General features: G+C 63.4%; 48 protein-coding genes (2 of these 48 only partly in view). 28 read left to right on the top strand and 20 right to left on the bottom strand.

Features of this window, described 5'->3' with window-relative positions; all coding sequences use genetic code 11:
• A protein-coding gene (locus tag K7H91_RS09590; protein WP_230720008.1) for an aromatic ring-hydroxylating oxygenase subunit alpha crosses the window boundary here: on the top strand, window positions 1–629 show its 3' portion. The gene continues 505 nt to the left of window position 1, outside the view; 629 of the gene's 1,134 nt are visible here — the last part of the coding sequence; its start codon lies off the left edge, out of view; the stop codon is at window positions 627–629.
• A gap of 96 nt (window positions 630–725) precedes the next feature.
• On the opposite strand, the gene dgoD is transcribed toward K7H91_RS09590, so the two are convergent.
• The 4 genes from dgoD to K7H91_RS09570 are packed head-to-tail and all read right to left on the bottom strand — an operon-like array spanning window position 726 to window position 4,780.
• The gene (gene dgoD / locus K7H91_RS09585; RefSeq protein WP_230720007.1) at window positions 726–1,901 is read right to left on the bottom strand and encodes a galactonate dehydratase; all 1,176 of its coding nucleotides are present in this window, start codon (window positions 1,899–1,901) and stop codon (window positions 726–728) included.
• 18 nt (window positions 1,902–1,919) lie between these two features.
• On the bottom strand, window positions 1,920–3,194 hold the full coding sequence (locus K7H91_RS09580; RefSeq protein WP_230720006.1) for a TRAP transporter large permease: 1,275 nt from the start codon (window positions 3,192–3,194) through the stop codon (window positions 1,920–1,922).
• Entirely contained in the window at window positions 3,191–3,700 is a 510-nt protein-coding gene (locus K7H91_RS09575) for a TRAP transporter small permease (protein WP_230720005.1), read from the bottom strand. Before K7H91_RS09575 ends, K7H91_RS09580 begins: the two co-directional genes overlap by 4 nt.
• Before the next feature lie 57 nt (window positions 3,701–3,757).
• Window positions 3,758–4,780, bottom strand: a complete 1,023-nt coding sequence (locus K7H91_RS09570) for a TRAP transporter substrate-binding protein (RefSeq protein ID WP_230720004.1) — start codon at window positions 4,778–4,780, stop codon at window positions 3,758–3,760.
• Between the two features lie 110 nt (window positions 4,781–4,890).
• On the opposite strand from K7H91_RS09570, the gene K7H91_RS09565 reads away from it, so the two are divergent.
• Entirely contained in the window at window positions 4,891–5,673 is a 783-nt protein-coding gene (locus K7H91_RS09565; protein WP_230720003.1) for a FadR/GntR family transcriptional regulator, read from the top strand.
• A 107-nt stretch (window positions 5,674–5,780) separates the two neighbouring features.
• On the opposite strand, the gene K7H91_RS09560 is transcribed toward K7H91_RS09565, so the two are convergent.
• The 8 genes from K7H91_RS09560 to K7H91_RS09525 form a co-directional block, all read right to left on the bottom strand.
• Window positions 5,781–7,889 carry a beta-galactosidase gene (locus K7H91_RS09560; RefSeq protein WP_230720002.1) on the bottom strand — a complete coding sequence of 703 codons (2,109 nt, stop codon included), beginning with the start codon at window positions 7,887–7,889 and terminating at the stop codon, window positions 5,781–5,783.
• Between the two features lie 320 nt (window positions 7,890–8,209).
• Entirely contained in the window at window positions 8,210–9,079 is an 870-nt protein-coding gene (locus K7H91_RS09555) for a 2-hydroxy-3-oxopropionate reductase (RefSeq protein WP_230720001.1), read from the bottom strand.
• Window positions 9,080–9,090: 11 nt separating this feature from the next.
• Window positions 9,091–9,867 carry a hydroxypyruvate isomerase gene (hyi, locus tag K7H91_RS09550; protein WP_230720000.1) on the bottom strand — a complete coding sequence of 259 codons (777 nt, stop codon included), beginning with the start codon at window positions 9,865–9,867 and terminating at the stop codon, window positions 9,091–9,093.
• Between the two features lie 11 nt (window positions 9,868–9,878).
• Window positions 9,879–11,609 (bottom strand): ABC transporter ATP-binding protein, encoded by a 1,731-nt coding sequence (locus tag K7H91_RS09545; RefSeq protein WP_230719999.1) that lies wholly within the window; start codon window positions 11,607–11,609, stop codon window positions 9,879–9,881.
• Between the two features lie 16 nt (window positions 11,610–11,625).
• Window positions 11,626–12,825: an ABC transporter permease gene (locus K7H91_RS09540; protein ID WP_230719998.1), complete on the bottom strand. Its 1,200-nt coding sequence runs from the start codon at window positions 12,823–12,825 to the stop codon at window positions 11,626–11,628.
• On the bottom strand, window positions 12,822–13,811 hold the full coding sequence (locus tag K7H91_RS09535; protein WP_230719997.1) for an ABC transporter permease: 990 nt from the start codon (window positions 13,809–13,811) through the stop codon (window positions 12,822–12,824). Before K7H91_RS09535 ends, K7H91_RS09540 begins: the two co-directional genes overlap by 4 nt.
• A 34-nt stretch (window positions 13,812–13,845) precedes the next feature.
• Window positions 13,846–15,954: a family 10 glycosylhydrolase gene (locus tag K7H91_RS09530; RefSeq protein WP_230719996.1), complete on the bottom strand. Its 2,109-nt coding sequence runs from the start codon at window positions 15,952–15,954 to the stop codon at window positions 13,846–13,848.
• Window positions 15,955–16,152: 198 nt separating this feature from the next.
• The gene (locus K7H91_RS09525) at window positions 16,153–18,078 is read right to left on the bottom strand and encodes an ABC transporter substrate-binding protein (protein WP_230719995.1); all 1,926 of its coding nucleotides are present in this window, start codon (window positions 18,076–18,078) and stop codon (window positions 16,153–16,155) included.
• Window positions 18,079–18,238: 160 nt separating this feature from the next.
• On the opposite strand from K7H91_RS09525, the gene K7H91_RS09520 reads away from it, so the two are divergent.
• The gene (locus K7H91_RS09520) at window positions 18,239–19,213 is read left to right on the top strand and encodes a LacI family DNA-binding transcriptional regulator (RefSeq protein WP_230719994.1); all 975 of its coding nucleotides are present in this window, start codon (window positions 18,239–18,241) and stop codon (window positions 19,211–19,213) included.
• Between the two features lie 60 nt (window positions 19,214–19,273).
• Here K7H91_RS09520 and K7H91_RS09515 read toward each other — a convergent pair whose 3' ends face one another.
• From K7H91_RS09515 to K7H91_RS09495, 5 genes are all read right to left on the bottom strand, one after another.
• Window positions 19,274–21,268, bottom strand: coding sequence for a CocE/NonD family hydrolase (locus K7H91_RS09515; protein WP_230719993.1), 1,995 nt, complete (start codon window positions 21,266–21,268; stop codon window positions 19,274–19,276).
• Window positions 21,269–21,341: 73 nt separating this feature from the next.
• Window positions 21,342–22,928 (bottom strand): ABC transporter ATP-binding protein, encoded by a 1,587-nt coding sequence (locus K7H91_RS09510; RefSeq protein ID WP_230720034.1) that lies wholly within the window; start codon window positions 22,926–22,928, stop codon window positions 21,342–21,344.
• 58 nt (window positions 22,929–22,986) lie between these two features.
• The gene (locus K7H91_RS09505; protein WP_018064629.1) at window positions 22,987–23,811 is read right to left on the bottom strand and encodes an ABC transporter permease; all 825 of its coding nucleotides are present in this window, start codon (window positions 23,809–23,811) and stop codon (window positions 22,987–22,989) included.
• Window positions 23,808–24,839: an ABC transporter permease gene (locus tag K7H91_RS09500; protein ID WP_419197468.1), complete on the bottom strand. Its 1,032-nt coding sequence runs from the start codon at window positions 24,837–24,839 to the stop codon at window positions 23,808–23,810. The genes K7H91_RS09505 and K7H91_RS09500 overlap by 4 nt, the downstream gene beginning before the upstream one ends.
• Before the next feature lie 50 nt (window positions 24,840–24,889).
• Window positions 24,890–26,470: an ABC transporter substrate-binding protein gene (locus K7H91_RS09495; protein ID WP_230719992.1), complete on the bottom strand. Its 1,581-nt coding sequence runs from the start codon at window positions 26,468–26,470 to the stop codon at window positions 24,890–24,892.
• 215 nt (window positions 26,471–26,685) lie between these two features.
• Here K7H91_RS09495 and K7H91_RS09490 point away from each other — a divergent pair, with 215 nt between their 5' ends.
• The 17 genes from K7H91_RS09490 to K7H91_RS09410 all read left to right on the top strand — a co-directional run bounded on the left by K7H91_RS09490 (window position 26,686) and on the right by K7H91_RS09410 (window position 41,713).
• A complete protein-coding gene (locus K7H91_RS09490; protein WP_230719991.1) occupies window positions 26,686–27,483 on the top strand; it encodes a helix-turn-helix domain-containing protein in 798 nt (265 codons plus the stop codon).
• A 260-nt stretch (window positions 27,484–27,743) separates the two neighbouring features.
• Window positions 27,744–28,556, top strand: a complete 813-nt coding sequence (locus tag K7H91_RS09485; protein ID WP_230719990.1) for an SDR family NAD(P)-dependent oxidoreductase — start codon at window positions 27,744–27,746, stop codon at window positions 28,554–28,556.
• A 74-nt stretch (window positions 28,557–28,630) separates the two neighbouring features.
• Window positions 28,631–29,920, top strand: coding sequence for an ABC transporter substrate-binding protein (locus K7H91_RS09480; RefSeq protein WP_230719989.1), 1,290 nt, complete (start codon window positions 28,631–28,633; stop codon window positions 29,918–29,920).
• A 1-nt stretch (window position 29,921) separates the two neighbouring features.
• A complete protein-coding gene (locus tag K7H91_RS09475) occupies window positions 29,922–30,671 on the top strand; it encodes an ABC transporter ATP-binding protein (RefSeq protein WP_230719988.1) in 750 nt (249 codons plus the stop codon).
• On the top strand, window positions 30,668–31,396 hold the full coding sequence (locus K7H91_RS09470; RefSeq protein WP_230719987.1) for an ABC transporter ATP-binding protein: 729 nt from the start codon (window positions 30,668–30,670) through the stop codon (window positions 31,394–31,396). The genes K7H91_RS09475 and K7H91_RS09470 overlap by 4 nt, the downstream gene beginning before the upstream one ends.
• Entirely contained in the window at window positions 31,383–32,240 is an 858-nt protein-coding gene (locus K7H91_RS09465; protein ID WP_230719985.1) for a branched-chain amino acid ABC transporter permease, read from the top strand. Before K7H91_RS09470 ends, K7H91_RS09465 begins: the two co-directional genes overlap by 14 nt.
• A 3-nt stretch (window positions 32,241–32,243) precedes the next feature.
• Entirely contained in the window at window positions 32,244–33,287 is a 1,044-nt protein-coding gene (locus K7H91_RS09460; RefSeq protein ID WP_230719983.1) for a branched-chain amino acid ABC transporter permease, read from the top strand.
• On the top strand, window positions 33,284–34,303 hold the full coding sequence (locus K7H91_RS09455; RefSeq protein ID WP_230719979.1) for a zinc-dependent alcohol dehydrogenase: 1,020 nt from the start codon (window positions 33,284–33,286) through the stop codon (window positions 34,301–34,303). The genes K7H91_RS09460 and K7H91_RS09455 overlap by 4 nt, the downstream gene beginning before the upstream one ends.
• 10 nt (window positions 34,304–34,313) lie before the next feature.
• Window positions 34,314–35,111 carry an alpha/beta fold hydrolase gene (locus K7H91_RS09450; RefSeq protein WP_230719978.1) on the top strand — a complete coding sequence of 266 codons (798 nt, stop codon included), beginning with the start codon at window positions 34,314–34,316 and terminating at the stop codon, window positions 35,109–35,111.
• An 11-nt stretch (window positions 35,112–35,122) separates the two neighbouring features.
• On the top strand, window positions 35,123–36,343 hold the full coding sequence (locus K7H91_RS09445) for an acyl-CoA dehydrogenase family protein (protein WP_230719977.1): 1,221 nt from the start codon (window positions 35,123–35,125) through the stop codon (window positions 36,341–36,343).
• Window positions 36,344–36,401: 58 nt separating this feature from the next.
• Window positions 36,402–36,962, top strand: coding sequence for a flavin reductase family protein (locus K7H91_RS09440; RefSeq protein WP_018064642.1), 561 nt, complete (start codon window positions 36,402–36,404; stop codon window positions 36,960–36,962).
• Between the two features lie 221 nt (window positions 36,963–37,183).
• A complete protein-coding gene (locus K7H91_RS09435; RefSeq protein WP_230719976.1) occupies window positions 37,184–37,903 on the top strand; it encodes an ABC transporter ATP-binding protein in 720 nt (239 codons plus the stop codon).
• Window positions 37,900–38,613: an ABC transporter ATP-binding protein gene (locus tag K7H91_RS09430; protein ID WP_230719975.1), complete on the top strand. Its 714-nt coding sequence runs from the start codon at window positions 37,900–37,902 to the stop codon at window positions 38,611–38,613. The genes K7H91_RS09435 and K7H91_RS09430 overlap by 4 nt, the downstream gene beginning before the upstream one ends.
• On the top strand, window positions 38,610–39,473 hold the full coding sequence (locus tag K7H91_RS09425; RefSeq protein WP_230719974.1) for a branched-chain amino acid ABC transporter permease: 864 nt from the start codon (window positions 38,610–38,612) through the stop codon (window positions 39,471–39,473). Before K7H91_RS09430 ends, K7H91_RS09425 begins: the two co-directional genes overlap by 4 nt.
• Before the next feature lie 9 nt (window positions 39,474–39,482).
• On the top strand, window positions 39,483–40,514 hold the full coding sequence (locus K7H91_RS09420; RefSeq protein ID WP_230719973.1) for a branched-chain amino acid ABC transporter permease: 1,032 nt from the start codon (window positions 39,483–39,485) through the stop codon (window positions 40,512–40,514).
• Window positions 40,515–40,536: 22 nt separating this feature from the next.
• Window positions 40,537–41,373 carry an intradiol ring-cleavage dioxygenase gene (locus K7H91_RS09415; protein ID WP_230719972.1) on the top strand — a complete coding sequence of 279 codons (837 nt, stop codon included), beginning with the start codon at window positions 40,537–40,539 and terminating at the stop codon, window positions 41,371–41,373.
• A 7-nt stretch (window positions 41,374–41,380) separates the two neighbouring features.
• Window positions 41,381–41,713, top strand: a complete 333-nt coding sequence (locus K7H91_RS09410; protein ID WP_230719971.1) for a hypothetical protein — start codon at window positions 41,381–41,383, stop codon at window positions 41,711–41,713.
• 3 nt (window positions 41,714–41,716) lie between these two features.
• On the opposite strand, the gene K7H91_RS09405 is transcribed toward K7H91_RS09410, so the two are convergent.
• On the bottom strand, window positions 41,717–42,667 hold the full coding sequence (locus K7H91_RS09405) for a LysR family transcriptional regulator (RefSeq protein ID WP_230719969.1): 951 nt from the start codon (window positions 42,665–42,667) through the stop codon (window positions 41,717–41,719).
• A 93-nt stretch (window positions 42,668–42,760) separates the two neighbouring features.
• Between K7H91_RS09405 and K7H91_RS09400 the strand changes: the two genes are divergently transcribed.
• The 8 genes from K7H91_RS09400 to K7H91_RS09365 all read left to right on the top strand — a co-directional run bounded on the left by K7H91_RS09400 (window position 42,761) and on the right by K7H91_RS09365 (window position 55,782).
• On the top strand, window positions 42,761–43,834 hold the full coding sequence (locus K7H91_RS09400; protein WP_230719968.1) for a maleylacetate reductase: 1,074 nt from the start codon (window positions 42,761–42,763) through the stop codon (window positions 43,832–43,834).
• Window positions 43,835–43,882: 48 nt separating this feature from the next.
• Window positions 43,883–45,640, top strand: a complete 1,758-nt coding sequence (locus tag K7H91_RS09395; protein ID WP_230719967.1) for an FAD-dependent oxidoreductase — start codon at window positions 43,883–43,885, stop codon at window positions 45,638–45,640.
• A gap of 447 nt (window positions 45,641–46,087) precedes the next feature.
• On the top strand, window positions 46,088–47,047 hold the full coding sequence (locus K7H91_RS09390; RefSeq protein WP_230719966.1) for a VOC family protein: 960 nt from the start codon (window positions 46,088–46,090) through the stop codon (window positions 47,045–47,047).
• Window positions 47,047–47,697, top strand: a complete 651-nt coding sequence (locus K7H91_RS09385) for an alpha/beta hydrolase (protein ID WP_230719965.1) — start codon at window positions 47,047–47,049, stop codon at window positions 47,695–47,697. Before K7H91_RS09390 ends, K7H91_RS09385 begins: the two co-directional genes overlap by 1 nt.
• Before the next feature lie 93 nt (window positions 47,698–47,790).
• Window positions 47,791–49,062, top strand: coding sequence for an ABC transporter substrate-binding protein (locus K7H91_RS09380; RefSeq protein ID WP_230719964.1), 1,272 nt, complete (start codon window positions 47,791–47,793; stop codon window positions 49,060–49,062).
• A 134-nt stretch (window positions 49,063–49,196) separates the two neighbouring features.
• On the top strand, window positions 49,197–50,813 hold the full coding sequence (locus K7H91_RS09375) for a GMC family oxidoreductase (protein ID WP_419197467.1): 1,617 nt from the start codon (window positions 49,197–49,199) through the stop codon (window positions 50,811–50,813).
• A 182-nt stretch (window positions 50,814–50,995) separates the two neighbouring features.
• Complete coding sequence (locus K7H91_RS09370; RefSeq protein WP_230719961.1) at window positions 50,996–52,033, top strand: helix-turn-helix domain-containing protein; 1,038 nt, start codon at window positions 50,996–50,998, stop codon at window positions 52,031–52,033.
• A 263-nt stretch (window positions 52,034–52,296) separates the two neighbouring features.
• Window positions 52,297–55,782: a S8 family serine peptidase gene (locus K7H91_RS09365; RefSeq protein ID WP_230719960.1), complete on the top strand. Its 3,486-nt coding sequence runs from the start codon at window positions 52,297–52,299 to the stop codon at window positions 55,780–55,782.
• A 73-nt stretch (window positions 55,783–55,855) separates the two neighbouring features.
• Here the strand turns inward: K7H91_RS09365 and K7H91_RS09360 are convergent, their stop codons facing one another.
• Together K7H91_RS09360 and K7H91_RS09355 are read right to left on the bottom strand one after the other, a co-directional pair.
• A complete protein-coding gene (locus tag K7H91_RS09360) occupies window positions 55,856–57,229 on the bottom strand; it encodes an NAD-dependent succinate-semialdehyde dehydrogenase (protein ID WP_230719959.1) in 1,374 nt (457 codons plus the stop codon).
• Window positions 57,230–57,275: 46 nt separating this feature from the next.
• A protein-coding gene (locus tag K7H91_RS09355) for a hypothetical protein (RefSeq protein WP_230719958.1) crosses the window boundary here: on the bottom strand, window positions 57,276–57,671 show its 3' portion. 366 nt of this gene lie beyond the right edge of the window; 396 of the gene's 762 nt are visible here — the last part of the coding sequence; the start codon falls outside the window, past its right edge; the stop codon is at window positions 57,276–57,278.

The raw sequence follows: 57,671 nt of genomic DNA, 5'->3' as shown, positions 1-57,671 counted from the left end.
CCGACCTCGACACGCTGGTCGGTTATCTGAACATGGGCGACTATGTCCAGACTTTCAGCGAGGAGCATCGCTGGGACACCAATTGGAAGATCCTCGCCGAGAATTTCATGGAAAGCTATCACCTACCGATGTGTCATGCCGGCACGATCGGCGGTGCGTCCAAACTCCAGGACATGGTCTGCCCGGAAGGATTCCCCGGTTTCAACTACCATCACATCCTCAAGGATGATTCCGTGCCGCTGGCGCTGGCGCATCCTTCCAACACGGTGCTTGAGGGCGACCAGCGCCGCCGCACCTGGCTGCTTGCGATCTACCCGTCGCTGATGATCACGCTGACGCCCGGCTACTTCTGGTATCTGTCGCTCTTGCCCGATGGTCCGGGAGGCGTGAAGATCCTCTATGGCGGCGGCCTGTCTCCGGAATACATGAACGACCCGAAGGCGGAGGCGCATTTCGCCGCGCTGAAGGGCCTGCTCGATCACGTCAACGAGGAAGATCGCGGCTGCACCGAGCGCGTCTGGAAAGGCCTTCAGAGCAAATTCGCCAAACCGGGTCCGCTTTCCCATCTCGAGCGCCCCAACTACGAATTAGCCACCTGGATTTCGAGCAAGGTATCGCGCGCCTCCTGAATCCGGCAACGCCGTTTCTACCGTTCCGAGGGTTGCGGCATGTTGGGTTTGCGGCGCGAGCGCTTGAACCGTTCGCGTCTCGCCGCCTTCGGCAAATCACCAGTGCGTAACCGTTCCGTCAGACAGGCCGGCCTCCATGGCCGGGATGATCTCCTGTTCGAAGGGATGTCTGGCGGCCGCCGCCTCGTCGATCTCGATGCCGAGGCCGGGCGCTTCGGGCGCGCGCCAGAAGCCATCGACGAGGTCGAGCGGATAGGCGCTGCAGATGTCCCGGAACCATGGCACCAGACCGACCGCCTCCTCCTGAATGACAAAATTCGGGGTTGCGACGTCGAACTGCAGTGCGACGGCGCCTGCAACCGGGCCCATGGGATTGTGCGGGCAGACCCCGATGCCGGCGGCTTCCGCGATCGCGGCGATCCGGCGGCCGCCGGAAAAGCCGACGCAATGGGCAAGATCGGGCTGGATATAGGCGACGGCGCGGGTCTCGGCGATCTCGGCGAATTCGCGCGGGGTGAACAGCCGCTCGCCGGTGGCAAGCGGGCAGTCGACACGGCGGGCGAGATCGGCCATGGCCGGCGTGTTGCCGGGCTGGATCGGCTCCTCCACAAACAGCGGCCGGATCGGCGCGATCGCGTCGATATAGGCCTTGGCGGCGTCGATCGATTGCGGTCGGCCGTGGAAATCGGTCATGATGTCGATGCCGTCGCCGACCCGCTCGCGCACGGCGGCGGCGAGCTTTTCGACATGACGCACGGTGGGCAGCGGCGCATCGTAGCCGCTATAGGGCACGAAGCCGAGCTTGACCGCGTCGTAGCCCATCTCCACGGTTTCCTGCACGGCGTCGCAGAAGGCGGAGACGTCATCGGTCCCGACCTGCGCGCCGATCTTCGCGCGGCGCAGATGGGTGTAGACCCGCACCTTGTCGCGAACCCGGCCGCCCAGCAATTGCCAGACAGGCACGCCCAGCGCCTTGCCCTTGATGTCCCACAGCGCCTGCTCGATTCCGGAAACGGCCGACAGGCCGATGGAGCCGAGCGGCCAGAAGCTGAAATGGGTCATGCGGCGCACCAGATGCTCGATCCGGGCCGGATCCTCGCCGATCAGGAAGGGCTTCAAATCCTCCACCGTGGCGGTAACGGCGCGGGTCTTCCATTCGAGCGTCGCTTCGCCCCAACCGTGGAGGCCAGGTTGGTCGGTGACCACTTTGACGAAGATCCAATTCCGGTGGATCGCATTGACGACAACGGTTTCGATGGCGGTGATTTTCACGGGAGGTGGCCTTCGGTATCAGGGATTGAGCTTTTCGGGGAGCCAGGTCGAGAACTCCGGCACCAGACATAGAAGCGCGACAGCGGCGAGTTCGGCAAGCAGGAACGGCATCAGCGCCCGCATCAGCGGATACATGCCGATGCGACCAACCCGCATGACGACGAACAGGACGACGCCGACCGGCGGCGTCACCAGGCCGATCGCGAGCGTGATCATCACCACCATGCTGGCCTGCACCGGATCGATGCCGAGCTCGCGTACCGCCGGCATCAGGAGCGGAACGAAGATCAGGATCGCCGCGCCGATATCGAGGAAGGTGCCTAGGATCAGCATCAGGAAGGCGACCGCGAACAGGAACAGCACCGGGCTGTCGGCAAACATCTCCGCAGCACTGCTGATCCACGAGGCGATGCCGAGCAGGTTCAGCGCATAGGACAGAATGCTGGACGCGGCGACCAGCAGATAGACGGAGGCCGAAATCCGCGCCGCCTTCATGATCGCGCGCCAGAGCCCGGCCATGTCGAGACCGCGGAACACGAACAGCGACAGGACCAGCGCATAGGCGACCGCGATGCCGCCGCCTTCGGTCGCGGTATAGGCGCCGACCACCATACCGCCGACGATGATCAGCGGCAGGGTGGCGACGGCCACGCCTTCCATGATCATGCGCGCCGCGCCGTCGCCGGTATGCGCCGGTCGCGGCATTGGGACGCGTTTGCGCAGCGCATCGATGAAGACGATCCCGACACAGGCGAGGCCGATCAGCAGGCCGGGGATCACGCCGGCGAGAAACAGGTTGATGACCGACTGGCCGGACACGGCCGCAATCAGGATCGCAAGGCCGGAGGGTGGGATGATCGGACCGATGATCGAGGAGGCGACGGTCACGGCTGCCGCATAGGGCCTGGTATAGCCCTCCTTCGGCATTTCGGAGATGAACACCCGGCCAAGGGCCGCGGCATCGGCGACCGCCGAGCCGGAAATACCGGAGAACAGAACCGAGGCGCCGATATTGGCATAGGCCGTGCCGCCGCGCAGCCATCTGGTCGCTTGCTGGGCGATCGAGATCAGCCGCGTGGTGATGCCGCCCTGATTCATGATCTCGGCAGCGAGAATGTAGAAGGGGACGGCGAGGAAGACGAAGCTGTCGACGCCGGTGAACATCCGGGTCGCCGCGATCGACAGCGGCACATCGGCGACCAGAATGCCGACGAGGCCGGCAAGGCCGATGGCGAAGGCGACGGGCACGCCGATGAACAGCAGGCCGAGACCCGTGAGCGCGACCCAGATCATGCCGAGCCTCCGGTGTCGGAAAGGTCGTCATGTTCGGGCTCGAAGCCAGCGACCCATGACAGGGCGATCTGCACCAGCATCAACGCCGCGCCGACCGGCAGCGCGAGATAGGGATAAATCATCGGAATGCCGGAGGCCGGCGCCACCTGGCTCGCATTTCTGAGCGCCTGCGGCCAGCTATAGACAAGAAGAACAACGCAGAAGATCGCGGCAATTGAATAGAGCGCGGACTTGACGAGCGGTGCGAAGCGGGGGCCGGCGAGGTGCTCCAGCGCCTCTATGCCCATATGTTCGGCGCGGAAAATGCAGGCGACCGAGCCCAGCATCATCAGCCAGATCATCAGGTAGCGCATATATTCTTCGGTCCAACTGAAGCCGGTGTTGAAAAGATAGCGTCCGCCGACCTGGGTCAGGTTCAGCGCGGTCACGACGATCATGATCAGCGTCGCGAGGATTTCGGTGGTCCGGGCGAGCGCCCGGGCGATCATCAAGGCAATTGCGCGCATTGGAAAACTCCATGACGCCATCCCTTTTCGGCAAGGGATGGCGCTTGTCCGGATGGATCAGTCGTAGAGTTTCACCTTTGCCTCTTCGACCGTGGCGAGCAACTCGTCGACAAGGGCGTCGCCCACCTTGGTGCGGATGAAGGCCTCGACCGGGGCCTGGGTGATTTCCTTGAAGGCCGCCTTTTCCTCCGGCGTCGAGACATGGATTTCCATGCCAAGCTCGTCCTTCAGCTTTTCGGAGAAGCGCCAGTCGCCTTCGGTCTTCTGCAGGTTTTCGGTCCAGGCCATCAGGTTCGCCGCATCGACGATAATCTGCTGGTTGGACGGCGATAGGCCGGAAAACCATTTTTCATCGGCGATGATCACATGCAGTCCGAAAACGTGTTCGTCGAGCGTGTAGTATTTCTGGACCTCGCCAAGGCCGCCGCCATAGACCACAGCCGGCGGGTTTTCCTGGCCGTCCACCACGCCCTGGCGCAGCGACATCAGCACTTCGGCCCCCGAGATCGGCGTCGCCGTGGCGCCGAGCGCGTTCACCAGCTCCATGAACACCGGGCTTTCCATGGTGCGGATCTTAAGACCGGACAGGTCTTCCGGATTGATGATCGGACGCACATTGTTGGTGAACGAGCGGAAGCCGTTCTGCGAGAAGGCGAGGGCGCGCATGCCGGTCTTGTCGAGAATGTCGTCACGCATGTTGTCGGCGAAATCGCTGTTCATCACCTGCCAGGCGATCGGCGCGCTTTCGAACAGATAGGGGATCGACCAGACCTGCATCGGCGGATAGAAGCCCGCCATGGCGCCATCGGCGGCAAAGGTCAGCTCGAGGCTACCCTGCTGCACCTGTTCCAGCATCTCGCGTTCGCCGCCGAGCTGGTTGTTCGGAAACAGGCGGACCTCGATCTCGCCATTGGTCTTGAACTCGACATATTCCTTGAAGCGCACCAGGGCGTTGTATTCCGGAAAATCGCCCTCGGCGATGCCGATGCCGAACTTGATGGTTTCGGCGGAAGCCGGAAGCGCGGCAAGCGCGCCCGTTGCCGCGACGCATGCCGTCGCAAGCCATTGTCTGATATTCATGATTTCCTCCCTCACACAGTCCCTTCGGGACTTGACGATGTCGGACACAGTCCGATTCAATGTCAGCGACGTGAGAGTGCCGTTTTCTAGATCAGATGTAAAGACCCAGCATGACAAAAACCAATCGCCGGGGCGCGCTCGCCTTTCCGAACGACCTCAACTCTTCGCTGCCGACCGGGGCGGCCAAGGAGGCGGTGACCGTGCTCGGCCGGCGTATTACCAATGACGTCTACCGCCCGGGCGAGATCATGCCGACCGAGCCGGAACTGGCGGTTTCGCTGAATGTCAGCCGCGCGACGATCCGGGATGCGATCAAGGTGCTTTCCGGCAAGGGGCTGGTGCGCACGGCGCGGCGCTACGGCACGCGGGTGCGACCGCTCGACGAGTGGAATCTGCTCGATTCCGACGTGGTGTCCTGGCACGAGCCCAGCCATCCGCGCATCGGGCGGATGTTCGCCGAGACAACGGAGCTGCGCTGCATCATCGAGCCGGCCGCCGCCGCACTTGCCGCCGAGCGCGCGACCGAAGCGCAGGTCACGCAGATCCTGGCAAGCGCCCATGCGATGCATCCCGGCGACGATGACCTGCAGGCGATGTTTTCCGCCGACTGCCTGTTCCACGCCACCGTGCTCGACGCCACCGGCAACATGATGATGCGGCAGATGCAGAATATCATCCTGACCATGTTGCGCATCTCCTACGAATTCGGCGTCCTGTTGGTGGATGGCGAGCCCGTCTCGCGCGAAGGTCATATCCTTGTCGCCGAGGCGATCCGCGACCGCAATGCGGCCGCCGCCCAAAAGGCGATGCAGACCATGCTGCAGTTCAATCGCCGCACCGCCATCGAATACTGGGCCCGTGCGGCGGCGGAGGTGGAAGACACCACGCCTTGATAGGAGTATCTGTTTCTGCTTCAGCCTGTACCGGGCGCCTTCGCGCCGGGGGAGCTCTCCTGAAAGCCCACACCGACGTGCTGCTTTCCTCCCTGGCGGACCAGCTTTCACGCCAGTCGTACGATCAGCAGATCACGTGGGGGCAGGGCGAAGCGGCCGTCTTTCAGGAAGGCGCCGTCGCCGGCCCAGTGGTTTTCGGCGCTGGTGAGGGGCTTGCCCTCGCCATCCGTCACCGTGCCGGTCTGCGCCTGTCGGGTGGCGTTGACCAGCCAGAGATAGCGGCCGTCCGCGCCTTCATGCAGGCGGACCTGCACCGCCGGGTTGGAGGTGACGGTGTGGGCTTTCTTGTCGGTGAAGGCGAAGCAGTGGGCGAAATAGCGCTTTCCCGCCTCCGACTGGTCGCGGTAATAGCCGACCGAGGGATGGGTGCCGACGAGCAGCGTGCGGCCCTTGCCGAACGCGTTCTCGACGATCGCGATCCGGCCATCGGAGAAACGCGCCAGTTCCCGGCCCTCCGTCACGGTGTAGGACTGCAGGAAGCCGCCGCCGGTGGTTGAAACGCCATCGAGCGTGAAGCGGATGCGGTCGCCGATATCCGGCATGAACTCCACCTCGTCCTCGCGGACGCCGAAGACGGCGTCGAGACCGTTGTTCGGCTGCACCGTGCCGACCTTGCCGCGATCGCCGAAATAGCCGGGGCAGGCTTCCGACACCAGCGTGCCCCCGGCCTTCACCCATTCGGCCAGTTTTGCGGCGTTCTCGCTTGTCAGCATGATGGGGTAGGGGAAGTAGAGCGCGTCATAGGCGTCGATATCCTCGATATGAACCCAGTCGGCCTGGATGCCGTTGTCGAAAAAGCCGCGATAAGCACCCCACATGGCCTCACTGTAGGTCTCGTAATTGCCCTCCCGGCTCAGGAGATAATCCCAGGCCTGGGCCTCCGGGGCGACGAGAATGCCGATCTCGCCCTTCACCGGCTTCGCCGCCAGAAGCGGTTTCTGCTCAGGGGCATTGGTCCATTTGGCGATCGTCGAGGCCATTTCGGAGCGCGGCGTGCGCGAACCATCCATGCCGTAAGAGCCGAAGGCGCCGAACAGCGGGCCGTCAAGCAGCGGGCGATAGCGCAGGTTCAGCATGCCGCGCGCGCCGCCGGCGAACGAGGTCAGCGACCACACCCGGATATCCTCGGGCTCGGGGACCCGACCATCCTCCTTGTCGCGCCCGACGACCTGCGGCTGCATCCACAACGGCCCGCCCTGCCGCTCGGCATGCCAGAACGGCTTGCCGCGCGCGGCGGCGCGGTTGAGGTCGGCGGCATAAAAGCTGCGCCAGGACTGGTTGCCCTTGCGCGCATGAACGAAGGTATAGCCGTAGACCTCGACCTTGGAGGCGGCGAGCCAGTCATCCGAGCCGCGCGCGGCCATATCGGGAATGGCACCTGCAACGCCATGGGCGGCGATCAGGCAATCGCTGTCGACGGCGCGGATCGTATCGATGCGGAATTGCATCTGGCCGTAGTAATTCTCGCGCTTGAAATCGAGCCAGTCGAGGCATTCCGGATAGGGCGCGATCTGGCGCGGCGGCTCGATATCGTCCCATTCGGCATAGGAGTAGCGATACCAGGCCTTCGCCAGCGTATCGAGATCGCCATACTTCTCCTGAAGCCAGACGCGGAAGGCGGCCTTGGTGTGCGGATTGTAGTCGACGGAGGGCGCATAATTGCACTCGTTCCAGATATCGTAGCCGAGAAGCCCCGGATGACCCTTGTAGCGCTCCGCAAGCGCTGTGAGGAAAGCGCCCGCCGCCTCTTTCACCTCCGGGCAGTTCATCGTCAGCGATCCCGCGCCGCCGCCGTTCGGCGCGAAACCGCCGGTCGCGGCCGACACGCCCATGATCGCCGGAAGCTCGCTGCCATCGGCGCGCATCTGCCGGGCATGGGCGAACTTGCGATAGGCCCAGTCCGGCACGGTATGGGTCAGTTCGGCAATGATGGTCTTGATGCCGTTTTCGGCGGCGAGGTCCATCTGCCGGTCATATTCCTCCCAGTCATAGAAGCCGGGCCGGCGCTCGATCGTGCTCCACATGAACCAGTGGCGGAACACGTTCAGCCCGTCCTCGGCGGCAACGCCGTAGTCGCGCTCCCAGTCTTCGCGCGGCGGGTTCGACTTGCGGAAATAGACCGCCCCGAACGGCGTCTGCATCGGTATTTTCGTCATGATGTCCTCATCATATTATCTCAAAAGGGTCGGCGGTTTTGACCTGCGCCTCCCCCCGACTTGCGTCATACAGATGTGACGCCGAACAGCGGCAGGCTTAACCGCATAGCCCCCCAACCCTCTCGCCCCGGAGGGGAGAGATGTCGCGAAAGCGACAGTGAGGGGGGAGACCATCTTCGCGATCGCCCTCGCGGACTGAAACGCTGCTTCACCCTCACTGCCCCTTTCGGGGCATCTCTCCCGCAGGCGGGAGAGAGTATTGGGAGCAAGCCGCAAGGCAGCATGCGATTACCCTGCGCCCAAGGGCGAAGATCGTTCGATCACAACCCCGCCAGCGCCTCCAGCGTCCGGATCAGCGCCGAATGGTCCTTGTCGCCGTCGCCGCGGGCGATCGCGGCGTTCATCAACTGCTCTGTCGCGGCCGCGTTCGGCAAAGCCAGGCCGAGGTCGCGGGCGGCGTTGACGGCGAGCGCCATGTCCTTGCGGTGCAGGCGGATGCGGAAGCCGGGGTCGAAGGTGCGCTCGATCATCCGCTCGCCATGGACCTTCATGATCGTCGAGCCGGCGAAGCCGCCCATCAGCGCCTCGCGCACCTTGGCCGGATCGGCCCCTGCCTTCTTTGCAAACAGCAGGCCTTCCGCCACCGCCTCGATCGTCAGCCCGACGATGATCTGGTTGGCGACCTTGGCAGTCTGGCCGTCACCGACCGGACCGACATGGGTGATGGTCTTACCCATTGCCTCGAACAAAGGCTTGCCGCGCTCGAAATCGGCATCCGAACCGCCGACCATGATCGTCAGCGCCGCGTTCTTGGCCCCGACCTCGCCGCCGGAGACCGGCGCGTCGAGATAGCCACAGCCCTTTGCCGCGACCCTTTCGGCGAAAGCCTTGGTCTCGACCGGCGAGATCGAGCTCATGTCGATGACCATCTTGCCTTCGGAAAGACCGTCAGCCACGCCGTTCTCACCGAACAGAACCGCGTCGACATCCGGCGTGTCGGGCACGATGGTGATGATGATCTCGGCGGCTTCCGCGACCGCCTTCGGCGTGTCGCAGGCTGTGGCACCCTTTTCGATCAGGAATTCCGAGACCGGCTTGACCCGGTTGACGAACAGGTCGTGGCCGGCGTCGATCAGGTGCGCCGCCATGGGACGGCCCATGAGGCCGAGGCCGATAAATCCGATTTTCATGTGATCACTCCTTAAAGCCAGGGCTTCATCCAGCCGAGGCCTTCGGTTGTGCCGGCCGAGGGCTTGTATTCGCAGCCGATGAAGCCGTCATAGCCTTCCGCGTCCAGCATATTGAAAAGATAGGGATAATTGATCTCGCCCGTGCCCGGCTCATGGCGGCCGGGATTGTCGGCGAGCTGCACATGGGCGATCTTTGCCTTGAGCCGCCGGTAGGTTTCGGCAAGGTCGCCCTGCATGATCTGGGTGTGGTAGATGTCATACTGGATGAACAGGTTTTCGGAGCCAACCGCCTCCAGAATGCGCTCGGCATGGTCCGTGGTCGAAACGAAGAAGCCCGGAATGTCGCGCAGGTTGATCGGCTCGAGCAGCAGCTTGACGCCGGCATCAGCGAGACGCGGCGCTGCATATTTCAGGTTTGCGACAAGCGTCTGCTCGAGCTTTTCGGCTGCAATACCCTTCGGCGCGATGCCGGCGAGGCAGTTGATCTTGGGGCAGCCGAGCGCCTTAGCGTAGGAAATCGCCGTGTCCACGCCCGCCTTGAACTCCTCCACCCGGTCCGGCAGGCAGCCGATGCCGCGCTCGCCGCCGGCCCAGTCACCGGCCGGCAGGTTGAACAGCGCCTGCTGCACATTGGCGGCCTTCAGCGCGGCGGCAACGTCCCCCTCCGGGAAATCATATGGGCCGACATATTCGACGGCCGGAAAGCCATCCTTTGCGGCTGCGGCGATCCGATCGAGAAACGGCAGGTCGGCGTAGAGAAACGAAAGATTGGCGGCAAATTTCGGCATTCGAAAACTCCTCAGGCGATGAATCTGGTTCGGTGCAGCATGCGCTTGTTGCGCGGGTCCGGGTTCGGCACCGCGGAAATCAGGCTTCTGGTGTAGTCTTCCTGCGGCGCCATGCAGATCTGCTCGGCGCTGCCGAGTTCCACCAGCCTGCCCCGATGCATCACCGCCACCCGGTCGCAGAAATAGCGGATCACCGAGATGTCGTGGGCGATGAAGATGTAGGAGAGGTCGAGGCGCTTCTGCAGGTCGAGCAGCAGGTCGAGGATCTGTGCCCGGATCGAAACGTCGAGCGCCGAGGTCGCCTCGTCGGCGATGATCACCTTCGGGTCGAGTGCCAACGCCCTTGCGATGCCGATGCGCTGCCGCTGGCCACCCGAAAACGCATGCGGATAGCGCTCCATCGCGGAACGGTCGAGGCCGACGAGTTCGAGCAGGTCGCCGACCTTCTGCTCGATCTCCCGGCCCGATAGCTTGCCCTGCACCACGAGCGGGTCCGCAACCACCTGCCGGACCGTCATGCGCGGATTGAGCGAGGCGAACGGGTCCTGAAACACGAGGCGGACCTGGCTGTGAAAATTGCGCAACCCCTGCTTGTCGAGCGTCGTCACCTCCGTCTCGGTCCCATCGCCGGGGCGGTAGACGACCGAGCCGGAGGTCGGGTCGAGGACGCGCAGGATCAGCCGGCCCATCGTGGTCTTGCCGGAGCCGCTCTCGCCGACGATGCCAAGGTTCTCGCCGCGTTTCAGGTCGAACGAGACGTCGTCCACGGCCTTCAGGATAAACCCCTTCTTTCCCGCATCGGCGCCAAACACCTTGGTGAGGTTGCGCACCGAAAGCACGACGTCGTCCTTCGCCGCCTCGCGGGTTTCGTCCGCGACGCGCGGCTTTTCCAGACGCACGGTCGAGGACAGGAGCTGGCGGGTATAGGGGTGCTTGGCGTTGTAGAAGATCTCGTCCACCGGCCCGCGCTCGACGATCACGCCGAAGCGCATCACCGCAACCTCGTCGGCAACTTCCGCGACCACGCCGAGATCGTGGGTGATCAGCAGCATGGCCATGCCGCGCTCGACCTGCAGGCGCTTGATCAGGTCGAGGATTTCAGCCTGCGTCGTCACGTCGAGCGCGGTGGTCGGTTCGTCGGCGATCAGGATATCGGGGTCGCAGGCAAGAGACATCGCGATCATGGCGCGCTGGCGCATGCCGCCGGAAAACTCGAAGGTGTAGCGGTCGATCATCGCCTCCGGGTTCGGGATTTCCACCTGCGACAGCAGGCTGATCGTTTCCGCCCGCGCTTCCGCCTTGCTCATGTTGCGGTGTAGCCGCAGCGCCTCGATGATCTGGTCGCCGATCGTATGGACCGGCGAGAGCGAGCTCATCGGCTCCTGAAAGATCAGTGAGATGCGGCCACCGCGGATCGCGCGGATTTCCTTGCCCTCATCCGGCAGCGCGTGAATATCGACGGGCTTGCCGTCAGTATCGAGCACGATCGTGCCGCTGGTGATCCTGGCCGCCTTGTCGACGATCTTCAGCAACGCCCGCGCGGTCACCGACTTGCCGGAGCCGCTCTCGCCGACCAGCGCCAGCGTCTTGCCGCGATGGAGATCGAAGGTGACGTCGCGCACGGCATGCAGGATGTGCTGGCGCAGGTGGAAATCGATGGAGAGGTTCTTCACCGATAGCACCGCATCGCCGAAGCCCGGATGATCGTGAACGATGGTCTCGGGTGTCATCACAGTCGTCATTGTCGTCATCTCCCCCTCAGCTATCATAGGGGTCGGCGGCATCGCGCAGGCCGTCGCCGAGGAAGTTGAAGGAAAGCACCGCGATCACCACCGCGCCGGCCGGCCAGATCAGCAGCCACGGGGCGGTCGAGATGGTGCGGATGTTCTGCGCATCCTGCAGCAGCACGCCCCACGAGACGACCGGCGGCTTCAGCCCGACGCCAAGGAAGGACAGCGCGGTTTCCGCCACGATCATGGTCGGCAGCGCCAGCGTGACGACCGCGAGGATATGGCTCGTCAGCGACGGCAGGATGTGGCGGAAGATGATCCGGCGCTCGTTCGAACCGTCGAGCCGCGCGGCCGTGACGAAATCGTCGCCCCTGAGCGCGAAGAAGCGTCCGCGCACCTCGCGGGCAAGCGAGGTCCAGCCGAGCAGAGACACGATCAGCGTGATCAGGAAATAGACCTTCAGCGGCGCGAGCGAGACCGGAATGGCGGCCGCAAGCCCAAGCCAGAGCGGGATGGTCGGCATCGCCGAGATGATCTCGATGATGCGCTGGATCAGAAGGTCCACCCAACCGCCGTAATAGCCCGACAGCGCGCCCATCACCACGCCAAGGATCAGGCTGATGCACACCCCGATCAGGCCGATCGACATCGATACACGGGTGCCGTAGATCACCCGGCTGAAGAGATCGCGGCCGAGCTTGTCGGCGCCGAGCAGGTAGAACGGGTCGTGCGCCTTCAAGGGTCCCACCAGATGCAGATCGGAGGGGAAAAGCCCCCACATCTTGTATTCCGGCCCGCGCACGAAAAAGCCGATCGGCACCACCTTGCTGTCATCGACGACGAAGGAGCGACGCAGCGAGGCCTGGTCCACGGTGACGCTGTAGCCCTTCACATGCAGCAGGAATTTCCTCTCGCCGTTCTCGTCCTCGACGAAGAAGGAAATCGTCTGCGGCGGGGCGTAGGAATATTGCGGCCGGGCCGCCTGCGCCAGGTTTGGCGCAAGAAACTCGGCGAAGATGCCGATCAGGTAGAGAGTCAGAATGACGATCCCGGCGACGATCGCGAGCCTGTCCTTGGCGAATTTGTGCCAGATCAGCGTCCACTGCCCGGCCGCCGCGTCGGTATCGCTGGTAACGCCCTTCTTCAGCGGCGTGATCGCGGGACGATCGAGCCCATGGTGGTGCGTCGGCTCATGCAGCGCGGTCTCCTGGAAAATGTTATCGCTCATTGGTCAAACCTTATCCGGGGATCGAGCATGGCGAGCAGGATGTCGGAAACCAGCATGCCGATCAGCGTGAGAACGCCCATCAGGAGAATGAAGGAGCCGGCGAGATACATGTCCTGCGAGATCAGCGCGCGCAGAAGCAGCGGTCCGGCGGTCGGCAGGTTGAGCACGATCGCGGTGATCGTGACGCCCGAGATCAGGTTGGGCAGCACCCAGCCGATCGCAGAGACGAAGGGATTGAGCGCGATCCGCACCGGATATTTGAGCAGCGCCTTGGTCGGATGCAGCCCCTTGGCCCGCGCGGTGATGTAATAGGGCTTGTTGAGCTCGTCCGTCAGGTTGGCGCGGAGAATCCGGATCAGCGAGGCGGTGCCCGCCGTGCCGATCACGACCACCGGGATCCACAGATGCGCCAGAAGGTCGACAAGCTTGCCCCAGGACCATTCCGCATGGGCGTATTCCGGCGAGAACAGACCGCCAACGCTCTGGCCCATCACCTTGTAGGAGAAATACATCAGCGTCAGCGCCAGGATGAAATTCGGGATCGCCAGGCCGAGAAAGCCGAAGAAGGTGAAGACATGGTCGCCGAGTGAATGGCGTTTGACCGCCGAATAGATGCCGATCGGCAGCGACACCGCCCAGACGAACAGAAGCGAGGCGACGGAGACGGCAAGCGTCGCGCCCATGCGCTCCCAGATCAGTTCGCTGACCGGCCGCTTCCACTCGAAGGACTGGCCAAAATCGCCATGCAGCAGAATGCCGGAAATCCATTTGTAGTACTGGACGTAGATCGGATCGTCGAAGCCGTAGATTTCCCTCAAGCGCGCGATTTCGGTTGGATCGAAGGCCTGGCCGCTGTCGCTCATCGAAGCGATCAGCGAGGTGACATAGTCGCCCGGGGGCAACTGGATGATGACAAAGGCGATGATGGAAATGCCGAACAGGGTCGGGATCATGTATATGATCCGCATGATGATATAGCGCAGCATCAGGGTCCTCCCGTCCTTACGGTTTCAGACACTATCATGACCAGCGAACCTCGACCGTTTCCAGCAGTTCGATTTCGGGAACATCGACCTCCACCGTGTCGCCCGTTGCCCGGTATTCGGCTTGTTTGCCGGCGATCAGCAATCGCGCGTCCCTGACGGATCGACCATCGGGGATCGCGATCGAGACCGTGTGCGGACCGACCGGATAGATCGACCGCGTCGGCCCCTTGAACATCATCGGATTGGTGAGGTTGAAGAGCAGAACGGCGAGCGTGTCGTTGCTCTCGCGCACCGCGATATCCAGCACCGAGTGTCCGGAAACGCTGACGCGCGGCTTGCCGCCCATCGCCCAGCGCACGGCATTCTCGATCAGCCGCTGGTGATCGGCGGCGAGCACCTGCCAGAAGATGCCGCCGATATTCCACGGGATATAGACCGTGCGGCCGCCGGCCGCCGTTTCGCGGGTGACGACCGCGGCGCCGCGCGGCTCCTCTCGCGGATAGACTTCTTCCATCGGCAGATCGGGGAAGTCCGGAATGCTGACAAACGGCGTCTCAGTCCCCGCAACGGTTTCGACCTCTGCAAGCCTGGTGCCGCCGATGATCCGCCCCGCGCCCTCATAGCCCTGATTGACCGGATGGTCGCCGGAAAGGACGATGTAGCTGTTCTTGACCGGCCCGCGCGCAAGCGCTGTTCGCTTCACGCCGAAGACGTCGCCAAGCGCGAATGCGTCACGCGCATTGCCGCTTTCATCGCGCATTGCCGTTTCATGGGCGGCGATCAGGCTGCCGCCGCGCGCGGCGTAGTCGCGTAATAGCGCGCATTGGGCATCGGACAGGTTGGAGGCATTGGCGAGAATGACCAGCTTGAAGCGATCCAGGCTTTCCGCCGTCATCGCCTCGTCCGAGAGGAATTCGAAAGGCAGCTTCGCCTCGATCAGCGCGTGATAGAAGCCGAGATCGTCGGTTTCGGCCTGACGGCGCTCGTCGCGCGCCCAGTTCTTCAGGGTCGTCGTCGGGTCGATGAGCGCGATTTCGGCGGTCGGCGTGGTGGCCTCGAGCATCGCCTGGAGCTTCTCATGCTTTTCGAAGCCGGCGGCGACCGGGGCGACCCAGCGCTCGTCCGGCACCACGCCGTTGAATTTCGTGAACCAGGGCAGCATGCCGTGGGTGACGCCATTGCCGATCCAGCTTTCGATTTCCGCCCCGGTGGTGACGGAATCCTTCCAGCGATATTCCTCCTCCGGTCCGATCGAGGTGATCAGCACCACGGGGCGGTCGCGGAAGGTGGCGCGCATCCGCTTGGCATTGCGGCCGGCAAGCCAGATCGGCTCCAGCCCGCGCCGGCCCTGATGGTCGACGACCAGGAAGGGGCAGTGCTTCTCGATCAGGCCGATATCGAATTCCATCAGCGATTCACCGCCCATATTGGGAATGAAGCTCGCATGCGGGCGGATTGCCTTGACGTCATTGTCCCAGGCGATGACCATGCGGGTCAGCACGTCGCGGCGCCAACCGGACCACGCCCGCCATGCGGGATCGTTGACGTCGCTGGTCATCGGCAAATCGAAGCCGGTGGCGCCCTTGAAACGGGTCTTGCAGCTCTCGCAATAACAAACGCCATGGCCCTGCCAGCGATTGGCGAAGATCGCGTCGATATCGTAGTCGCGGGTGATTTCCTTCACGACCTGCGGCATGAACTTGTTGTTGTAATCGCCATAGGCGCAGGTCACCCAGACATCGGGAAAGGCCCAGTGGCGGCGGGGTTTGCCGTCCTTGTCGACCGCGATCCATTCCGGATGCGCATCGGCGGCGTCCTGATGGATGGCATGCGGATCGACCCGGGCCATGACATGCATGCCGAGCGATCGCGCGCCATCGACGAGGCGGCCGAACGGATCGGTGTCGCCGAGATATTTGCTGACATAATGCAGCGGAACCTTGGACGGGTAAAAGCCGATATAGCCGCCGGCGGAAAGGCAGACCGCGTTGGAACGGGTGCGCTGGAACACGTCGATCCAGAAATCCGGATCGAACTTGACCGGATCGTTCTCGACCAGCGTGAGTTGGGTCCAGCGGGTGGCGGTCCTGTACCAGTCCGGCGTTCTGAGATTGGCGGCTGCGATCGGGTCGATGGGCTTCATGTGTCGGGTTCCGCTGGAGCGCGTCCAGGAAAAGTGGATACCGGTTTTCCGTCCGGACGCGCGTAAAAACAAAAAAGATGGAGCATTGCCGGTGATCCGGTTTTCGCCGGAATGCTCCAGGTAAAGCGGGGCTGGCGCCGGCCCGTGGAGGAACGGGCCGGCCCTTGGTCGGTCGAAGGTGACAGAGGTTTCTGCCGATCAGTTCTTGAAGAACTGCTCCGGCGCCGACGGTCCGGGCGTCGGCCAGCCGAACGAATTCGGCATGACCGGCATGGTGTTGACCATGTCGTTCTTGATCACGCCGTAACCATCCGGCGGCAGGCTGACGCCGAAGACGAGGAACTGGTCGGCGGCATTGTTCAGGAGTTCCAGCATGATCTCGTGCTGCTTGTCCTGATCGCCGGTGGCCAGCAGTTTCTTGTAGAGCGCCTGCTGCGCCTTCACATCCTCAGGCGGTTCGATGGCGGCATCATTGTCCGGCTGGTTGAAGTGCAGGGCCCAGCCCTGCGCGTAAAGCGCATTGGTGTTGAACGGCACGAAGTAGCGCGGGTCGAGCATCGCCGCGACGCCGCTGTTTGCGCCGAACTGGTGGGCCGTGGCGTCGAACTCGCGGCCATGGCGGACACGCGTTTCCCAGAGCGAGCGGTCCATGGTGCGGATCTGCGCATCGATGCCGACATCGCGGAAGTTGGGTATCGCGAGCTGGAACATGTCGAGGAAGGTGGTGCGCACCTGATCAATCTCGAAGATGATCGTCACGCGCCGGCCTTCGGAATCAAGCCGGAAGCCTTCGCTGTCCTTCTCCGGCAGGATCTCGTCCAGGATCGCATTCGCCTTTTCCGGATCGTATTCGGTATACTGCTTGGCGAGCCGTTCGACATAAAGCGGATCGCCTTCCACGATCGAAGGCTGGGCCGGCGCGCCCTGTCCGACGAACACCGCCTCGATCATCGACTGGCGATCGATGGCGTGGGACAGCGCAACGCGGAAATCGCGGTTGTTGTAGAGCGCGTTCTTGACCGGGTCGGTGTGGTTCAGGTTGAGCTGAAACACCATCACATTGGCGGCGGTTTCCTTGAGCGTATAGAAGTGGAAGTCACCGCTTTCCTGCGCATCGTAGAGCACCGGCTTGTTGGCGGGCGTCGCGATATACTGGTCCATCATGTCGATCTCGCCCTGAAGCGTCTTCAACAGAAGCACTTCCGGATCGCCGACCATCTGGTAGTTGATCTGGTCGAAATAGGGCAGTTGCGTGCCTTCGGTGTCGACCTTCCAGTAATAGGGATTGCGCACGGCGACGGCCCGTTCGGTGTCCTCGCCGGGCGCGATCGTGAACTTCCAGGCATTCAGCGTCGGACGGTTGGAATTCTGGAAGAAATCATTGTCCTGCTGCACGCCGCATTCGCGCTGGAACAGCGCCACCCAGCTTTCATAGCCGCGCTCCTTTGCGAGTGCGTTGGCATCCGGATTGTATTTGATGTGGAACTGCTTGAGGTAGTGCTTCGGCGTGCGGGTGATCTGGTCCTGCTGCGCCCAAGCAAGCTGCTGTGCGAAGAAGCCGTTCGGCTGCGCGAATTTGACCTTGAAGGTCTGGTCGTCGACCACTTCCAGCTCTGCAACCGAGCCGTCGGCGGAATACCAGAAGGCCTGGTCGCCGATGGTGAGCTCCGGGTTCTGGAACACGTCCTCGTACCAGAACTGAACATCCTCGGTGGTGTAGGGCTCGCCGTCCGACCACTTCATGCCCTTGCGCAGCGTGAAGGTATATTCGGTGGAATCTTCGTTGACCTCGAAGGATTCGGCGACATTGGGCGTGACGCCCGACCAGTCGGGCGTGAAGCGCACCATCGGCTCATAGCCCTGATAGCGCACCAGCATGGACAGCGATCCGCCGCCCACCAGCGCATGGTTCCATGTGCCGCCCTGCGTGCCCGGCTGATCGCGGGGCGTGATCACCAGCGGGTTTTCCGGCAGGCGTTCGGCAAGCGGGGGAAGATCGCCGGCCTGAACCGCGTCCTCCAGGTTAGGCGACTTGTATTCCATTTCAGCCCAGGCGGGCAGCGCCAGCAGAGCGGCAAACGCCGTCCCTGCCGCGAGAAAAGCTCTGCGGCTCAAATTCCTCATGGATTTTCCTCCTACTGTCGATGCTCCGTTATCCTTCATCGACTAACAACTAGCTTGAAATAGAAGTTTTGTTATGTAAAGCGTTATGTTCAGGTTTTTTTGAACCATGGCATCGCGCGCCCTTTCGGGCCATAATGCCGCATGAATGTGAGGAGCCGCCGTGTCGCGCGTAACGATCCAGACCATTGCCGATGAAACCGGTCTTTCGAAATTCGCGGTGTCGCGCGCGCTTTCGGGCAAGAGCGGCGTGAGCGAGGCCACGCGGCTGAAGGTGAACGAGACGGCCGTGCGCCTCGGCTACCGCAAGACCGCGTCCACCAGCCGCGTGCTCGGCGTCGTCTTCGATGACAACGATATCACCAACACCGAACTCCATATGCAGATCCAGAACGGCGTCCAGCGTGAGGCCCAGTTGCTTGGCTATGCCCTGCGCATCCGCAGCACGCGCAACGGCATGGAGCTTGATGCGCTGGCGGAGGAGTGCAGCGGCCTGCTGATCGTCGGCCTGCATGACGAGGAAAACCTCAGACGGCTTCACAATTCCGGCATTCCGATCGTGCGCAATAGCTGGCTGGAGCCGCTGGAGCCGGTCGATCAGGTGGGCGCGACCGACCATGAGGCCGGCTCCGCGGTTGGCCGCTTTCTTCTGGACCTTGGCCATCGCACGATCGTCTATATCCATGGCGATCCGCGTTTTCGCGGGCGCATGGAGCGGCTTTATGGCTTGCGGGAGGTCTGCGAGCGCGCGCCGGATGCGGTCCTCCACGATCTCATTCTCGAGGAGGGCCGCGATTTCGGCGAGGCCTTTGCGCGGCTGATCACGGACATCGAAAGGCCGACGGCATTCTTCTGCGCCCATGACGGGCTTGCGCTGGCGGTGATTTCCGAACTGCTCGCCCGCGGCTACCGGATACCGCGCGATGCCTCCGTTGTCGGCTTTGGCGATTACTCGGCCGCCCAGCAGATTTCGCCGCAGATGACGACGGTGAGGGTGCCCGGCGTCGACATCGGCAGAATGGCGACGCGCGTTCTCCACCAGCGCATCACCAATCAGGATTTCCCCGCCTGCCCGCTGCGCCTTCACGTACCGTGCCAGATCATTGAACGGCAATCGACGGGACCAGCGCCCAAGTGAACGATCTCAACCGGCTCGCCTTTAGGAGAGCCGGTTGGCAGTGGCCGCCGTCGCGGCGGATCACATGAAGTCGCGCGGGATGCGCTGTTCGAATGACTTGGCGAAGATTTCGCGATCGCCTTCGAATGCGGTTACGCTTGCCGCGATGATCCAGTCTTTTTCGGTGCAGCGCATTGTCGTGATGGTTTTAGTCGAAACCGACCAGCCGTCGCGCTCGATCCGGATATTCCAGTCGATATCGCCCGCCATCGACAGCGGGTCGTTGGGGTCGATTGACCAGTCCTCATTGCGGATTTCCTGGGTGCGCAATCCGTTTTCTGGATGCACTTCCAGCCCGGTGTCCTCGTAGATTCGGTAATGCGTCAGGCCTGTGACCAGATCCTTTTCGACCGAACGCCGGGTTTCCTCCGGTGACCGCATTTCATATTGCGGCAGCGGATTTGGGTTTTCCGGCTCGGCGACGGTAATGCGCTCATGCCGGCCCAGAAGCGGCAGGGCAAGGCGGATGCTGGCCGTATCGATCGTGAGCCCCGGCGCCTCGGGTGAGGGCAGGATGGTCGGCCAGTAGCTTGTCGAAAGCGCAAGCTTGATGCGGTGGCCCGGCGCGAAGCGATAGCCCATGGCATCAAGCTGCATGGTAATGCGCGTCTTCTCGCCACGGGGCATGTTGGCCGGGGTCTCGTTGCCGTCGCGATGGGCAAGGTTCAGGACGCCGTAGCAGGCGCGGGTTTCGGTGCCATCGGGATGGACATCGATGATGCGGATGGCCAGATTCTCCCAGTCGCCATCGCAGGCGACATCGACGGAAAGCTCCGGCGCGCCGAGATAAACGGCTTCTTCGGCGAGCGGCGCGGTCTCGAAAACCAGCGAACCGCCATTATCGCTGCGCTGATCGCCGGCGATTTCCGCGTCGGGCTTCAGCGTGAACCATTCGCCGCCGCTGGTTCCGGTGTCGAGCGGCGAGCGCAGATAGATGTCGCCCGTGCCCTCGGTGGCGCCGGTCGCGTTGAGCGTTCCGTCGGCGGCGACCGTGAGGGTGTCAATCTCTGGCGCTTCCCAAGACTGCTTGGCGATCCAGTAGCCGGGGTCGCGTTCGCGCCTCAGCGCCGGGCGCGGGCCATCGAGGATATAGGCGCGCATCTGCGGCAGGTCTTCTGTGCTGTTTTCGGCATCGTCCAGCCAGCGTTTCCACCATGCGATGGCCTCGGCATGGAAGTCCATGCGCGGCTTCGGCCATGCGAAATGCGGGTATTTGTGGATCCACGGGCCTACAATCGCCTTGCCCCTGTCGCCAAGGCCCTCGATCGCCTTCAGCGGTGTGTTGCGATAGCCGTCCGCCCAGCCGGCAATCACCAGCGCGGGCACGGGAAAGCCGTCGAAGTCCTCGCAGATCGAGCCGTGTTTCCAGAAATCGTCGCGACGCTGATGCGCAAGCCATTCCTCCATGAAGAAGGGCTGGCCTTCCAGCCGTTCCAGCCACATCTCCTTCCATCTGTCGCCGACCAGATCGATGTCCGGCGTGCGCGACTGATAGGCGAGCATGGTGCCCGCCCAGGAGAGCTGGGCGGAGAGATGCGTGCCGTTCTTGTAGTGAATATCGTCGTTGTAACGGTCGACGGTGGAGGCGATCGAGATCACGGCTTTCAGCTGCGGCGGCTTCAGGGCGGCCACCTGCAGGCAGTTGAAGCCGCCCCAGGAAATGCCCATCATCCCGACATTGCCGTTCGACCAGGGCTGGGCGGCGATCCATTCGAGGATTTCGCAGGCATCGGAGAGTTCACGCGGGGTGTATTCACCGTCGATGACGCCTTCGGATTCACCCGACCCGCGGATATCAACGCGCACGCCGGCAATGCCGGCGGCTGCGAAGACCGGATAGGTGGATTCATCGCGCGGGTCGGTTCCGCCGCGCTTGCGATAGGGCAGATATTCCAGCACGGTCGGAACCGGCCTGTCGGCCGCGCCGTCCGGCATCCAGATTCGCGTTGCCAGGCGCGTGCCGTCCTTGAGCGTGATCCACTGGTCCTCGGACGTCGTAAAACCTTGTTTCGCCATGGTTTTGACCTTTTCGTATTCGGGGTCTGTCGGGAAGGGGCGCGGGCCGGAGGGGCGGCCCGGCCGGAATGTGTCAGTTGCCGGCGCTCACCGTCCTGCGGCTGGTAAGCACCTCTTCCAGCCAGCCGATCTTCATTTCAGGCACGGATTTCAGCAGCAGATCGGTATAGTCGTCGAAGGGCGGGGACAGCGCCTCCGCCTTGGGGCCGAAACGGACCAGCTTGCCCTGATGCATCACCGCCACGCTGTCGGCAATCGCGCGGACAATGGCGATATCGTGGGTGATGAAGATGTAGGAAAGCTGTTCTTCCTTCTGAAGCTGCAGCAGCAGTTTCAAAATGCCGTCGGCCACCAGCGGATCGAGCGCCGAGGTCGGCTCGTCGCAGATGATCAGCTCCGGCCTTGCGGCCAGCGCGCGGGCGATTGCCACGCGCTGTTTCTGTCCGCCGGAAAGCTCTGCGGGATAGCGATCGTAATAGCCGCTGCCCATTTCGATCTGTTCGAGCAGTTCGTTGACTCGGCCGCGGCGCGCGGAACCTCTGAGGCCCTCGTAAAAGGTCACCGCCCGGCCGATGATGCCGCCCACGGTCTGGCGCGGGTTCATGGCGGTGTCGGCCATCTGGTAGATCAGCTGAAGCCGGCGCAGCTCCTCGCGGCTTCGGTTCTTCAGCGCCGGCGGCAGGTCCTGCCCGCCAAAGCGCACGCTGCCGGCGGTCGGCGGCAGAAGGCCCGTCGCCACCCGCGCGAGCGTCGATTTGCCCGAGCCGGATTCGCCGACAATGGCGAGCGTCTGCCCTTTGGGAACATGCAACGACACATCGAACAGCACCGGCATGGTGCCGTAGGAGGCCGAGATGTTGTTCATCTCGAAGAAGCGGTCGGACTGGTCGGCGGCTTCCTCGTGCCGGATCGCGCGGACATTCACCAGCTCGCGGGTGTATTCGGCATCCGGATTTTCGATGATCTTTTCGACGCTGCCATATTCCACGGTCTCGCCATTGCGCAGCACCATGATGTCGTCGGCCACCTGCGCCACGACTGCCAGATCATGGGTGATGTAGAGCGCGGCGGTTCCGGTTTTTTCGATCGCGGTCTTGATCGCGGCCAGCACGTCGATCTGGGTGGTGACGTCGAGCGCGGTGGTCGGCTCGTCGAAGACGATGAGTTCAGGCCGGCTGCAGAGCGCCATCGCGGTCATCGCCCGCTGCAACTGCCCGCCGGAGACCTGATGTGGATAGCGGTTGCCGAAATTTTCCGGGTCCGGCAGGCCGAGAATGTCGAACAGTTCGACGGCCCGCTTCCGGGCCTCGCCACGGCTCATCAGCCCGTGGCGCACGGTCGCCTCGATCACCTGATCGCCGAGCTTGTGGGCGGGATTGAACGAGGCCGCCGCCGATTGCGAGACGTAGCAGACCCGCGCCCCGCGCAGCGCCCGCGTGCCGGATTTGCCGAGCTTCAGGATGTCGACGCCATCCAGCAGCACCTCGCCGCCGGTGATGGTGACGCCGCCGCGCCCATAGGCGAGCGGCGAAAGCCCGATCGTGGATTTGCCGGCGCCTGATTCCCCGATCAGTCCGAGCACCTTCCCGCTTTCCAGCGTGAAGCTCACGCCCTTGACGATCTCGATCGGATGCGGGCGTTCGCCCGGCGGATAGGCCATGGCGCCGATCTGCAGGTTGCGAACCTGAAGCAGAGGGGTTTCGTCCGGTGTATGAAGCTCAGCCACCGCGGCCTCCTTTCAGGCTGGACGTGCGTTTCAGCAGCCAGTCGACGACGAGATTGATGGAGATGGTGAGCGCGGCAATCGCGGCCCCCGGCACAAGGGCCGCGGATACGCCGAAGATGATGCCGTCCTTGTTGTCCTTGACCATGCCGCCCCAGTCTGCGGTTGGCGGCTGGATGCCGAGCCCGAGAAACGACAGGGTCGAAATGAACAGCACGGCGAAGGCGAGCCGCAGGCCGAATTCGGCAAGAAGCGGCGTCATCGCGTTGGGCAGGATTTCGCGGAACACGATCCACAGCGTCTTCTCGCCGCGCAGCCGCGCCGCCTCGACGAAGTCCATCACCGCGATATCGAGCGCCAGCGCCCGGCCGAGACGGAAGACGCGGGTGGAATCGAGCACCGCCATGACGCCGATCAGCACCGCCAGGTTCTGCGGCAGCGCCGCCAGCACGATCAGCGCGAAGATCAGCGTCGGGATCGACATCATCAGGTCGTTGAGCCGCGACAGGCCCATATCGACGATGCCGCGGGTGACCGCTGCCACGAAGCTCAGAATGACACCCAGCGAGAAGGCAAGAAGGGTGGCGCAGAATGACACGAACAGCGTCATGCGGGCACCGTAGATCATGCGCGACAGCAGATCCCGGCCGAGATTGTCAAGGCCGAGCGGAAAGGCCGCGCTCGCTGGTTCCCAGGGCGTGCCAACAACCTGGTTCTCGCCGTAGGGCGCAAGCCAGGGGGCGAAGGCTGCGGCGAAGAGGGCAATGGCGATGCCGGCCATGCCGATCCACGCCGTCAGCGAAACGGAACGGATATTCATCGCGGATGCCTCAGACGCGGATTGACGAGAATCGACAGAATGTCGGCGGTCATGTTCAGGAGAATGTAGATCGCGGCGAAGACCAGCCCGCAGCCCTGCACCACCGGCAGGTCGCGCACCGTCACCGCATCCACCATATACTGCCCCATGCCCGGATAGACGAAGACCACCTCGACCACGACCACGCCGACGATCAGATAGGCGAGGTTGAGCGCGACGACATTGATGATCGGCGCCAGCGCATTGGGGGCTGCGTGCTTCACGATTGCCCGCATTGCGCCGATGCCTTTCAGCTCGGCGGTTTCCATATAGGCCGACGCCATGACGTTGATGATCGCGGCCCGGGTCATGCGCATCATGTGCGCGAGCACCACCAGAACCAGCGTCGCCACCGGCAGGATGATGGTTTGAAGCTTCTCCCACAGGCTCATGCTGTCATAGACCGTGGCCGGAAACGCCGCGACCGGATGCTGGACTACGAACACCATGATCAGCAGATAAGCGACGAAGAATTCCGGCAGCGACACGGCCGCGAGCGAGACGAGATTGATCAGCCGGTCGACCAGGCGGTCGCGATAAAGCACGGCGAGAAGGCCGAGGCCGACGGCAAGCGGAACGGCGATGACCGCAGCAGCGCCCGCCAGAAGCAGCGAATTGCCGAGCCGGGCGGCAATCTGGCCGCTGACCGATTGGCCGCTCGCCCAGGACGTTCCGAAATCGCCATGCAATATGCCGACGAGCCAGTCGAAATAGCGGCTCACGAGTGGCTGATCGAGGCCGAATTCGGCGCGCAGATTGGCGATCGACTGCGGGGTTGCCGCCTGGCCGAGATAGGTCTCGGCGAAATCGCCGGGCAGGATTTCGATCCCGGCGAAAATCAGGATCGAGCTTGCGAACAGCAGGCCGATGCCGAGGATGATCCGCTCGCCGATGCGGCTGGCCATGGGAAAGCGCGCGCGCAGGACGACGATAGGGCCGGGCGGCGGCGCGCCGACAGGGGCGGCTGGTGTTGGTTGCGTTTCTGTCATGGGGGTGTGAAAGCCGCTGCGTGATCCCGCGGCTTCCTCTTTTCTTCGGATCAGGAGACGAGCCAGACGCGGCTGGCGATCTGTCCGTTGGACAGGTCGTTGCCGACATCGTCGATCCAGCCCTGCATCTTCACCGAGCGGGCATTGAGGTAATTGTTGAACACCGGCAGGATGAGGCCGCTATTGTCGCGCACCATGATTGCCATCTCGCGGTAGAGCGCGCGGCGCTTGTCCTGATCCGTCTCGGCGCGGGCCTCAAGCAGCATCTTGTCGAATTCGGGGTCCTTGAAACGGGTGTCGTTCCAGGTCGACGTCGAAAGCTGGGTCGTGGTGTAGCGGATATCCTGCGTCGCCCGGCCGCCCCAGTAGGAGGCGCAGAACGGCTTCTTGTTCCACACATTCGACCAGTATCCGTCGGCCGGCTCGCGCTGGAGCTGGATGTCGATGCCCGCCTCCTTGGCATTCGCCTGAAACAGCACGGAAGCATCGACCGCGCCGGTGAAGGCGGCATCGGAGGTGCGCAGCAGGATCGGGCCTTCATGGCCGGATTTCTTGAAATAGTGCGCCGCTTCTTCCGGGTCGTAGGCGCGCTGGGGAATATCCGTCGGCGCCAGCGCATAGGCATCGTTGACCGGGTAATCGTTGCCGAGCGTGCCGTAGCCGCCGAGAACCGTGTTCAGCATCGCCTCGCGGTCGATGGCGAGCTTCAGCGCCATCCTGAGGTCGTTATTGTCGAAGGGCGCGGTGTCGCCATGCATCAGGAAGGAATAGAAGCCCTTGCCCTTGGTGCTGATGGTCTCGATATTCGGCGCCCGCGACAGCAAGGACATCGTCTTCGGGCTCAGCGTGTTGATGAAATGCACCTTGCCGGAGGAGAGCGCCGCGATGCGGGCCGTGTTGTCGTTGATGACGAGAACCTCGACGCTGTCGACGAAGCCCCGTTCCTCGTTCCAGTCATCCTCATTCTTCGAGAAGGTGATGCGGATGCCCGGCTCGAAGCTTTCAAGCTTGTAGGGGCCCGTGCCGATGGCGCTGTTGGGATCGTCCATGCCGCCGTTCTTCTGGACCTGCAGATGGTAGTCCGTCAGCATCAGCGGCAGGTCGGCATTGCCGTTCTTCAGCGTGATCACCAGATCGCCGCCGCTTTCCTCGATGGTTTCGATCTCTTCGAGAAGACCGAGGGCGGCGGAGGTGGAATCCTTGTCGGAATGGCGGCGCAGCGTCTGCACGGCGTCGTTGACGGTGAACGGCGTGCCGTCATGAAAGCGCACATCCTTGCGCAGCTTGAAGGTCCAGGTCTTCGCATCGTCGGACGAGGTCCAGCTTTCGGCCAGGCTCGGCAGCGCCTCGCCGGACACCGGATCGGTGGTCACCAGCCGGTCGCCCCAGGTAAAGCCGACCAGGAACATGGTGCTGCCGGCATAGGTGCCGGGATCGAGAATATCGGTCGTCTGGCCGCCGTCGAGGCCGAGAACGAGATGACCGCCGCGCTGCGGCTCTTCGGCCGCGAGGCTCTCGCGCGGGATCAGCAGGCCGGAAGCGGTCGCCGCAAATCCGGCCGCAGCCGCGGAGGCAAGAAAGGCGCGGCGGTTGAGGCCGGTCTGCGGAATGGAGGCTTTCTTGTTGTTCATATGGTTTCCCCTGTTTGTGAGCATTGCATTCGTGCCGCTGCAAGAAAGCGGCTATGATATTCTAAATTTGCCGTGGCGGAATGCCTAAAGGCGCAGTTGACGAGACCGTCAAAGATCATGGGCGAGGACATAAGCAGGTTGCGGAAGGCAGACAATTTCGCGTATTGAAGCGGCTTGACGCTAATTGACGCTACCATGGCCAGGCTCGATACACGATGTCATCACGCGATAACAGTCACTTTGCGGCCAATCTGCGGTTCGCCTGCAATACCCGGCCGTCGATTACGGCGATCTGCCGCGAGATCGGCATCAACCGGCAGCAGTTCAATCGTTATCTCGCGGGTCAATCCCGCCCGTCGCCTTATAATACAGGGAAAATCGCGCGTTATTTCGGTCTGAAACCGCAGGATTTCCTGGCGTCGGAAAAACGCTTCCAGAACATACTCGCCGCTCCGGCGGAAACCCTCGGCCCGGATTTCGTGTTGCGCGAGGGCTTCCCCGGCAACCTGCAGGAATTGCGCCAGTATGTCGGCTATTACGAGCTTTACCACAAAAGCCTGTCATGGCCGGGGAAGATCGTTCGAAGCTGCAGCAGGATCGACGAACGGGGCGGCCAGATCACGGTGAAGTCCATCGAACGGATCTATGACCGGGACCAGGAGATTCGTCAGTTCTCGAAATATGCAGGGCTGGCCGCCTACTGGCGCAACCGGCTGTTTATCGTCGAACGCGGCGTCAGCGAGCAATCCTTCCTGTGCCAGACGACGCTGATGCCATTCGCCGAGCATCAGCGCACTTATCTGCGCGGCGTGACGACCGGCGTGTCCTGGCGCGAGGAGAACCTGCCCTATTCCACGCGCGCCATCTGGCGAGCGGTCGGTCCTAACCCCGACAAGCGCGGGCTGCTGGAGGCCTGCGGCCTGATCCCGGAGAAATCGCCAAGACTGCCGCTTCCCGTCCGACGCTATCTCAACAGCGAAGGCGAAAACCACACGCTTGTCGCGGCCCGGTGAACCCGGCCGCCGCCGAAAACCGCGACAGAAGCGGGCTACGGCAATCAATATAGCTGAAAGTTATATTTCCCGTTGTTTTCCGCATTTGACTTGATCCGGTTATGACGGCGTTATGTGCGTCAGGAGCGCGATCCTGCCCGAGGGAGAAGGGCGGACGCGAAACAGGAGGAGGTCGGTCCGGCGTTCCGGATCGATGATGACTGTCCCCGCATGAAGGGCGGTCTCCTGTTGACATATCAGCAGGCAGGGAGGTTTTGATAATGCTGGAGCAGATGTTCGATGTGCGCGGTCAGTCCGTGATCGTAACGGGCGGGGCCAGCGGCATCGGCCGCGCCTATGCGGAGATCATGGCCGCGCAGGGCGCGCGGGTCTGCATCTTCGATCTGGATCAGGCGGGCACCGAGAAGACCGTCAGCGAAATCAAAGCCACGGGCGGTGACGTCTGGGGCCTGAAGGTCGATGTCGCCGACCGTCCCGGACTGGCCGTGGCCTTCGACGCGGTCGCCGAGAAACACGGCCGCATCGACACGGTCTACGCCAATGCCGGCATCGATCCGGGGCCCGGTTTCATGACGCCCACGGGCGAGCGCAATCCCGACGGCGCGATCGAGAACATTCCCGACGAGCAGTGGGACCGGGGCATCGAGATCAACCTCACTTCGGTCTACAGCACGGTCAAGAACGCCGTGCGCCACATGAAGCCGAACGGCGGCGGGCAGATCATCGTGACCTCCTCGATCGCCTCGGAAATCAACGAAAGCATCGTCGGAACGTCCTACATGCCGGCAAAGGCTGCGGTGAACCATTTCGTCCGCCACATGGCGATGGAACTCGGGGCCTACGGCATCCGCGTCAACGCGATCCTGCCGGGCCCGTTCATCACGAATATCGCCGGCGGCCGCCTGCGTAACAAGGAAGACCGCGCGGCCTTCGAGGCGCAGTCCTTGATCGGCCGGATCGGCGATGTCGAGGACATCAAGGGTCTGGCGCTGCTGCTGGCCTCGCCGGCGGGATCCTACATGACCGGCTCACTGGTGGTCATCGATGGCGGCTCGCTGATCCGCATGACCTGACAGGCAAATGGGCGTGAGGCCTGCCAGGGAGCGGCAGGCGATGCGCCGGAAACATATCGGAGAGGAGAACAGAAATGGCTTATATCAACAAACTGATCCGGCCCACCCGCCGCGGCGTGCTGCGCGGCATGGGGGCCGGCCTTGCGGCGAGCGTTCTGGGGTCGCCGGCGGTGCTGCGCGCCCAGACGGCGGGCAAGATCCGCATGGGGTATATTACGCCCGAAACCGGACCGCTCGGCCTGTTCGGGGAAACCGACGGCTATACCGTCCAGAAAATCCGCGAGGCGCTGGGCGGCAGGCTGCAATCGGCCAATGGCGATGTCTACGAGCTTGAAATTCTCGAGCGTGACAGCCAGTCGAACCCGAACAAGGCCGCCGAAATCGCCGGCGACCTGATCCTGAACGACGAAGTCCATCTTCTCGTGCCGGCATCGACCACCGACACCATTCTGCCCGCCATGGAGCAGGCCGAGCTTTACGAGACGCCGTCGATCTCGGCGGGCGCGCCATGGCAGGCCGTGATCATGCCGCGCGGCGGCGGCGAATTCGACTGGACCTACCATTTCTTCTGGGGTCTGGACGAGGCGCTGAACACGTTTGTCGGCCTGTGGAACGGGCTTGAGACCAACCGCAAGGTCGGCATGCTGTTTCCGCAGAACATTGACGGCGAGACCTGGGGCAATGAGGAATACGGCCTGCCCGTGCCGACCCGCGCCGCCGGCTACGAGGTCACCATTCCCGGCTATTTCCAGCCGCGCACCAATGACTTCTCGGCGCAGATCGCCACGTTCAAGCAGGCCGGCTGCGATATCATCGGCGGCATCACCTATCCCGATGATCTCAAGACCTTCGTGACCCAGTGCAACCAGCAGGGGTTCAAGCCGAAGGCGGTGACCGTGGCGGCGGCGCTGCTGTTCCCCGGCAGCGTGGAGGCGATGGGTCCGCTCGGCAACGGCATGACGACCGAAGTGTGGTGGACGCCGGCGTTCCCCTTCAAGTCCTCGATTACCGGGCAGACCAGCCGGGAGATCGCCGATCAGTGGGAAAGCGAGCAGAACCGCCAGTGGACGCAGCCGCTCGGCTATTCGCACAGCGTTCTGGAAGTCGCGATCGACGTGCTCAAGCGCTCGGCCGATCCTCTGGATCGCGAGGCCAATCGCGAGGCGCTGGCGGCGACCAATCTCGACACCGTGGTCGGACATATCAACTTTTCGGGCCAGCCGCACAAGAATGTCTGCACCACGCCGATCTTCGGCGGACAGTGGGTCAAGGGCGAGAAATGGCCTTACGACCTCAAGATCGTGGACAACAGCGTCAACCAATTGTTCGAGCCGCAGCAGAAGATCGTGGCGTTGAACTGGTAGGATGCAGATGCAACAGCCAAAAGGCGAACGCCAACGGCTTCTTCAGGCCCGGAACGTATCGAAAAGCTTCGGCGCGTTCCGGGTGCTGCATGATGTCGACTTTGATGTTTATCGCGGCGAGGTTCTCGGCATACTGGGCCCGAACGGCGCCGGCAAGACTACGCTGTTCAACATGATCAGCGGCGATCTGAAGCCCTCCGGCGGAGAGATCAGGCTTGGGGAGGTGCTGCTGAAGGGCGAGCCGCCCCACCGCCGCTGTCAGATGGGGATCGGCCGGACCTACCAGATTCCGCAGCCCTATTCCGGAATGACGACCTTCGAAAACCTGCTCGTCGCCTCGGCTTTCGGCGGCGGCCGGTCCGAGGCCGAGAGCTATGAGTTTTGCGCGCAGGTGCTGCGTGATTGCGAATTGCTGAACAAGGCCAATGCCCTGGCCGGTTCTCTGCCGCTTCTCGACCGCAAGCGGCTGGAACTTGCCCGGGCGCTCGCCTCGGGGCCCAAGCTTCTGTTGCTGGACGAGATCGCCGGCGGGCTGACCGATGAGGAATCGAAGGAGCTCGTCGCCCTGATTGCGCAGATCCGCGATCGCGGCGTCACCATCATCTGGATCGAGCATGTTCTGCATGCGCTGATGGCGGTGGCCGATCGGCTTCTGGTGCTGAATTTCGGCGAGAAGATCGCGGAAGGCGACCCCAAGACCGTCATCGCGAACCCCGATGTCATGCGGGTTTATATGGGGGTCGAGGCATGACGGAATTGTTGTCAACACACGGTCTGGTCGCCCGCTACGGCGATTTTCAGGCGCTCTACGATGTCGATGTCGCCATCGACGAAGGCGAGATCATCGCGCTGATCGGCGCCAACGGAGCCGGCAAGTCGACCTTCCTGCGGGCGGTCATGGGGCTGTTGCCGGTGAAGCCGGACATGGTGAGCCTCGACGGTCGGCCCATCGGCGGAACGCCCACCGACCAGATGGTGCAGAAGGGGGTCGCCATCGTTCCGGAGGGACGGCGGCTGTTCACCGGCATGTCCGTCAACGACAATCTGCGGGTGGCCATGGACCAGATCGGCAGCAGGGGCCGCAAGGGCGGTTGGACGCTGGACAGGGTGCAGCAGCTCTTTCCCATTTTGGAGGAGAAGGGACGTGTGGCCGTTCAAAACCTCTCCGGCGGCCAGCAGCAGATGGTTTCGATCGGGCGGGCCTTGCTGTGCCAGCCGCGCCTTCTGCTGTGCGACGAGATCAGCCTCGGCCTCGCGCCGAAAGTCATCCGCGAGATCTATGCTGTCCTGCCGGAAATTAGGGCGCAGGGGACGTCGATCGTGCTGGTCGAGCAGGATGTCGGGCTGGCGAAGAGCGCCTCCGACCGGCTCTATTGCATGCTTGAAGGGCGCGTGACGCTGAGCGGACGCTCGGATGATGTCACGCGCGAACAGATCAGCGAAGCCTATTTCGGGGGTGGCCATGCAGTGGTTTGACGCACTTGTACAGGGCATCCTGCTGGGCGGGATGTATGCGCAATACGCGCTGGGAATGGCCTTGATGTTCGGGGTCATGCGGATCGTGAATGTCAGCCATGGCGATCTGGTGATCCTGCTGTCGCTGATCGGCATCTCGCTGGCCTCGGCCTTCGGGCTCGGTCCGTTCACGGTGATGGCGGCGCTGGTGCCGCTGGCGGTGGCGATGGGCTGGCTTCTCCAGCGCGCGGTGCTGAACCGGGTGGTGGGCGAGGATCCGCTGCCATCGCTGATCGCGACCTTCGGCCTGTCGCTGGCGCTGCAGAACCTGATGCTGCAGATCTGGTCGGCGAACAGCCGCTCTTTGCCGGGCGGCGGGATTGAAAGCCAGTCGATCCAGATCGGCGGCATCTATATCGGCCTTCTGCCGGTGCTGGTCCTGCTGGTCGCGGCCGGCCTGACGCTGGCGCTCGACCTGATGTTGAAGCGCATGCGTTTCGGCCGGGCGCTCCGGGCCGCCGCCGCAGATGTCGAGGCCGCGTCGATGACCGGGGTCAACGCCAAAACCGTCTATGCCACGGCAACGGCGATCGCGGTCGGCATTCTCGGCTTTGCGGCCGTGTTTCAGGCGCTGCGGTCGACGGTTGCGCCCGCCGATGGCGGCGCGCAGCTGATCTATGCTTTTGAGGCCGTGATCATCGGCGGCATGGGTTCGGTCTGGGGCGCGTTCGCCGGTTCGATGGTGCTGGGTATCGCCCAGGCTGTTGGCTTTCGCCTGGATCCCGGCTTCGGCGTTCTGGCCGGCCATCTTGTCTTCCTGCTGATTCTAGCCGTGCGCCCTCAGGGCCTGTTCGGGAGAGCGTGAACCATGACTTCTCATTCTATCGCACCCGGCGCGGATGCAGCGCAGATCAGCATCAAGGTCCGGCGTCAGACCCTCTCCGGGATCATCGCGTTGAGCCTGTTCATGTTCGCCCTGGTGGCGCTCGCGGCCATGCCGTGGTGGGCCAAGACGGGCACGATCCGCATGGTGCTCGAATTGTGCTGCTACATTCTGGCGGCGCAGATGTGGAACCTGCTCGCCGGCTATGCCGGGCTGGTCTCGGTCGGCCAGCAGGCGTTCATGGGCGCGGCCGGCTACGCGCTGTTCGTCATGGCGCAGACCTTCGGCATCAACCCGTTCCTCGCCATCGGTCTCTCGCTGCTGGCGCCCGCGGTGCTGGCCGTTCCCTGCTACATGCTGCTGCACCGGCTGGACGGGCCCTATTTCGCCATCGGCACATGGGTGGTCGCCGAGGTGTTCCGTCTCGTGGCCTCCAATCTTGGTTGGGTCAATGCCGGGGCCGGCATGTCCCTGGGCGTGATGCGCGACTATTCCACCTTCGAGCGCAACATCGCCATGTCGCTGCTTTGCGCGCTGATGATCTTCGTCGCCATCGGCGGCGGCTACTGGTTCCTGCGCTCGCGCTTCGGCCTCGCGCTGATCGCCATGCGGGACAACCCCGTGGCGGCGGCAAGCCAGGGCGTCAATGTCCGCCGCCTGCGCTTCATGGTCTATATCGCAGCCGCCGTGGGATGCGGCCTTGCCGGCTCGGTCTATTTCATGGCGCAGTTGCGTATCAATCCCGCCTCGGCCTTTGACCCGATGTGGTCCAATGTCGCGATCTTCATCGTGATGATCGGCGGGATCGGCACGATCGAAGGCGTGCTGATCGGCGCGCTCATCTACTTCATCGCGGATCGTTATTTCGGCGAATACGGCGCGAGCTACTTCATCGTTCTCGGCGTGATGACCGTGCTGGTCGCGCTCTATGCCCGCACGGGAATCTGGGGGATGATCTCCAAACGCTGGGACGCGCCGTGGTTTCCGATCCGGCGCCATCTGATTGTCGAGAAGGAGGAGAGCGCATGAAGGCCGTCATCTTCGATACCGTCGGTCAGCCGCTGCGCGTCGGCGACAGGCCGGATCCGACGCCGGCGCCCGACGAGGTCGTGCTCAGGGTGGCCGCCTGCGGCATCTGCGGCAGCGACCTGCATATGAGCGTCGATCCCGAGCCCTTCGGCATTGCCGGCGACTTTGTGTTTGGCCATGAAATCGCGGGCGAGGTCGTGGCAACCGGCGGCGGCGTCGATACGCTGAAGGCGGGCGATCTGGTTGCCGTCGTGCCGATGCGCGGCTGCGGGCACTGCCCGCGTTGTCTTGCCGGCGATCCGGCGCGCTGCCCGGACATGACGCTGATCGGCGGCGGCTATGCGGACTATGTCTGCGTCGCCGCGCGTCAGTGCCGCGTGTTGCCCGAGGGCGTTGCGGCAAGCGATGCCGCGCTCGCCGAGCCGCTTTCGGTGGCGCTCCACTGCATCGTCCGCTCCGGCATGAAGCCGGGCGATCGTGTCGCCATTCTCGGCGCCGGGCCGATCGGTCTGCTGGTGGCGTTCTGGGCGCGGCGGCTGGGGGCTGCAAGCGTGGTGATGGCCGATCTCTACGATCATCAGGCCGAACGCGCCCGCGCTCTGGGGGCGACGGGCTTTGCGCTTTCCGGCGCGGGTCTTTCCGAAAATCTGAGCGATCAGTGCGGCGGCCCGCCCGATATCGTTTTCGAATGCGTCGGCAAGTCCGGCCTTCTGCAGGCGGCCGTCGAGGCTGTCCGGCTGCAGGGCAAGGTGATCGGCGTCGGGCTCTGCATCGGCGGCGATGAATGGGACCCGTTCGTGGCGCTCTCCAAGGAAATCGACCTGATCTTTTCGGCCTTTTTCCACCAGGCCAATGAATTCGGCGTGGCGCTCGACGCGCTTGCCAAGGGAGCCGTGGTCGCACCGCAGGCGATCATCACCGACCGCATCGGCCTTTCACCCGTGCCGCAGGTCTTCGAAGGCCTGCGCCGACGCACCACCCAATGCAAGGTGCTGATCCAGCCCGAACTTGTCTGAAGGAGAGAATATGACCGTTCAGTTTGAGACATCAGAATACGAGATCGGCGGCGTTCATACGGTGGTCAAAGCCATCGGCAAGGGCAAGCCGGTGCTGTTCCTGCATGGCGCGGCGACGCTGGAAGGCTTCGATTTCGCCGAAGGCCTGGCCGATCGTTTCCGGGTCTATTGCCCGAGCCATCCCGGCATGGGCTATTCCGGCGATGCACCGCATGTTTCAGGGTCAATGGATATCATCATCCATTATCTGAACCTGCTCGATGCGATGGACCTGCCGGAAAAGCCGCATCTGATCGGCTTTTCGATGGGCGGCTGGCTCGCCACCGAACTGGCGGCTATTGCCGGCGACCGGTTCGACCGCATCGTGCTGCTCGCGCCGGCGGGCCTCAATGATCCCGACCATCCCGCGACCGATCTCGGATCGATTGCGCCGCAGGACCTTCCCGGCTTTCTGGCGCATGACCCCAAGGTGGCGCTGCAATATTTCCCCGACGGGTCCGATGCCGCTTTCGCCGAGAAATTCGGCGCGGATCGCGCCCGCGAGGGTGAAACCGTCGGGCGGATCTGCGCGCCTTTCGGCATGGGTCATCCCAATCTGCGCCGCATGCTCGCCCGGATATCCAATCCGGCGCTGGTGGTCTGGGGCAAGGAGGACAGGCTTCTGCCGGCCAGCCAAATGCCCTTGTGGGTGGAGCAATTACCGAACGGCCAGGCTCTGTTGATCGAGGGCACCGGCCATCTGCTGCTGCAGGAGCAGCCCGATAGCGTGACAAAAATCGGCGATTTTCTCGCCGGACAAACACCGTAGGAGGAGATGACATGAACAAACATGTAAAGCCCGGATACTGGGGCGATAGCGTCGACTATCGCGACATCCTGAAAAAGATCGAGGAAATCGGTCCGACGCTCGAAGCCAATGCGCCGGCGGATGAGGAAGCGGGTGAACTGACGAAGGAAAGCTTCGAGGCGCTGAAACCGCTGCGCTTCTCGCATCTGATGGCAACCGAAGAGCTCGGCGGCGCGCAGATGCGCCCGACCGAGGTTCTGCAACTGATCGAGGCGGTGACCTGGTGGTCGGGCTCGGCTGGCTGGGTGTCGATGGTGCATTGCTGCATCGGCGCGATGTCAGCGGCGTTCCTGCCAGACAGTGCGGTCGAACGCCTGTTCGAACCCGGCAGCGACAACCGTTTCTCGGGGCAGGGCGCGCCGCTCGGCATGCTCAAGAAGGTCGACGGCGGCTACACGCTGACCGGCAAGTGGAGCTACGGATCGGGCTTCAGCCATGCGACCTGGTCGCATTCGGCCTGCTTCATCGATGACGGCAACGGCAAGCCGGCCAAGGATGCCGAGGGCAATGTCATCGTCATGTGCGCCCACGCTCCGATCGGCGAGCATGAACAGCTCGGCAACTGGGATGTGCTCGGCCTCAAGGGCACCGGTTCGATCGATTACTCCGCCAAGGATGTGTTCATTCCCGATGATCTGGTATTTCCGATCCTGTCGGCGCCGCCGCAGCGCCTGAAGGAACTGTTCAGCCTCGGCATTGTCGGCCTGGCATCGATCGGTCACACCGGCTGGGCCATGGGCACGGGCCGGCGGATGCTGGACGAAATCGCCAAATTCGCCCGCAGCAAGTCCGGCCGGGCCGGCATGCTCGGGGAAAGCGAGAAGTTCTGGTACGATTATGGCCGCGCGGAAGCCAATTATCGCGCCGCGCGCGCGTTCGTCATGGAGGTCTGGGGCGATATCGAGGCCAGCGCCGAGGCGGGCAAGATGATGACCACCCGTCAGGTCAGCCTTGTTCATCTGGCCAAGGCCCAGATCCATGAAGTGGGCGTCGATGTCTGCAACTTCGCCTATCGCGCGTCCGGCGGGGCCGGGCTCAGGGCCGGCGTGATCCAGCGCACCCTCCGCGACATGATGGTGGCGGCGAACCACTTCACCATCGCGCCGTCGCTTGTGACGTCTGCCGGCCGCGAGATCGGCGGGCTCTGGTCCGATCGGACCTGGCAGTTCTACGATCTGATCGAGAAGAAATAATCAAAGGCCGGGGCGCGCTGTCGTGCCCCGGCCAAACAGACTGCCGGAGTTATGCCTGATGCCTGAACACCATACCGTCGCCGAAGCCTTTCGCGAGGCTTTCCGTTGCCATCCCGCGGGCGTTGCGGTGATTACCGCCGATCCCGGCGATCAGCCGGTGGCGATGACCGTGTCCTCGCTGATTTCCGTCAGTGGGTCGCCGCCGACCATCGCCTTTTCGCTTTCGGCGCGCTCGCGCTCCACGGCAACGGTGCTGCAGGCGGAAACCGTGGTTATCCATATGCTGCGCTATCCGGATCTGGAACTGGCGCGGCTTGGCGCCACGCCCGGCGCCGACCGTTTCGGTCCGGGCATCGCCTGGACGCGACTTCCGACCGGCGAGCCGCGCTACACCAATGTTTCGACCTGGTTTAGGGCGCGCATCAGCGGAACGCTTGCGGTCGAGGGGGCAACGCTGGTGGCGGCCGAACTGCTTGAAGGGGCGACCGCCGATCTTGCCGCGCCCGAGCGGGAATCGCTGGTCTATCTGGATCGCCGCTGGCACCGGCTGCGCGAGGACAGCAGCGGGGTGGCGAGCCTCGCTTTGCTGGACGAGGAATATCGCGACGTTTTCCGCTGATCCGTTCGCGGCAGTAGTGCCGGAAGCCGGATAGTATAACCCGGAGCGATATTTTGACGAAGCTATCCGATCACGCTGCCCGTCATGGCGGGCTAAGATAGGCTCGGCGGCTGGTCACGCGGAACGGTCCGGGAAAACCGGTCTGCAGGCCGGATATTGCGAGGAGGCGGACTGTTCCGGCGCGCGCGCCGGGAGACGATCCGCAAGGGGAGAGAACAATTATGGCAGTCCTTTCAGTCAAGGGAATGTCGAAAAGCTTCGGCTCGCTGAAGGTCGCTGACGATGTCAGTTTCGATCTGGCCGCCGGCGAGGCCTTGGGCATTATCGGGCCGAACGGCGCGGGAAAGTCCACGCTCTTCAATCTCATTACCGGAAATCTCAAGCCGGATAGCGGACAGGTGATGCTCGACGGGCGCGACGTCACCCGCGAAACCCCGATGCAGCGCTGCGCCAGCGGCATTGGCCGCTCGTTCCAGATCCCACAGCCTTTCGGCCATCTCTCCGTCTATGAAAACCTGCTTGTGGCGGCCCGGTTCGGCGGTTCGGTCAAGGCCTCCGAAGCGCCGGATTTCTGCATGGAGCTTCTCACCCGAACGGGGCTCGATCATCTGGCCACCCAAAAGGCCGGATCGTTGCCGCTTCTCAGCCGCAAGCGGCTGGAACTGGCGCGCGCACTTTCCACCCGGCCGCATGTGATCCTGCTGGACGAGATCGCGGGCGGGCTGACCGATGGCGAGTGCGGCGAACTGGTGTCGACGATCCGCGCCATTCATGCCGAGGGCATGGCGATCATCTGGATCGAGCATGTGCTGCACGCGCTGAACGCGGTCGTGTCCCGGCTGATGGTGCTGAATTTCGGCGAGGTGCTGATGGACGGCAAGCCGGATACGGTCATGGCCGCGCCGAAGGTGCGCGAAATCTATCTGGGGATCGAGGCATGAGCGCGCTTCTGGAAATCCGCGACCTGACGGCTCATTACGGCGACTTTCAGGCCCTGTTCGGCGTCGATCTGACGCTCAGGCACGGCGAGGCGCTGGCCATCATCGGCGCGAACGGTGCCGGCAAGACCACGCTGATGCGCGCCATCACCGGCATCGCAAAGGTAACGGCGGGGACGGTCGCTCTGGATGGCAGGCGCATCGACCGGCTGGGCGCGCCGGACATTTTGCGCGCCGGCATCAGCATGATGCCGGAGGGCCGCTGCCTGTTTCCGAGCCTGAGCGTCGAGGAAAACCTCGAGATCGGGGCCCATGCCCGCAAGGGCAACGCCTACTGGACCCTGTCGCGCGTTTTCGAACTGTTTCCGGTTCTGGCGGAACGCCGCAGCCAGCCGGCGACCGCGCTTTCGGGCGGCCAGCAACAGATGGTGGCGCTCGGGCGGGCGCTGATGTCGAACCCGTCGGTGTTGCTGTGCGACGAGCTGAGCCTGGGGCTCGCCCCCGTCGTCATCCGCGAAATCTACGCCTCCTTCCCGAAAATCCGCGAGAGCGGCACGGCGATCATCGTTGTCGAGCAGGATATCGGACAGGCGCTCGCAATCGCCGATGTCGTCCATTGCATGATGGAAGGCCGCATCACCCTGTCGGGGCATCCTTCGGAACTGTCGCGCGAGGCCATCCACGACGCCTATTTCGGAGTAAGTCACGCATGATCTGGTTGGAAACGCTTGTTCAGGGCCTGTTGCTTGGCGGTCTTTACGCCCTGTTTGCCGCCGGGCTGAGCCTTGTCTTCGGCATCATGCGGCTGGTCAATCTGGCCCATGGCGACCTGATCGTGCTGGCCGCCTATCTGATCCTCGGCGTCGGCACGGTGCTGGGGCTTAACCCGTTCGTCGCGGCCCTGATCGCCATGCCGATCATGTTCGCGCTTGGCTATGTGCTGCAGATCGCGCTTTTGAACCGGGTGCTGGGCGAGGATATCCTGCCGCCGCTTCTGGTCACCTTCGGCCTGTCGATCGTCATCCAGAACGCGCTGCTGCAGCAGTTTACCGCCGACAGCCGCAAACTGCCGGTGGGTTCCATCGAGGCGCAGTCGCTGCATTTGGGGACGATGAATGTCGGCGTCATGCCGCTGATTACCTTTGCCTCGGCCATTCTCGTCATCCTCGGGCTGAACTGGATCTTCTACCGCACAGCGCTTGGCCGGGCCTTCAGGGCCACCTCCGACGATCCGGTGACGGCGCAGCTCATGGGCATCCGTCCGCAACGGGTTTTCGCGGTCGCCACCGGCATTGCGATGGTGGTGGCCACAATCGCCGCGCTTTACCTTGGCGCAAGGGCCAATTTCGATCCGTCGATCGGTCCCGCGCGCCTGCTCTACGCCTTCGAGGCGGTCATTATCGGCGGGCTTGGCAGCCTGTGGGGAACGCTGATTGGCGGGCTGATCATTGGCGTGGCGCAGGCGTTCGGCGCCGCCATAAACCCCCAATGGCAAATTCTGGCGGGCCATGTCGCCTTTGTCGTCGTGCTGCTCGTGCGGCCGCGCGGGTTGTTCCCGCGCGCATATGATTGAGGTCCGGCCATGAGAAACGCGTTTGAACTTCTTTTCTCCGCCGTCATCATCGTCATCCTGGCGATCATTCCGCTGTTCGGCATGCGCGCCCTGGTGCAGGACCTGTTCATGGTGCTGTGCCTGCTGGTTCTGGCCCTGAACTGGAACATGCTGGCGGGTTTTGCCGGGCTGGTCTCGGTCGGTCAGCAGCTCTTCGTCGGCGTCGGGGCCTATTCGATGTTCGCGGCCGCGATCCTGTGGGGGATCGATCCGCTGACGGGCATTCTGATCGGCGGGCTGGTGGCGATGGCGCTTTCGGTTCCGGTCGCCTTCTTCACCTTCCGTCTTTACGGCGCCTATTTCGCGATCGGCACATGGGCCGTCGCCGAAATCGCCCGGCTGTCCTTCAGCCAGTGGCGGGCGCTTGGCGGGGGAACGGGCACCGCGCTGCCCAGGGGGGCCGCGCGCGAAATGCCGGGCGTGCAGGCCTTGCGCGACCTTCTCGATATCTCGGGCGCGGCGGCGGTGGATGTGCTGACCTACTGGCTCGCCCTCGGGCTCGTCGTGATCATGCTCGCCGCAAGCTGGCTGTTCCTGCGCTCGCGCATGGGGCTGGGCCTGCAGGCGATGCGCGACAATACGGTCGCGGCACGCTCCGTTGGCGTCGATCCGCTGCGGCTCAAGGCGCTGGTTTTCATGCTGACCGCCTTCGGGACCGGGCTTTGCGGCGGGCTGATATTTCTTCAGACCGGCCGGATCGCGCCCGACGCCGCCTTTTCGGTGATCGACTGGACCGCCTTCGTCATCTTCATCGTCGTAATCGGCGGGATCGGCACCCTGCCGGGGCCGATCATCGGGGTGCTGGTGTTTTACGGGCTTCAGCGCCTGCTGTCGGACTATGGAACCGTCTATCTGATCATTCTGGGAATAATCGGCATTGCCATCATGCTGTTCGAAAGACGAGGACTGTGGGGAGGCGTCGTGCAGAAAACCGGCTTCGACTTCCTGCCGCTCGAACATCTTCCGCCGAAAACCGGCCCGCGCAATCGCAAAATCAAATGACCCCTTTGAGGAGCAGAAGTTCATGAGCTATTTCACCGAAGACAATTCCGCCAGCACCGTCAATCAACGCATGGGGCCCGAAACGGACGCGCGGCTGGCAGAGGTCATGTCCTGTCTCGTTCGCCATCTTCATGATTTCGCCAAGGAAATCCATCTGACCCAGGAAGAGTGGGACTATGCGATCGGGTTTTTGACGAAGACGGGCCAGATGTGCTCCGAGGAGCGGCAGGAGTTCATCCTGCTGTCGGACGTTCTCGGGTTCTCGATGCTGGTCGACGCGATCAACAACCGGCGGCCCGAAGGCGCGACGGAAAACACCGTCTTCGGCCCCTTCCATGTCGACGGCGCGCCAATCCGGCAGATGGGCGACAATATTTCCTTGGACGGCAAGGGCGAGAGCTGCCTGTTCGAGGGCCGTGTTCTCGACATTGACGGCAACACAATCGAAGGCGCGACGGTGGATGTCTGGTCGGACAATGCCGACGGCTATTACGACGTTCAGCAGCCGGGCATTCAGCCGAAATGGAACAATCGCGGGCGGTTCATCACCGGGGCGGACGGGCGCTACAGCTTCGTCGGCATCAAGCCGGTCAGCTACCCGATCCCCGATGACGGGCCGGTGGGACAGATGCTCGGCCATCTTGGCCGCCATCCCTATCGCCCTGCTCACATGCACTATCTCGTCACCGCGCCGGGCTATCAAAAACTGGTCACCCACACCTTTGTCGGCGGCGACAAATATCTGGAATCCGATGCCGTTTTCGGCGTCAAGAACACCCTGATCGCGCCCTATGAGCAGGTCGAGGACGGCGCGACCCTGTGGCGCTCCCCCTTCGATTTCGTTCTCGTTTCACAATGAGGTCAGAATGCCCAACGTCAAAATCTTCATCGATGAGGCGCAGTATGGCGCGGCGCGGGACGGTCTCGCGGCGTTTCTGCCGGATATGCGCACATCGCTGTGTTCCAGTCTCTCGGTTGGCAACGAAGCCTTCCAACTGGCGATAATCCCTGTGCTCGGCCTGCCGGACCAGCCTCAGATCAATGTCGAACTTTCTTTGCTGGAGCGGCCGGATCGCACGCGCGCAATGGTCACCGAAGTCGCCGGCCAGCTTCGCGAGCAGATCGGTCTCGCCACCGGGCAATCGGTCGCCGTGCGCATCGCGATGCTGGATCCCAAGACCTATGTCGCTCTAAAGTAGCGTTCAGCCGCGGCGTTGGGTCACCTGCTCCTCGTGCTCCATGCGCGCCTGCAGTCGCTGGGCTTCGGTCTGCAGGAAGGTGATGAACTGCTCGGCGGCCGGCGGTCTCTTTCCGTCGGTCTTGGTCATGACGCCAAGCTGGCGGTTCGGATGGTCGATTTTCAACGGCAGCGCGACAAGGGGAATGGTGCGGCGGTTCAGGAACACCACCGAATAGGGCAGCACGGTCAGCGAATCCGACCCCAGCAGAAGCGACTGGATGGATGCCAGCGTTCCACCCGAGAAATTGACCATGAAACTTTCCTGTCCCATGGATTTCAACGCGCGTTCCAGGTCGCGGTAGAGCGGGCTGTTGGAGGGCGGCGCGATCCACGGAAAAGGCGCGATCGCATCGGAGGTGATCGCCTTGATTCGCGTCAGCGGATGATCCTGCCGGCAGGCCACGACATTGCGGCCGGAAAGCAGCGGCAGAAACTCCATGTCCGCAGGCACCTGTCGGGGATGAAGCGGCAGGATGGCGATATCGAGACCGCCATTTCTCAACCCGGCCTCGAGCGTGTCCAGATAGCCGTAGGACTGATCGATATACACGTCAGAATAACGCGTCTGAAACTCGGCAATCAGCTTGGCCACGACGCCATCGGTGAAGATCGGCGAGCCGCCGACCCTCAGCCGGCCGGCCAGCCCCTGTCGGAAGCGCCGCACAAGAAGGCTGGCTTCACGATTGGCAGTCCGGATGCGATTGCCAAGCCGGGCAAGGCTTGCGCCGAGCTCGTTCGGGCGCAGCGGCCGGCGGCCCGGTTCGAACAGCGGCATGCCGATTCTTTTTTCCAGCAAGGTCATGCTGCGCGAAACCGAAGGCTGCGATTTCCCGAGCGCTTCCGCCCCCTCGGTCAAGCCGCCCTTTTCGACGATGACCGCCAATATCTCGAGATGTTCGCTGTCTATTTTCATAACTTAAGGGAATATTTTATTTCAAACATCAGATCAATATCCCCCATTGAATGGGGTAACGTGATTTTCAGTCCAGCATGAGGGGGGAGTCGAGTGTCTTTTTTTCGCGAGCAATTCACCGCGCGCAGCGCGGCCGTCCGGGTCCGCTTCGGCGCCGGAGTGCGCAAGAACATCGCAGAGGAACTGGAAACGCTCGGCGCCGAGCGCGCATTGATTCTGACCACGCCGCAGCAGGCTGAGCTGGCCGAGGCGTTCTCCGAATATTGCGGAGACCGCGCTGTCGGCGCCTACACCAATGCGACGATGCACACGCCGGTCGACGTCTCGGAAGAGGCGGCCCGCCGCGCCGAAGAACTGGGCGCGGACGTGCTGGTCGCGGTTGGCGGCGGCTCCACGATCGGGCTGGGCAAGGCCATCGCGCTCAGGACGGGTCTGCCTCAGATCGCCGTGCCCACCACCTATGCCGGGTCTGAGGCGACGCCGATTCTCGGCCAGACCGAAAATGGGCAGAAGACCACCCAGACCAATCCAAAAGTGCAGCCCGGCACCATTCTCTACGATGCCGAACTGGTCGCGACCCTGCCGGTTGAAATGACGGTAACCTCCGCGCTGAACGCGATGGCGCATGCCGCCGAGGGGCTCTACGCCCGCGACCGGTCTCCCATTTCCTCGCTGATGGCCGTCGAGGGGCTGCGCGCGTTCCGCGACAGCCTGCCGCGCGTTCTGGCCTCGCCCGAAGACGTGGCGACGCGCGGCGAGACGCTTTACGGCGCCTGGCTTTGTGGCACGGTGTTGGGGCAGGTCGGCATGGCGCTGCATCACAAGCTCTGCCACACGCTGGGCGGAAGCTTCAACCTGCCGCATGCCGAAACCCACGCGATCATCCTGCCGCATGCCCTGGCCTATAATGCCGGCGCGGTCCCGGAGCTTCTGGCGCCTGTTGCCGAGCTCTTCGAGGACGACAATCCGGGCAGGGGACTTTACAGGTTCGCCAAGGAAATCGGCGCGCCGCTGGCGCTCAGCGATCTTGGCGTGAGCGAGGCCGATCTCGACAAGGCGGCCGACCTTGCCGTCGCCAACCCCTACTGGAACCCGCGCCCGGTTGAACGCGATGCAATCCGGACGCTGCTTCAGGCGGCCTGGAGCGGGGACATGCCGGCCTTTTGATGTTTCGGCGGCATGACCCGCCTTATATTGTTTTTGGGAGGAGATTTTATGTCAGATATCACGACCGATGTATTGATCATCGGGACAGGACCCGCGGGTTCGGCGACCGCCGCTCTGCTTTCGAGCTACGGCATCGAAAACATGGCGATCAACCGCTATCGCTGGCTTGCCAATACGCCGCGCGCGCACATCACCAACCAGCGCGCCATGGAGGTGCTGCGCGATCTCGGCCGCGAGGTCGAGGACGAGGCCTATATGTTCGCCACCCATCAGGAGTTGATGGGCGAGAACATCTTCTGCGAAAGCCTTGCCGGCGAGGAAATCGGCCGCATGAAGGCCTGGGGCAACCATCCGCTGTCCAAGGCCGAGCATCTGATGTCGTCACCGACGAAGATGAACGACCTGCCGCAGACCTTCATGGAGCCGCTGCTGTTCAAGACGGCATGCGCGCGCGGAACCCAGGCGCGGATGTCGACCGAATATCTGCGCCACCAGCAGGATGCCGAGGGCGTGACCACCACCTGTCTGGACCGGCTGACGCAGAAGGAATTCACGATCCGGTCGAAATATCTGATCGGCGCGGATGGCGGCAAGTCGCTGGTGGCGGAGAATGAAAATCTGCCCTTCGAGGGCAAGATGGGCGTCGGCGGATCGATGAACATCCTGTTCAAGGCGGACCTCACGAAATACGTCGCTCATCGTCCCTCCGTGCTTTACTGGGTGATGCAGCCCGGCGCGGATGTCGGCGGCATCGGCATGGGGCTGGTGCGCATGGTGCGGCCGTGGAACGAATGGCTGATCGTCTGGGGCTACGATATCAACGAGCCCGAACCTGTCGTGACCCCGGAATTCGCCACCGGCGTTGCCCGGCAGTTGATCGGCGATCCGGAGCTCGAGATCGAGCTTCTGGCGGCCAACACCTGGACGGTGAACAATTTCTACGCCACCAAAACATCCAGCGGCCGGGTGTTCTGCATGGGCGACGCCATCCACCGCCATCCGCCCTCGAACGGCTTGGGCTCCAACACCTCGATCCAGGATGCCTTCAACCTCGCCTGGAAACTGGCCATGGTTCTGAAGGGGCAGGCGGGCGAGCATCTGCTCGACAGCTACGACGCCGAGCGGGCGCCCGTCGCCAAGCAGATCGTCACCCGGGCAAACCAGTCGATCGCCGAAACCGGCCCGATCTTCGCAGCCCTCGGCATGGCCGAAGGGGTGAACCCCGAGCAGATGCAGAAGAACCTCGAGGCGCGCACCAACGGCACGCCGGAGGCCGAAGCGCAGCGCGAGGCGATCCGCAAGGCGATCGCCTTCAAGAAATATGAGTTCGACGCCCACGGTGTCGAGATGAACCAGCGCTACAGCTCGGACGCGGTGGTGACGGACGGTCAGATCGAGCCGGCCTTCCAGCTCGACGCCGACCTTCACTATCAGCCCACCACATGGCCCGGCGCGCGGCTGCCGCATGCCTGGCTTTACCGCCACGACAACGGGGCCGAGGTCTCGACGCTGGATCTGTGCGGCCACGGCCGGTTCACCATTCTGACCGGGCTCGGCGGCGAGGCCTGGGTCGAGGCGGCCGCCCGGGTCGGCGATGCGCTCGGCATCGAGATCGTGACCCATGTGATCGGGCCGCGCCGGGAATATGTCGACCATAGCGGCGAATGGGCAAGGCTGGCGGAAATCTGTGACAGCGGCTGCCTGCTGGTCCGCCCGGATCACCACGTCTGCTGGCGCGTGTCCTCGCCCGTTGACGATCCGGAGGCCGAACTGCACCGGGCCCTGAAACGCATCCTGGCCCGGTAGGCCAGGGAAAATCCGAGGCGGAAAGCGAACGGTTTGGATGTGAAGCAGCCCAGCCGGGATCTGCAAGACTTCATAACAAAAGGTGATGCAAGTTTTCGAACATCGCATAACCGGCGCTTTCGCCATGGGTTAGTCTGATTTCAGGAGGATCGGTTTGGAGGAAACGCCGATGACGCGACCGAATTGAACACGCTTCGCCTGACGTTGAAGACGCCGGGAGATGATGGTTCAATTCTTTCGCTGTTTCGGCTTGGGCGCTGTCGCACACGAATGAGGCGTTGCGACGCCGCTATTTTCAGATCGATGACGACTTTGCGGGAGCATCCATGTTTGTGCGTGGCTGCTGCCAGAACGGCTTAGTAAGCTTGCGTTTACGAAAACGGCGCTGCGGGGAGTGTTCTTCATGCGGCGCCGCACGGACAGACTGCATTTTGGGAGGATTGTATCTTGGCACAAATCAGCGGCTATCATCATCTGACGCTTTCCACGGATGGCGCGCAGGAGGATTTCGACTTCTACACCAAGACCCTGGGACTTCACTCGGTCAAGCGCACGGTGCTGTTTGACGGCGTGATCCCGGTCTATCACCTCTATTACGGCTCGCCCGATGGCGACGCCTCGACCATCATCACCACCTTCCCGTTCCGCAAGCCCGGCGTCTATGGCCGCCGCGGCACGAACCAGTCGCGCACCATCATGCAGGCGATCCCGAAGGGGGCTGCGAACTTCTGGGTCGACCGGCTGAACGAGCGGGGCATCAAGGCCGAGAAGGTCACCCGTTTCGGCGCGGACCGCATCGTCTTCGCCCATCCCTGCGGCATTCCGCATGAGCTGGTGGAAAGCGACAGCGACAACCGCACGCCGATTGCCAACGAGGCGCAGGGCGTGAGCGCCGAGCACGGCATCAAGGGCATTTACGGCGCGCTGGTCGCCTGCTTCGATCGCGCCGCGATGGATGATTTCATGACCATCGCCCTGCCTTTGACCAAGGAGGCCGATACGCATGAGGGCACGGTCTATCGGGTCCCGGACGCCGATGGCATCATCCAGCGCGTCGAGGTTATTGATGACCGGGAGAGCCCGCAGGGCACATGGACGCTGGCGGGCGGCACGATCCATCATCTGGCGCTGAACACCGGCGATGAGGAAAACCAGATGAATTTGAGGGCCCATATCGAGGGTCTCGGCTTCACCGACATTTCCGAGCAGAAGGACCGCAACTACTTCAAGTCCTGCTATGTCCGCTCGCCGGGCGGCGCGCTGTTCGAACTGGCCTGGACCACGCCGGAGGGCTGGGCCCGCGACGAGCCTCCGGGTCAGATCGGCAAGACGCTTGTGTTCCCGCCATGGTTCAAGGATCGGGAGGAAGAGCTGCGCGCCGGGCTGGAAGAGGCCGAGTTCGCCTGATGTCATCAAGCGCGCTTCATCTTGCGGCGGAAAAACAGGCCAGAGCGATCTGTGTGTTTGTGCATGGCCGCGGGCAATCGCCCGAGGAGATGCAATCCCATGTTCTGGCCCGCCTTGATGCGCCGGATGTCGCTTTCGTTCTACCGCGGGCCGCAGGCGGCTCGTGGTATGACGCCCGGGCCATCGACGCCCTGACCGACGGGACGCGCACCGCGCTCCAGGCGGCGCTGGATCAGCTTGCCGGTGATGTCGCCGAGGCGCGCGCCGCCTTCGGCGAACTGCCGTTGCTGCTCGCCGGATTTTCGCAAGGGGCCTGTCTCGCGCTGGAATATGCCTTTGCAGGGCTTGCCGCCCCGCAGGCGCTCGCAGCTTTCACCGGCTGCCGCGTGGGCGTTGCGACGGATGACCGGCCCCATCGGCTGGCGCCCGAACTGCCGGTCTATCTGACGGGCTCGGATGCCGATCCGTGGATACCCGTCACCGCCTTCGCCGAGGCCGCATGCGAACTTGGCGCGGGCAAGGGCCGGTTGCGCGCGGACATTTTCCCCGGTCGCGGCCATGAGGTCTCGGACGCGGAAGTGGCCATGCTGCAAAATCTGTTGCAGGATCTGGCTGCCGGCGGGTCCATTGGCATGGGGGCGGCCCGCTAGCTGCATATTTTCCCGAGCCGCCGCTGCGGAGGCGTTCGCGATGCGGATGGCAGCGGTCGGGCAGAGGGATCGTTACAAAAAGGGAGAGGAAGAATGATCAACAGACGTAAGTTTCTGCGCTCCACGGCAGCCACCGGGCTGATGCTTGCAGCACCCGGGCTCGCCGCGCCCGCGATCGCCCAGGGCAGCAAGATCAAGCTCGGCTATGTCTCGCCGCAGACCGGGCCGCTGGCCGGCTTTGCCGAAAGCGACAATTACAATATCGAGGCCTTCCTGACATCGTCGGTCGGCAAGAATTTCGAGGTGATTGTCAAGGACAGCCAGTCCAATCCCAACCGCGCCGCCGACGTTGCCAAGGAACTGATCCTGAGCGACGAGGTCAATCTGATGCTGGTCGCCTCGACGCCGGAAACCACCAATCCGGTTTCAGGCGTGTGCGAGTCCGAGGGGATTCCGGTGCTTTCGACCGTTGCGCCCTGGCAGCCCTGGTTTATCGGCCAGCAGGCCAATCCGCGCGATCCGTCAAGCTGGCAACCTTTCGAGTTCGCGTTCCACTATTTCTGGGGCATGGAAGATATCATCGCGGTCTACACAGCCATGTGGGATCAGCTTCAGACCAACAAGTCCGTCGGCGGCCTGTTCCCCAACGATGCCGACGGTAATGCCTGGGGCGATCCCGAGACCGGCCTGAAGCCGGGGCTAGCCGAACGCGGCTATGCGCTGACCAATCCCGGCAGTTTCCAGAACCTGTCAGATGATTTCTCGGCCCAGATCAACGCGTTCAAGGCGGCGAACACCGATATCATCACCGGCGTTCTCATTCCGCCGGATTTCACCACCTTCTGGAATCAGCTGCGCCAGCAGGGCATGCAGCCGAAGGCCGTCACGGTTGCCAAGGCGCTGCTGTTCCCGCAATCGGTCGAAGCGCTCGGCGAGGCGGGCAACAATCTGTCCTCGGAAGTGTGGTGGACGCCGAACCACCCATTCTCATCCTCCGTGACCGGGCAGAGCTCGGCCGAGCTTGCGGCGGATTTCACGGCCAAGACCGGTCGGCCATGGACCCAGCCGATCGGCTTCGTCCACTCGCTGTTCGAGGTCGCCGCCGATGTCATGGGACGCGCCGAAGACCCCACCGACGGAGAGCTCGTCGCCGAGGCGATTGCCGCCACCGACATGGAATGCGTCGTCGGCCCGATCGCCTGGAATGGCAAGGGCGTGCCGCCGTTTGCTGCCAAAAACGTCTGCAAGACCCCGCTCACCGGCGGCCAGTGGCGGATCAAGGATGACGGCGGTTATGATCTGGTGATCGTCGAAAACGGCGCGGCCCCCGAAATTCCGACCGGCGGCACGATGGAGGCGCTTTAGGGCGCTCTCGGTCGGCGGGAGCGTCTGCCCTCTGCCACAATGACAAAGCATGATGTTGGAGCGGGTTTGCGTTCGATGAAACGCGGAGCCGCTCCAGAGGCATCGACCCTGCGGGCGTGCCTGGAGTGATGAGCATGGTTGAAACGGATATCGTCGACGAGGGCGAATTCGATTATATCGTCGTCGGGGCGGGGTCTGCCGGCTGCGTGCTGGCCAACCGGCTCAGCGCCAACCCGGCCAACCGGGTTCTGCTGCTGGAGGCGGGTGGGCGCGACAACCACCATTGGGTCCACATCCCGGTCGGCTATCTCTATGCCATGGGCAATCCCCGGCTCGACTGGTGTTATCGCACGGAGCCGGAGGCGGGGCTGAACGGCCGCGCGCTCGCCTATCCGCGCGGCAAGGTGCTGGGCGGGTGCTCCTCGATCAACGGCATGATCTACATGCGCGGACAGGCGGCGGATTACGACCAGTGGCGGCAGGCCGGCTGCACCGGTTGGGGCTGGGACGATGTGCTGCCGCTGTTTCGCAAATCGGAAAATCACTTTGGCCCGGAGAGCGCGGTCCACGGCAAGGGCGGCGAGCTGGACGTCTGCGAGCAGCGCCTGCACTGGCCCGTACTCGATGCGCTGGCCGCGGCGGCCGAGGAGATCGGCATTCCCGCAACCGACGACTTCAACGATGGCGACAATGAGGGCGTCGGCTATTTTCCGGTGAACCAGCGCGGCGGGTTGCGCTGGAATGCCCGCAAGGCGTTCCTGAACCCCGCCCGGTCGCGCCGCAATCTGTGCATCGAGACGAAGGCCCAGGTTGAGCGCGTTGCCCTGTCACAGGGGCGGGCGGAGGCCGTGATCTACCGCCAGAACGGCCGGCTCAAACGGGCCGCCTGCCGGGGCGAGATCGTGCTTGCCGCCGGCGCGGTGAACACGCCGCAGCTTCTGGAGCTTTCCGGCATTGGCGATGGCGGCCTGCTGCAATCCCTCGGTCTTCCCGTGGCGCTCGATATTCCAGCCGTGGGCGGAAACCTCCAGGACCATCTGCAAATCCGCACCGTGTTCCGCATCACCGGCGCGCTCACCCTGAACGATCGTCTCGCAACGCTTGCGGGCAAGGCCGGCATTGCCCTCGAATATGCCTTTCGCCGCACCGGGCCGATGTCAATGGCGCCGAGCCAGCTCGGCATCTTCACCCGGTCCTCGCCCGAGCATGATCGGGCCAATCTCGAATATCATATCCAGCCGCTTTCGCTGGAAGCCTTCGGGCAGCCGCTCGACAAGGAGCCGGGGGTGACGGTTTCCGTCTGCAATCTGCGGCCGGAAAGTCGCGGCACGATCCATATCACCGCGCCCGCGCCAGATCGCCCGCCCGAAATCCGGCCTCGCTATCTTTCCGCGCACGCCGACCAGATCATCGCCGTCGACAGTCTCCGCCACGCCCGACGTCTGATGGCCGCCGCTGGTCTGGTGGGGCTCAACCCGCGCGAGATCAAACCTGGGCCGGATGTGCAGTCGGATGAAGAGCTGCTGGCGGCGGCGGGCAGGCTCGGCACCACCATTTTCCACCCCGTCGGCACGGCCCGCATGGGCAACGACCCCGCAAGCGTAGTCGATCCGGCGCTGAAACTGCGCGGCCTCGCCAATCTGCGCATCGCCGACGCCTCGATCATGCCCACGATCCCCTCCGGCAACACCCATGCGCCGGTGACGATGATCGCGGAGAAGGCCGCCGAGATGATGCTGGCGTCGCGATAGAGGAAGCGCTCGCACTCCCTTCGAAGGCCGGCGGAAACCGGCGCGATTTGAGGATAGCGGCGGAATGCTTTACAGTATTTAAGCTGACGATCATCAAAGGCCGCGCGCCCGGGCGGGTCTTTATTGAGTTGATTGGAAAGGAGCAAGCGGCGGTGATGCCGCCGCCTTGGGGGAGACGCAAATTGCCGGAAGAGACCACAGCCAAGCCAATGGTGGAGGACGTCGTCCCAAACGACGTCTTTGCGAGCACAGACTACCAGGAATGGCGCGACGCCATGAGCCAGCTCTACCTGCCCACTTTGGATGCCGCCGCGGACGAACCGTTCCGCGCGGAAGTGAACGGTTTCCTGCTCGGTTCAGGGACGCTGGGGCGTTGCGCAAGCGTGCAGCAGGCCTTTTCGCGCAGTCGCACGCAGATCGGCCGCGATGGGGTCGACAACTACATGATCCAGATATTCCTCAAGGGGCGCTGCCACGCGCGCACCGCGCGCGGCGATGTCATTCTCGATGCCGGCGACATCTGTATCTTCGACAATGCCGAGCCGCTCGACACCGTCAACGAGGATTTCGACCTTATGGCGCTTGCCGTGCCGCGTGACCGGCTTGCGCCGCTGCTGCACGAGCCCGATGGGCTGCATTACCGGCGCGTGCGCCGCGACACGCCGCTGGCCCATCTGTTCCGCACCCATGTTCTGGATGTCTATCGCATGGCCCCTGCAATCCGGGCAGCGGACGGTCCCCAGGTGTTTTCGGCGCTGGTCCATTTTCTTGCCGCCGTCATCAATAACGGCCGCGAGCTTTCCGACGAACAGACGTCCTTGCTGCAACAAAGCGTGCTGCAGGAGGTGCGCCGGCATATCGACGCCAATCTCGAAAGCGAAAATCTGACGGTGGAGGATATCGCCGCCCGCTTCGGCATCTCGCGGACGAAGCTTTATCGCCATTTCGAACCCTATGGCGGCGTCGCGGCCTTTGTGCGGGAGCGGCGGCTCGCGGCGGCCTATCACAAGCTCACAGATCCGTATGCACTGCCGTTCAACAACAACGCCATCGCCGCCTCGGTCGGGTTCCAGTCCGAAAGCGCCTTTATCCGGGCCTTCCGCCGCCGCTATGACATGACGCCGGGCGAGGCCAGGCGGCAACGCCACGCAGCCGCGATGTCCGCCGCTTCCGGCGCCGCGACAAGATATACCTGGCCTGCATGGTTTGCAGGCGTCTGACGCGGGGCGGGCCTCCGCTTGAAGAAACCCATTTCGGTACGTTCTGCACATCATTGGGGACGTGCGGGCGATACAAGCGATTGGCCTTCCTTTAGTCACAAACGATCGATCCGGGCAGCGCGCGTCGCCGCTTCCCGAAAAAGAGATCGCGTTCGGGGCTGGCGACAGGGGTGGCCAGGTTTGGGGAAACTGCGCGCGTTCGCGCAAGGATAATCGAAACCCGCCTTTCCAAGGTGAGGGTTCGAAAGAAACTGGGGTCAAAAATGTTTTCTGGTACTGCTTCACACGCTCGTGGCCGCAAGGTTCTGCGCTGCCGCACACTTGCTCTTCTGATGGCCTCGGCGCTGATAGCGCCCGCCTTCAGCCCGGCCCAGGCCGCGGAAGCCAGCGTCCCGGCAGGCTCGCAATCCTGGTTCTCGGCATCGGCCATCGAGGACGCGCTTGGTCAGGCGGCCGGCTACGGCACGACGTCCTTCCTCGCCAGCATTGTGGAGAATACCCGGCTGACGCCGAATCGCGCCGATCAGATCAAGGCAACGGCCATCGGTCTGCGGCCGGATCTGGCGCAGAACATCGCGCGCGCGGTCGATAGCGGACGCCATCTTGCCGACGTCTATCCGTCCCGTTCGCTGACGTCTGCGCCGGGCGAACGGGCTTTGCCGTATCCCGGCGGCAATCCGAACATTCCCAAGAGCGCGCTCAGTGAGTACCAGCGCAATTATTCGCTCGATGCCATTCACGCCAGGACGGCGCGCGAACTCGGCTTTACCGGAAAGGATGTCGTTGTCGGCGTTATCGATACAGGTCTCGATATGCGGCCCGACGGCACGGTGCACCCTGAATTTGAAGGCCGCGTCGACGAACGGGCGAGTTCCTACCTCTACTGGTTCGACAGGGATCTCGAGGGCAAGACCATTACGCTTGCGGAGTTCGAAGCCGGGTTCCAACAGGGTTGGACGGATTCCCTCGATACCGACGGTCACGGCACCCATGTTTCCGGCATTATCGCGGCCGGGCATAACGGTTTCGGCATGGAAGGCGTTGCGCCGGAAGCGACGATCCTGGCGGTGAAGGCAATCCCCGGGAATGATGATGCGCTGACGGTCGACCTCGGCGGCGGCGTCTTTAAGACGGTCGACATCGACGACCTGGAAGCCTGCGGTCCGAACTGGATCTACGACACGTGCAATCCCGTCTCCGGGAACATGCAGGACCCTGCAACGGACGCCAGTCGCTACCTTGCCCAGTTCGACGATATCGCCGTCATCAATATGAGCTATGGCCCGAGCTCCGATCCCGGACAGACAAGCTGGGACATCGACGAGCCGGATGAACTGATGAGCGAAGCCAAAGCTTTGAGGGCCAATATGGACGCCGGCCAGATCCTCGTCGTGGCGGCCGGCAACGACATGCTCGATGCCCCGATCTATGCGGAAAACCCGGCGGGCGGCGGGCTTTACCCCTTCATTCAGCCGAAAAACGAGGGCGCGACCAATTCGGCGGGCGACCTGATCTATGATGATCATGGCGTCGGACTTGACCTGAGCTTTACATCCGCCGAGGCGCTGGCCGCGGCCGAGAAGGCCGACGGGATCGAGCGCGGCCGTATCATCGTCGTCGTGGCGCTCGATGCCTATAACCATATCGCCGGCTACTCCAATCATTGCGGCGTGGCAAAGGAATGGTGCGTCGCCGCGCCCGGCGGCGACCAGCCCACCTATACCGACAGCGGCATCTATTCCACGGTTCCCGAAGATATGGGCGGATACGACTCCTACAGCGGAACGTCGATGGCCGCCCCGAACGTCTCGGGCGCCGTGGCCGTGCTGACGGAAGCCTACCCGACCTTCTCGCCGGCAAAGATCGTCGACATCCTGTTCATGACGGCCGAGGATTTGGGCGCGGAAGGCATCGACTCGGTCTATGGCCATGGCCTGATCCGGCTCGACCGCGCGCTTTCGGTCGGACCGGTCGGCATGAGCGGGGACGGCGTCTACACGGTTGGCGCGGGCAATGGCGACGCGACCTGGCTCGTTTCCTTCGAAAGCGAGGGCAGCCTGGAAAAGCAGGGCAGCGGCACGCTCGAGATCGCCAGTGCGGCAGCCTTCAAGAAGGGCAGTTCGGTCACCGGCGGCCTGTTGTCGGTCGATGGCGCGCTGGCAACGCCGGTTCTGATGGTCGGCAGCAAGGGCACGCTCGGCGGCGTCGGCGTTGTGAGGGGCGACATCAACGTCTCCGGTGAACTGTCGCCGGGCAATTCGCCCGGAACGCTGACCGTCTATGGCGATGTCACGCTCAATTCTTCGGCCGTGGCGACAATCGAGGTCGACGGGACCGGCACTGGCAACGGCGCCGGCAATTATGACCGCCTGATCCTTGCCGGCAGCGGCAATGTGTTCACGGCGGGCGGCACGCTTGCCCCGCAGCTGCGCGGCATTTCAGGGTCGGCGACCAACAGCTTCACGCCTCAGCCGGGCGAGCTCTTCACCTTCGTTTCCGCGCCCAATGGCAGCGTGGCAGGCAGTTTCGACAGTCTCGCCCAGCCGGCTTCGGGCCTTGCGGCGAACACGCGTTTCGACGTGCTCTATTTCGACAATGCGCTGTCACTGGCCGCCACCCCGGAACGCTATGGCGATCTCGCCGCCCTCGGCATCGCCGGTACGGTAAACGAGACCGCGCTGGGCACCGCGATCGACAGGGCGCGGCCGGCTGCGGGTGTGCGTCCGGACGCGGCCTATAACGATGCCTACAACACGCTCTATGCGGCCGATCTCGATGCGCTGGCGGCCGGTCTTCCGTCGATGACCGGACAGTTGCATGCCGAGATCGGAACGACCGCGGTGCGCGCCGTTGGCCGGTTTGCGGATGCCGTCGGCACGAGACAGATGCAGCTGACGAACGGTCTTGCCGGAACGGGCGACCGCTCCGCCGGCGAGGGAACGCTCTGGGCGAGCGGCAATTCGCTCTCGACCAGCGTCGGTTCGGCAAACGGCCTTTCAGGCTATGATGTCTCCGGTGGCAACGGCGTCTTCGGTTACGACTGGCGGTTCGGCCAGGGCGTTGCCGGCGTCGCCGCCTCCTATGAATATGCCGATGTCTCGGCAAGCGCCAACGGCTCCGGCGATGTCGGCACCTATCAGGCGGCGCTCTACGGCAGTTTCGATGCCGGCATGATGACCTTTGCCGGCCGCGCCGGCCTCGGCTATGGCGACCTGTCGACCAGCCGGATCACCACGCTTGGCGCATATTCGGCCACGGCGTCCGCCAGCGGCCATGGCACTGGCGGGTTCATCGAGGCCGCGGCGTTCTCGGACCTCGACATGGACGCGTTTACGCTGACGCCCTCGGCGACGCTCGGCTACCGCGCGTTTCACCGTGACAGCATGCAGGAAAGCGGAAGCAGCTTTGCGCTCGCCATTCCCTCACAGACGTTCGATGAAACCCAGACCACACTGGCGGTCGCGCTTTCCAAGGATATAAGCTTCGACAATGGCGTACGGCTTCTGCCGGCAATCAGCGCCGGCTGGCGGCATGATTACGGCGATACCGGCCGCTCCTCGACGCTCGGCATTTTCGGAAGCGATTTCGATGTCGCGGGCGCGGATATCGGCGCCGATGCCTTTATCGGCCGGGTTTCGGTGACGGCCTTTGCCGATGACCGCTTCACCTTCGAAGCCGCCTATGAGGGCGAGTTCCGGGAAAACCTGGAGAGCCACATGTTCTCCGCCAAGGCCAGCCTCAGCTTCTGACAGCGAGCCAGAAAAACGGGTGCGTCGCAAAGAAAAGGGCCGGATTTCCGGCCCTTTTCGGCGTTCTGGCCGATCAGCCGATCCGGATCGACTTGATATTGACGAACTCCTTGAGCCCTTCCGGACCGTGCTCGCGGCCATAGCCGGAGGTCTTCACGCCGCCGAAGGGCATGGTCGGGTAGGCGACATCGAACGTGTTGATGAACACCATGCCGGTGTCGAAATAATCCGCCGCCAGCTTGCGGGCGCGCTCGACATCCCGGCTGAATATTCCGCCGCCGAGACCATAGCGGCTGCTGTTGGCGATCCGCATCGCATCCTCTTCATCCTTGGCGCGGATGATGGACGCGGCGGGTCCGAACATCTCATCCTTGTAGGCGGGCTGACCGGGCGCGACATCGGCGAGCACGGTCGCCGGATAGAACCAGCCCTTGCGATCCGGGATCTTGCCGCCGGCAACGAGCCGCGCGCCCTTCTCGATGCTTTCCTCGACCTGTTTATGCAGCTTGTCGCGCTGCTCCTCGGTCACCATCGGGCCGAGTTCGGTGTCGTCCTCGGAAGGATCGCCCATCTTGATCTCCTCAAAGGCCTCGGCATAGGCCTTGACGAAGGCATCGTAATTCTTCTCCGTCACAATGAAGCGCTTGGCGTTCACGCAGGTCTGGCCGTTATTGTAGATGCGGCCCTGAACGCAGGTCTTGACCGCCAGATCCAGGTCGGCGTCGTCGAGCACCAGATAGGCGTCGTTGGAGCCGAGTTCCAGCACGGTCTTCTTGACCAGTTCGGCAGCCTTGCCGGCCACGGTCCGCCCGGCCTTGTCGCTGCCCGTCAGTGTCACGCCGCGCACGCGCTCGTCCTCGATGATCCTGTCCGACTGGTCGTGCGAGATCAGCAGAACGCCGAACAGCCCCTTCGGCAGGCCGGCCCGTTCGTAAAGATCGCGCAGGAACAACCCGCTGCCGGTGCAGGCCGAGGCATGTTTCAGCAGCACGCCATTGCCGGCCATCAGGCTCGCAATCGAATAGCGCACGGCCTGATAGGCGGGAAAGTTCCACGGCTGGATGCCGTAGACCACGCCGATCGGCGAATGGGTGACGATGCCCTTGCCGCTGTCGACCTCGCGTTCCTCGTCCGCCAGCGTATCGGGGCCGATCTTGGCGGTGTAGTCGCAGATCGCCGCGCAGAGCTCGACCTCTTCGCGGCTGTCCTTGAGCAGCTTGCCGACTTCGTCGGTCATCAGCTTGGCGAATTCATCCTTCGACTTGCGCATTTCTTCGGCGATCGCCGCGATCACCTTTGCGCGTTCCTCAAGCGGTTTCAGGCGCCATTCGAGAAACGCCGTGTGGCTGGCTTCAACGACCGCCGAAGCTTCCTCGTCCGACATCTGCGGATAGGATTCGAGCTCTTCTTCGGTCAGCGGATTGATGGTCGTCAGAGAATTGGACATGGGAATGTTTCCTCGTGTTTCGTTTTTCTTCGCCTGGCAACGAACATCAACCGTGTTCGCTGCGGTGTTTGGAAAGGGTTGTCTCTACGGCCGCCAGGGCCTTGAGGACCTCGGTTCGCCAGCCGTCCCGTGGCAGCTTGCGGATGGAGGAGTGGGCGGCGCAGACGACGGGTGTTCCGGCCCAGTCCTCGGCAAGGCCGCGCGCCCATCGCGCATAATCGTCGGCGGCGCCGGGCCGCTTCTGCAACGCCTTTGAAAGCTGGGGATGGAACTTCAGTTTCGATTGCGGCAGCAGCTTGCCGAGAAAGCCGGGCGCGGCCAGCACATTGATCGTGTCGTCGACATGGACGATGCCGCTCTCCCGGTGACGCACCAGCACCGAGGCGACATGGACGCTGTCGTCGTCGCAGACAAAGTCGACGCCCTCAGGCACCGAGAATGC

Origin of the sequence: Martelella mediterranea (genome assembly GCF_021021415.1) — a bacterium.
Classification (GTDB): domain Bacteria; phylum Pseudomonadota; class Alphaproteobacteria; order Rhizobiales; family Rhizobiaceae; genus Martelella; species Martelella mediterranea_C.
Note: the sequence above shows the minus strand (reverse complement) of the source record. Positions and strands in the feature narration are given on the sequence as shown.

What these genes read in the sequence shown, in the direction of transcription:
- K7H91_RS09500 (WP_419197468.1), bottom strand. Translation starts at nt 24,839, where the DNA reads ATGACAGAAACGCAACCAACACCAGCCGCCCCTGTCGGCGCGCCGCCG.
- K7H91_RS09395 (WP_230719967.1), top strand. Translation starts at nt 43,883, where the DNA reads ATGTCAGATATCACGACCGATGTATTGATCATCGGGACAGGACCCGCG.
- K7H91_RS09510 (WP_230720034.1), bottom strand. Translation starts at nt 22,928, where the DNA reads ATGGCCTATCCGCCGGGCGAACGCCCGCATCCGATCGAGATCGTCAAG.
- K7H91_RS09505 (WP_018064629.1), bottom strand. Translation starts at nt 23,811, where the DNA reads ATGAATATCCGTTCCGTTTCGCTGACGGCGTGGATCGGCATGGCCGGC.
- K7H91_RS09480 (WP_230719989.1), top strand. Translation starts at nt 28,631, where the DNA reads ATGGCTTATATCAACAAACTGATCCGGCCCACCCGCCGCGGCGTGCTG.
- K7H91_RS09460 (WP_230719983.1), top strand. Translation starts at nt 32,244, where the DNA reads ATGACTTCTCATTCTATCGCACCCGGCGCGGATGCAGCGCAGATCAGC.
- K7H91_RS09535 (WP_230719997.1), bottom strand. Translation starts at nt 13,811, where the DNA reads ATGCTGCGCTATATCATCATGCGGATCATATACATGATCCCGACCCTG.
- K7H91_RS09435 (WP_230719976.1), top strand. Translation starts at nt 37,184, where the DNA reads ATGGCAGTCCTTTCAGTCAAGGGAATGTCGAAAAGCTTCGGCTCGCTG.
- K7H91_RS09470 (WP_230719987.1), top strand. Translation starts at nt 30,668, where the DNA reads ATGACGGAATTGTTGTCAACACACGGTCTGGTCGCCCGCTACGGCGAT.
- K7H91_RS09485 (WP_230719990.1), top strand. Translation starts at nt 27,744, where the DNA reads ATGCTGGAGCAGATGTTCGATGTGCGCGGTCAGTCCGTGATCGTAACG.
- K7H91_RS09440 (WP_018064642.1), top strand. Translation starts at nt 36,402, where the DNA reads ATGCCTGAACACCATACCGTCGCCGAAGCCTTTCGCGAGGCTTTCCGT.
- K7H91_RS09495 (WP_230719992.1), bottom strand. Translation starts at nt 26,470, where the DNA reads ATGAACAACAAGAAAGCCTCCATTCCGCAGACCGGCCTCAACCGCCGC.
- K7H91_RS09455 (WP_230719979.1), top strand. Translation starts at nt 33,284, where the DNA reads ATGAAGGCCGTCATCTTCGATACCGTCGGTCAGCCGCTGCGCGTCGGC.
- K7H91_RS09475 (WP_230719988.1), top strand. Translation starts at nt 29,922, where the DNA reads ATGCAGATGCAACAGCCAAAAGGCGAACGCCAACGGCTTCTTCAGGCC.
- K7H91_RS09580 (WP_230720006.1), bottom strand. Translation starts at nt 3,194, where the DNA reads ATGATCTGGGTCGCGCTCACGGGTCTCGGCCTGCTGTTCATCGGCGTG.
- K7H91_RS09375 (WP_419197467.1), top strand. Translation starts at nt 49,197, where the DNA reads ATGGTTGAAACGGATATCGTCGACGAGGGCGAATTCGATTATATCGTC.
- K7H91_RS09425 (WP_230719974.1), top strand. Translation starts at nt 38,610, where the DNA reads ATGATCTGGTTGGAAACGCTTGTTCAGGGCCTGTTGCTTGGCGGTCTT.
- K7H91_RS09450 (WP_230719978.1), top strand. Translation starts at nt 34,314, where the DNA reads ATGACCGTTCAGTTTGAGACATCAGAATACGAGATCGGCGGCGTTCAT.
- hyi (WP_230720000.1), bottom strand. Translation starts at nt 9,867, where the DNA reads ATGCCGAAATTTGCCGCCAATCTTTCGTTTCTCTACGCCGACCTGCCG.
- K7H91_RS09525 (WP_230719995.1), bottom strand. Translation starts at nt 18,078, where the DNA reads ATGAGGAATTTGAGCCGCAGAGCTTTTCTCGCGGCAGGGACGGCGTTT.
- K7H91_RS09360 (WP_230719959.1), bottom strand. Translation starts at nt 57,229, where the DNA reads ATGTCCAATTCTCTGACGACCATCAATCCGCTGACCGAAGAAGAGCTC.
- K7H91_RS09515 (WP_230719993.1), bottom strand. Translation starts at nt 21,268, where the DNA reads ATGGCGAAACAAGGTTTTACGACGTCCGAGGACCAGTGGATCACGCTC.
- K7H91_RS09570 (WP_230720004.1), bottom strand. Translation starts at nt 4,780, where the DNA reads ATGAATATCAGACAATGGCTTGCGACGGCATGCGTCGCGGCAACGGGC.
- K7H91_RS09415 (WP_230719972.1), top strand. Translation starts at nt 40,537, where the DNA reads ATGAGCTATTTCACCGAAGACAATTCCGCCAGCACCGTCAATCAACGC.
- K7H91_RS09560 (WP_230720002.1), bottom strand. Translation starts at nt 7,889, where the DNA reads ATGACGAAAATACCGATGCAGACGCCGTTCGGGGCGGTCTATTTCCGC.
- K7H91_RS09530 (WP_230719996.1), bottom strand. Translation starts at nt 15,954, where the DNA reads ATGAAGCCCATCGACCCGATCGCAGCCGCCAATCTCAGAACGCCGGAC.
- K7H91_RS09430 (WP_230719975.1), top strand. Translation starts at nt 37,900, where the DNA reads ATGAGCGCGCTTCTGGAAATCCGCGACCTGACGGCTCATTACGGCGAC.
- K7H91_RS09445 (WP_230719977.1), top strand. Translation starts at nt 35,123, where the DNA reads ATGAACAAACATGTAAAGCCCGGATACTGGGGCGATAGCGTCGACTAT.
- K7H91_RS09465 (WP_230719985.1), top strand. Translation starts at nt 31,383, where the DNA reads ATGCAGTGGTTTGACGCACTTGTACAGGGCATCCTGCTGGGCGGGATG.
- K7H91_RS09420 (WP_230719973.1), top strand. Translation starts at nt 39,483, where the DNA reads ATGAGAAACGCGTTTGAACTTCTTTTCTCCGCCGTCATCATCGTCATC.
- K7H91_RS09545 (WP_230719999.1), bottom strand. Translation starts at nt 11,609, where the DNA reads ATGACGACTGTGATGACACCCGAGACCATCGTTCACGATCATCCGGGC.
- K7H91_RS09385 (WP_230719965.1), top strand. Translation starts at nt 47,047, where the DNA reads ATGTCATCAAGCGCGCTTCATCTTGCGGCGGAAAAACAGGCCAGAGCG.
- K7H91_RS09540 (WP_230719998.1), bottom strand. Translation starts at nt 12,825, where the DNA reads ATGAGCGATAACATTTTCCAGGAGACCGCGCTGCATGAGCCGACGCAC.
- K7H91_RS09410 (WP_230719971.1), top strand. Translation starts at nt 41,381, where the DNA reads ATGCCCAACGTCAAAATCTTCATCGATGAGGCGCAGTATGGCGCGGCG.
- K7H91_RS09555 (WP_230720001.1), bottom strand. Translation starts at nt 9,079, where the DNA reads ATGAAAATCGGATTTATCGGCCTCGGCCTCATGGGCCGTCCCATGGCG.
- K7H91_RS09565 (WP_230720003.1), top strand. Translation starts at nt 4,891, where the DNA reads ATGACAAAAACCAATCGCCGGGGCGCGCTCGCCTTTCCGAACGACCTC.
- K7H91_RS09405 (WP_230719969.1), bottom strand. Translation starts at nt 42,667, where the DNA reads ATGAAAATAGACAGCGAACATCTCGAGATATTGGCGGTCATCGTCGAA.
- K7H91_RS09575 (WP_230720005.1), bottom strand. Translation starts at nt 3,700, where the DNA reads ATGCGCGCAATTGCCTTGATGATCGCCCGGGCGCTCGCCCGGACCACC.
- K7H91_RS09365 (WP_230719960.1), top strand. Translation starts at nt 52,297, where the DNA reads ATGTTTTCTGGTACTGCTTCACACGCTCGTGGCCGCAAGGTTCTGCGC.
- K7H91_RS09490 (WP_230719991.1), top strand. Translation starts at nt 26,686, where the DNA reads ATGTCATCACGCGATAACAGTCACTTTGCGGCCAATCTGCGGTTCGCC.
- K7H91_RS09380 (WP_230719964.1), top strand. Translation starts at nt 47,791, where the DNA reads ATGATCAACAGACGTAAGTTTCTGCGCTCCACGGCAGCCACCGGGCTG.